Source organism: Thalassolituus marinus (assembly GCF_020320395.1).
Lineage (GTDB): Bacteria > Pseudomonadota > Gammaproteobacteria > Pseudomonadales > Oceanobacteraceae > Venatoribacter > Venatoribacter marinus.
In genome coordinates, this window is sequence record NZ_JAEDAH010000105.1 from 1 (window position 1) to 57,671 (window position 57,671).

At 49.3% G+C, this 57,671-nt stretch carries 46 protein-coding genes and 1 CRISPR repeat array (1 of these 47 running past the window's edge); of the genes, 17 read left to right on the forward strand and 29 right to left on the reverse strand.

The genetic code is table 11. The features are described 5' to 3' along the window. From I9W95_RS17320 to I9W95_RS17360, 9 genes are all read right to left on the reverse strand, one after another. Positions 1-894, reverse strand: an 894-nt coding sequence (locus I9W95_RS17320; protein ID WP_225677195.1) for a DUF4158 domain-containing protein, incomplete at its 3' end; no start/stop codon positions are given. Further along, positions 854-1,591 carry an exonuclease domain-containing protein gene (locus tag I9W95_RS17325; RefSeq protein WP_451923599.1) on the reverse strand — a complete coding sequence of 246 codons (738 nt, stop codon included), beginning with the start codon at positions 1,589-1,591 and terminating at the stop codon, positions 854-856. The genes I9W95_RS17320 and I9W95_RS17325, both read right to left, overlap by 41 nt. 78 nt (positions 1,592-1,669) lie before the next feature. Then, positions 1,670-2,305: direct repeats of the CRISPR family, unit length 26 nt; unit sequence TTCACCCCTGCGTCCGCAGGGAACAC. A 58-nt stretch (positions 2,306-2,363) separates the two neighbouring features. Next, the gene (locus I9W95_RS17330) at positions 2,364-3,431 is read right to left on the reverse strand and encodes a hypothetical protein (RefSeq protein WP_225677198.1); all 1,068 of its coding nucleotides are present in this window, start codon (positions 3,429-3,431) and stop codon (positions 2,364-2,366) included. A 12-nt stretch (positions 3,432-3,443) separates the two neighbouring features. Then, complete coding sequence (locus tag I9W95_RS17335; protein WP_225677199.1) at positions 3,444-4,124, reverse strand: hypothetical protein; 681 nt, start codon at positions 4,122-4,124, stop codon at positions 3,444-3,446. Beyond that, positions 4,121-5,938, reverse strand: a complete 1,818-nt coding sequence (locus I9W95_RS17340) for a helicase C-terminal domain-containing protein (protein WP_225677201.1) — start codon at positions 5,936-5,938, stop codon at positions 4,121-4,123. Before I9W95_RS17340 ends, I9W95_RS17335 begins: the two co-directional genes overlap by 4 nt. Next, positions 5,928-6,455 carry a type I-E CRISPR-associated protein Cas6/Cse3/CasE gene (locus I9W95_RS17345; RefSeq protein ID WP_225677203.1) on the reverse strand — a complete coding sequence of 176 codons (528 nt, stop codon included), beginning with the start codon at positions 6,453-6,455 and terminating at the stop codon, positions 5,928-5,930. Before I9W95_RS17345 ends, I9W95_RS17340 begins: the two co-directional genes overlap by 11 nt. Further along, positions 6,448-7,242: a hypothetical protein gene (locus I9W95_RS17350; RefSeq protein WP_225677205.1), complete on the reverse strand. Its 795-nt coding sequence runs from the start codon at positions 7,240-7,242 to the stop codon at positions 6,448-6,450. The genes I9W95_RS17345 and I9W95_RS17350 overlap by 8 nt, the downstream gene beginning before the upstream one ends. Positions 7,243-7,491: 249 nt before the next feature. Beyond that, positions 7,492-8,154, reverse strand: a complete 663-nt coding sequence (locus I9W95_RS17355; RefSeq protein WP_225677207.1) for a hypothetical protein — start codon at positions 8,152-8,154, stop codon at positions 7,492-7,494. A 228-nt stretch (positions 8,155-8,382) separates the two neighbouring features. Beyond that, a complete protein-coding gene (locus tag I9W95_RS17360) occupies positions 8,383-9,138 on the reverse strand; it encodes an AAA family ATPase (RefSeq protein WP_225677208.1) in 756 nt (251 codons plus the stop codon). A gap of 250 nt (positions 9,139-9,388) precedes the next feature. Between I9W95_RS17360 and I9W95_RS17365 the strand changes: the two genes are divergently transcribed. Together I9W95_RS17365 and I9W95_RS17370 are read left to right on the forward strand one after the other, a co-directional pair. Then, complete coding sequence (locus tag I9W95_RS17365) at positions 9,389-9,622, forward strand: hypothetical protein (RefSeq protein WP_225677210.1); 234 nt, start codon at positions 9,389-9,391, stop codon at positions 9,620-9,622. Positions 9,623-9,915: 293 nt separating this feature from the next. Next, entirely contained in the window at positions 9,916-15,120 is a 5,205-nt protein-coding gene (locus I9W95_RS17370) for a hypothetical protein (protein WP_225677212.1), read from the forward strand. Between the two features lie 62 nt (positions 15,121-15,182). Here the strand turns inward: I9W95_RS17370 and I9W95_RS17375 are convergent, their stop codons facing one another. Further along, entirely contained in the window at positions 15,183-16,010 is an 828-nt protein-coding gene (locus I9W95_RS17375; protein WP_225677214.1) for a hypothetical protein, read from the reverse strand. Between the two features lie 191 nt (positions 16,011-16,201). Between I9W95_RS17375 and I9W95_RS17380 the strand changes: the two genes are divergently transcribed. Next, positions 16,202-16,612 (forward strand): hypothetical protein, encoded by a 411-nt coding sequence (locus I9W95_RS17380; protein ID WP_225677216.1) that lies wholly within the window; start codon positions 16,202-16,204, stop codon positions 16,610-16,612. 2 nt (positions 16,613-16,614) lie between these two features. Then, complete coding sequence (locus tag I9W95_RS17385) at positions 16,615-17,064, forward strand: DUF3293 domain-containing protein (RefSeq protein WP_225677218.1); 450 nt, start codon at positions 16,615-16,617, stop codon at positions 17,062-17,064. A gap of 3 nt (positions 17,065-17,067) precedes the next feature. Here the strand turns inward: I9W95_RS17385 and I9W95_RS17390 are convergent, their stop codons facing one another. Both I9W95_RS17390 and I9W95_RS17395 read right to left on the reverse strand, forming a co-directional pair. Beyond that, entirely contained in the window at positions 17,068-17,985 is a 918-nt protein-coding gene (locus I9W95_RS17390; RefSeq protein WP_225677220.1) for an N-formylglutamate amidohydrolase, read from the reverse strand. An 11-nt stretch (positions 17,986-17,996) separates the two neighbouring features. Then, positions 17,997-19,010 carry a hypothetical protein gene (locus tag I9W95_RS17395; protein WP_225677222.1) on the reverse strand — a complete coding sequence of 338 codons (1,014 nt, stop codon included), beginning with the start codon at positions 19,008-19,010 and terminating at the stop codon, positions 17,997-17,999. A gap of 303 nt (positions 19,011-19,313) precedes the next feature. Here I9W95_RS17395 and I9W95_RS17400 point away from each other — a divergent pair, with 303 nt between their 5' ends. The 10 genes from I9W95_RS17400 to I9W95_RS17445 all read left to right on the forward strand — a co-directional run bounded on the left by I9W95_RS17400 (position 19,314) and on the right by I9W95_RS17445 (position 31,825). Next, positions 19,314-19,619, forward strand: a complete 306-nt coding sequence (locus I9W95_RS17400; RefSeq protein ID WP_225677224.1) for an addiction module antidote protein — start codon at positions 19,314-19,316, stop codon at positions 19,617-19,619. A gap of 937 nt (positions 19,620-20,556) precedes the next feature. Beyond that, on the forward strand, positions 20,557-21,420 hold the full coding sequence (gene bla, locus I9W95_RS17405; RefSeq protein WP_025441399.1) for a class A beta-lactamase: 864 nt from the start codon (positions 20,557-20,559) through the stop codon (positions 21,418-21,420). Between the two features lie 385 nt (positions 21,421-21,805). Continuing rightward, complete coding sequence (locus I9W95_RS17410; protein WP_025441398.1) at positions 21,806-24,166, forward strand: hypothetical protein; 2,361 nt, start codon at positions 21,806-21,808, stop codon at positions 24,164-24,166. Continuing rightward, a complete protein-coding gene (locus I9W95_RS17415; RefSeq protein ID WP_225677226.1) occupies positions 24,159-26,282 on the forward strand; it encodes a site-specific integrase in 2,124 nt (707 codons plus the stop codon). Before I9W95_RS17410 ends, I9W95_RS17415 begins: the two co-directional genes overlap by 8 nt. Then, entirely contained in the window at positions 26,279-26,857 is a 579-nt protein-coding gene (locus I9W95_RS17420) for a hypothetical protein (protein WP_025441396.1), read from the forward strand. The genes I9W95_RS17415 and I9W95_RS17420 overlap by 4 nt, the downstream gene beginning before the upstream one ends. 142 nt (positions 26,858-26,999) lie before the next feature. Next, the gene (locus tag I9W95_RS17425) at positions 27,000-28,250 is read left to right on the forward strand and encodes a site-specific integrase (protein ID WP_225677228.1); all 1,251 of its coding nucleotides are present in this window, start codon (positions 27,000-27,002) and stop codon (positions 28,248-28,250) included. Between the two features lie 15 nt (positions 28,251-28,265). After that, on the forward strand, positions 28,266-28,634 hold the full coding sequence (locus tag I9W95_RS17430; RefSeq protein ID WP_451923600.1) for a LexA family protein: 369 nt from the start codon (positions 28,266-28,268) through the stop codon (positions 28,632-28,634). After that, positions 28,634-29,401, forward strand: coding sequence for a CLCA_X family protein (locus I9W95_RS17435; protein ID WP_225677232.1), 768 nt, complete (start codon positions 28,634-28,636; stop codon positions 29,399-29,401). The genes I9W95_RS17430 and I9W95_RS17435 overlap by 1 nt, the downstream gene beginning before the upstream one ends. 2 nt (positions 29,402-29,403) lie before the next feature. Next, positions 29,404-30,675, forward strand: a complete 1,272-nt coding sequence (gene umuC, locus I9W95_RS17440; protein WP_225677234.1) for a translesion error-prone DNA polymerase V subunit UmuC — start codon at positions 29,404-29,406, stop codon at positions 30,673-30,675. A gap of 214 nt (positions 30,676-30,889) precedes the next feature. Beyond that, positions 30,890-31,825 (forward strand): 5'-nucleotidase, encoded by a 936-nt coding sequence (locus tag I9W95_RS17445; RefSeq protein WP_225677236.1) that lies wholly within the window; start codon positions 30,890-30,892, stop codon positions 31,823-31,825. Here I9W95_RS17445 and I9W95_RS17450 read toward each other — a convergent pair. After that, the gene (locus I9W95_RS17450) at positions 31,822-32,205 is read right to left on the reverse strand and encodes a hypothetical protein (protein ID WP_225677237.1); all 384 of its coding nucleotides are present in this window, start codon (positions 32,203-32,205) and stop codon (positions 31,822-31,824) included. The genes I9W95_RS17445 and I9W95_RS17450 overlap by 4 nt on opposite strands. Before the next feature lie 78 nt (positions 32,206-32,283). Here I9W95_RS17450 and I9W95_RS17455 point away from each other — a divergent pair, with 78 nt between their 5' ends. Next, a complete protein-coding gene (locus I9W95_RS17455; protein WP_225677239.1) occupies positions 32,284-32,775 on the forward strand; it encodes a hypothetical protein in 492 nt (163 codons plus the stop codon). Positions 32,776-32,817: 42 nt separating this feature from the next. Here the strand turns inward: I9W95_RS17455 and I9W95_RS17460 are convergent, their stop codons facing one another. Continuing rightward, positions 32,818-34,986, reverse strand: coding sequence for an AAA family ATPase (locus I9W95_RS17460; RefSeq protein ID WP_225677241.1), 2,169 nt, complete (start codon positions 34,984-34,986; stop codon positions 32,818-32,820). A gap of 211 nt (positions 34,987-35,197) precedes the next feature. On the opposite strand from I9W95_RS17460, the gene I9W95_RS17465 reads away from it, so the two are divergent. Then, on the forward strand, positions 35,198-35,845 hold the full coding sequence (locus I9W95_RS17465; protein ID WP_225677243.1) for a HEPN domain-containing protein: 648 nt from the start codon (positions 35,198-35,200) through the stop codon (positions 35,843-35,845). A 14-nt stretch (positions 35,846-35,859) separates the two neighbouring features. Here I9W95_RS17465 and I9W95_RS17470 read toward each other — a convergent pair whose 3' ends face one another. From I9W95_RS17470 to I9W95_RS17515, 10 genes are all read right to left on the reverse strand, one after another. Further along, on the reverse strand, positions 35,860-36,465 hold the full coding sequence (locus I9W95_RS17470; RefSeq protein WP_225677244.1) for a DUF1643 domain-containing protein: 606 nt from the start codon (positions 36,463-36,465) through the stop codon (positions 35,860-35,862). A 34-nt stretch (positions 36,466-36,499) separates the two neighbouring features. Further along, entirely contained in the window at positions 36,500-37,552 is a 1,053-nt protein-coding gene (locus I9W95_RS17475; protein ID WP_225677246.1) for a PDDEXK family nuclease, read from the reverse strand. Continuing rightward, on the reverse strand, positions 37,552-39,591 hold the full coding sequence (gene brxL, locus I9W95_RS17480; protein WP_225677248.1) for a protease Lon-related BREX system protein BrxL: 2,040 nt from the start codon (positions 39,589-39,591) through the stop codon (positions 37,552-37,554). Before brxL ends, I9W95_RS17475 begins: the two co-directional genes overlap by 1 nt. Positions 39,592-39,620: 29 nt before the next feature. Further along, on the reverse strand, positions 39,621-42,245 hold the full coding sequence (pglZ, locus tag I9W95_RS17485; RefSeq protein WP_225677250.1) for a BREX-1 system phosphatase PglZ type A: 2,625 nt from the start codon (positions 42,243-42,245) through the stop codon (positions 39,621-39,623). Beyond that, positions 42,242-45,913, reverse strand: a complete 3,672-nt coding sequence (gene pglX, locus I9W95_RS17490) for a BREX-1 system adenine-specific DNA-methyltransferase PglX (RefSeq protein WP_225677252.1) — start codon at positions 45,911-45,913, stop codon at positions 42,242-42,244. Before pglX ends, pglZ begins: the two co-directional genes overlap by 4 nt. Before the next feature lie 12 nt (positions 45,914-45,925). Next, a complete protein-coding gene (gene brxC / locus I9W95_RS17495; RefSeq protein ID WP_225677254.1) occupies positions 45,926-49,585 on the reverse strand; it encodes a BREX system P-loop protein BrxC in 3,660 nt (1,219 codons plus the stop codon). A gap of 34 nt (positions 49,586-49,619) precedes the next feature. Next, complete coding sequence (locus I9W95_RS17500) at positions 49,620-50,195, reverse strand: DUF1788 domain-containing protein (RefSeq protein WP_225677256.1); 576 nt, start codon at positions 50,193-50,195, stop codon at positions 49,620-49,622. A 16-nt stretch (positions 50,196-50,211) separates the two neighbouring features. Further along, entirely contained in the window at positions 50,212-50,811 is a 600-nt protein-coding gene (locus I9W95_RS17505) for a DUF1819 family protein (RefSeq protein WP_225677258.1), read from the reverse strand. Then, positions 50,804-51,676, reverse strand: a complete 873-nt coding sequence (locus tag I9W95_RS17510; RefSeq protein WP_225677260.1) for a helix-turn-helix transcriptional regulator — start codon at positions 51,674-51,676, stop codon at positions 50,804-50,806. The genes I9W95_RS17505 and I9W95_RS17510 overlap by 8 nt, the downstream gene beginning before the upstream one ends. Positions 51,677-52,371: 695 nt before the next feature. Continuing rightward, the gene (locus tag I9W95_RS17515) at positions 52,372-53,475 is read right to left on the reverse strand and encodes a hypothetical protein (protein ID WP_225677261.1); all 1,104 of its coding nucleotides are present in this window, start codon (positions 53,473-53,475) and stop codon (positions 52,372-52,374) included. A gap of 46 nt (positions 53,476-53,521) precedes the next feature. On the opposite strand from I9W95_RS17515, the gene I9W95_RS17520 reads away from it, so the two are divergent. Then, positions 53,522-53,986: a hypothetical protein gene (locus I9W95_RS17520; RefSeq protein WP_225677262.1), complete on the forward strand. Its 465-nt coding sequence runs from the start codon at positions 53,522-53,524 to the stop codon at positions 53,984-53,986. Positions 53,987-54,003: 17 nt separating this feature from the next. Here I9W95_RS17520 and I9W95_RS17525 read toward each other — a convergent pair whose 3' ends face one another. The 5 genes from I9W95_RS17525 to I9W95_RS17545 form a co-directional block, all read right to left on the reverse strand. Beyond that, complete coding sequence (locus I9W95_RS17525) at positions 54,004-54,486, reverse strand: Lcl C-terminal domain-containing protein (RefSeq protein WP_225677264.1); 483 nt, start codon at positions 54,484-54,486, stop codon at positions 54,004-54,006. Positions 54,487-54,488: 2 nt separating this feature from the next. After that, entirely contained in the window at positions 54,489-56,048 is a 1,560-nt protein-coding gene (locus I9W95_RS17530) for an Lcl domain-containing protein (protein WP_225677266.1), read from the reverse strand. Beyond that, positions 56,041-56,397, reverse strand: coding sequence for a hypothetical protein (locus I9W95_RS17535; RefSeq protein WP_225677268.1), 357 nt, complete (start codon positions 56,395-56,397; stop codon positions 56,041-56,043). The genes I9W95_RS17530 and I9W95_RS17535 overlap by 8 nt, the downstream gene beginning before the upstream one ends. A gap of 154 nt (positions 56,398-56,551) precedes the next feature. After that, on the reverse strand, positions 56,552-57,025 hold the full coding sequence (locus I9W95_RS17540) for a hypothetical protein (RefSeq protein ID WP_225677270.1): 474 nt from the start codon (positions 57,023-57,025) through the stop codon (positions 56,552-56,554). A gap of 17 nt (positions 57,026-57,042) precedes the next feature. Further along, positions 57,043-57,671 carry the 3' end of a conjugal transfer protein TraH gene (locus I9W95_RS17545; protein WP_225677272.1) on the reverse strand. Its footprint extends 889 nt past the window's final position, so only the last 629 of its 1,518 coding nucleotides appear in the window; its start codon lies beyond the right edge, outside the window; it ends in the stop codon at positions 57,043-57,045.

The following is a 57,671-nucleotide window of genomic DNA, read 5'->3' on the forward strand; positions in this document are numbered from 1 at the left end:
TTCCGCAATGCGCTCCAAGCCCTGCTGGTACCGAGACTGCAGATAGCACAGCAGGTACAAGCATTGGTTAGCAGGCGACTGACGTTTTATTTTGGCGCCGTAATAGTGAATCCGTTCGGCATAGTGCTGCTGATTTTTTTGAGACAGAGAAAGCGAGTCGAGGACAGCGGTCACCTCTGCCATCAGCGGTTGAATGTGGTGATACACTGCAAGTTCTTTCTGCAACTCGGTACCGGTGAAATTGCGCGCGCTGCCGCGCAATTGTGTTAACGTAAGCTGGTCATTACCGGATACCAGTGTATTTAGTATAGCCGTCAATTTTGGGCTACACGCGGCACCGATCTTCTCATGCAGTCGCTGCTGATGCTGGTTAACCACCTGGCTGACGATCTTCTGCAGGGTGCTATAGGCAGGAATGGCGATTTTCTGGTGAGCCAGGAACTCAATGGCAGCATCAAAGAGAGCACGCGCCGCGACCCAGCTTTCAGCGCAGACCAGTAAGTGTTCAACAAGCCGGGGTTGATGCTCAGGATCTTTCCAATTTTCATAATCGATCATGGAAAAAATCCGCTCATAAATGCGGGACTTTTGATCAGATTTCAGACTGAAGCGCCGAAATTTCAGGCCATCGAAGTGATTTTGCGCAATAAATTCCAGGTCATCCCGCATGGATTTAAATGTCGGATTGAGCAAGATGGGCTTGCATTTGAAGTAGCCCAACAATGCGATGGCGATACAGCGATACTTGCGTTGCCTTATTCTGGCCAGCTCAGCACGCTCTTTATCATTCAATGTGAAGTAAAACCGCTGATACGATTCGTTGAAGGACGGGACGCCGTATAAATCCTCGATTTCAGCGGCAGTGAGAATCGATAGTCGCTTGTTTCTGCTCATTCTTTGACCCAAAGGCCGAAGAAGATACTGAAACTTGAGCTAAATTAAAATTAATAGTGGCTTGGAGGCCAGTAAATACGGGGGCTTCAGCGGTTTTTGCAGTATTTGGGGGCAAAATCCCTAGGACCCCACAGAGGATTTTTCGCACATGGGCCGACACTTCCGGCCAGGTTGGTGAGTTTGCTAGAGACTCGGCAGTTATACCGTGTACGCCCTCGGCTTCAGGATCTATCGGCACAGTTGGCCGTACTCTCGTCTCAAATAAAATTGTACCCTGGGCGTCACTGATAGCCAGCTCCAAAATCTGCGCTTTGTCACCGAGGCCGGTTGTCTCAGTGTCCAGGAAAAGCGGGTTTTCACTAAGCCAGTGAACTGCCCTGCTGGACGCTATGGCTTCGTTGCTTTTCAGCTTCGCCTTGATGGCCAAGATTGCCCTGGCACGCATTTGTTTCTCGCTCGGCGGTTTGGTATTACGGGCTTTCATAGGCACGCAATCAGAAATTCTATAAACACCAAACTCCCTGCCGTAACCGTTCTTGTATAACGCCACCGGATCGGCTTCAGGCTTAGGCTTCATCCTAAACTCATTTCGAAGGCGGCCTTTTGAAAAGCATTGATTCTTTTCGATAGCTTCGGCGCGGGCCACCTCCATCTTGTCTTTGCAGGTTTCTTCCACATTTCCCCCTTCATTGGTCACGAAATCGCTTACCTGGCTGACCAAAAGTGTGACCACTATGTTAGTTACCGACTTTATTTTGAACGCTGCAGTACGCCATCCACCCCTGCGCTCGCAGGGAACACCTAACTGACCGATACCTCCAAACGATCGCCACCCATTCACCCCTGCGTCCGCAGGGAACACCTGAAAGTGCAGGTGGTTCGGTATGCGGATGACCATTCACCCCTGCGTCCGCAGGGAACACTCAGACTTTGCCCTGACCGGAAACGGTGCCTACCGTTCACCCCTGCGTCCGCAGGAAACACCTGAAAGTGCAGGTGGTTCGGTATGCGGATGACCATTCACCCCTGCGTCCGCAGGAAACACAACAGGTCTACTTTATAGTGATCAACACTGCCCCGTTCACCCCTGCGTCTGCAGGAAACACCTGTCATCTTCAATTGCGAATATCAAAGTTTCCCGTTCACCCCTGCGTCCGCAGGGAACACCTGAAAGTGCAGGTGGTTCGGTATGCGGACGACCGTTCACCCCTGCGTCCGCAGGGAACACCTGAAAGTGCAGGTGGTTCGGTATGCGGACGACCATTCACCCCTGCGTCCGCAGGGAACACTCAGACTTTGCCCTGACCGGAAACGGTGCCTACCGTTCACCCCTGCGTCCGCAGGAAACACTCGCGCCTGAATCATCAGCCAGCATGATAACGCCGTTCACCCCTGCGTCCGCAGGAAACACTCTTAAACTAACAAGCTGATGTATAAGGGCTTCCGTGCCCCGTTAAAATCCACCAGTATTAAGCGAGGCGCTGAAAATCGATTTCCGCCCTTTTCAGATCGGCGCTGGCCTGACACCATGCCTCATACGACTGTCTCAGCAGATCATCCTGCAGATCAATACCATCCATTGCACTCAGTCTGAGTTCACCAGTTTTAACCGGCTTCAGGCTGCTTTTCGATTCGTAACGTAAAACATCCCACTCAAATGCAACTTTACCGTTGTTATACGCGGATTTAGCACCCAGCTGTGGGTATCGCATAAACTGCACGAGCGCTGCCACAAATAAGCCTGCCTCCATCATCGTCACATTGTGTAGTGTGATGCTCTGCTTGAACTCGGTCCCGGCGTTGAACGCTTCATACCCTGGCAGCGGACGACGGATGCCGGTAGCACCATCATCGCTCCCTCCCTTGTTGAGGACGCTTTCCTGCTCCTTCAGGGCCTCGATCTGGTCTTTCAGGAGGCGTTTGCTGGCCGCGCTGTCTGCCGTCTTCATCTGATCGTTCAGTGCGCGAATCTGTGATTTGATGTCAGCCTTATTGGCCGAGGCCTCTGTCTGCCATGAGAGCAGCTCAGACAGACGCTGCTGGTCAGCAGCGTCCAGATCGTCCACCAACTCCGGCGTCACTTCAAACATGATGCGGCGCGCACCCTGACCGTAGTACGCAACGCAATCCGGCGTGATCGGGTACGCATTGCCTACATCCATCTTACCGGGCAACTTCCAGCGCCCCAGGATAGAAATGCCTGGATTGACTGCACGCAGGTCTTTATCGCCATCGATCATGCCATCTCTGTCTTTGATGATTCCGTCAATGTCCGTACCCTGTCCCAGCATGAACGCACTGGCCAGATTCAACTTGCTACCCGACGCCTCAGCGGCTTGCGCAATTGCCCGAGTCATCGCATGACGCAGCGCACCTCGGATATTCGATGCTGGCCAGTAAGGCTGCGCCTGTTCAGACCGTCCAGCGCGTGGCAGACGATGATTTTTACCTGTCTGCGCATCTTTGTGCGTCACTGTCAGCGGTTCTTCAGCGAGCATTTTACCGGTTAAGAAAATTGTGTGTTTAGCGTCGTTCATCAGATGCCTCGCTCAGGAAAAATAATGTGAAAGAGATTTTACAATGATGCGATCGGGCGCAAAGCCCAGCACCTGCTCTTTGTGGTAGTACGGTGGAGTCAAGCAAACAGGCTCCGGGTTCTTCAGTCCAAGTTGCTGACCATATTTCAGCGGCAGTCGCCGCAATGCCTTTCCATCCTCCACGTATGAAAAATCACCAGGGATAACGCGAGCTGATACGAACTCTCCGGATGAGGCTGTACGTGCATCGGTTCCGATACCAGGCAGATGCTGCATAAGCAGCTGTCGGATGGCACCGCCATCGCCAACCCCATGGAAATGCAAGTATGGTGCAAAATAACTTTGCCTCTGCGTCAGGCGTTTTTTTGTAGGCCCGCCAGCAAGCAATATCGACTTATTTTTCGCAGCAAAGATTTCACGCGTCAGCTTGTTCCGCAGATCGTCTACGCGCTGAATGCTGCCAAGGGACACACCTTCCTCGGGTGTCACCAGCATTGTCATAGCACTCGCCTTGAACACTCCGATCTCTTCATCAAACGCAAGGTACTCCCTCATACATTCAATGACTGCAGCTGGCTCTGAGATATCCCAGCGCGAACCTATGCAGTAGTACAGCAGTGCATCCAGCTGGATGGCATCATTGGGGATCACGAATGGCGTTCCCGGTTCAATTATCAAATGGAAAGGCGTCATATAAAAATCTCAACCTCCTCAGACTTAGCGCAACCAGCCTCAGAGAGGTGCTGAGCCCTCATGTAATCGCGGAAGAATCGCTCAGGGATGGCATCGCGGAAAATCGTGTTGCTTCCCTTCGCCCCGGCATCCGGCATTCGTTTATCCATGATCAGGAATTCACACTCATCATGCTCAGTGCGAATTCCCCGTCCGATTGTCTGCACAAACCGACGTACTGATGTCTGCAAAGAATCCTGGAAGTACCAGCTCTGCACCTTGGATGGATCAACCCCGATCCTGTCAGCCCTCCATTCAACGTCACCCATGTCTGGCGGCGGAGAAAACGGCAGTCGGGTAATCATCATTTTGCGGAACCGTTGAGTTCCATCGCTCGCCCGTATATCGGTACCGACCGCTGCGCGGGCGGTTACCAAGACCACAGGGTCAGGCGTCTCCGCAAAACTCTGAATGACCTTGCTCATCGAGGTGCCTGGCCTATCCTCAATCACGGATACTCGGCCAAGAGTGCGAATCGCCTCAGTCAGCCGCTCAGTTTCATCGTGCGAGCCCGTACATACCAGCATGGTCCCGCTGATATTCGCTGCGCAAAACCCGATGAATTCTTGCGACACGACCTCGTTCTTAATCGCTACCGGACCACGCCCGAGCGTGAACGATGCTCGCCCATAATCCTGCGGCTCGTAATGCCCATAAAAGTGTGGGGCGTCTGATATGCCCAGTTTTTTACACAGCCATTTTGCGGAGTGTTCCTTTTCCGATGTGATGTCCAGGGTGCCGGACAATAACCAGACGGATGCATAGCCATCAATGCGGGCGGCAAAGACTCGGGCAGCGAACGTGGAGAGCTGCAGGAGGGTAGCCTTCCCCTTAATCACACTGATGGCCGCATTGCGGGCAGACAATTCAAAGAATCGATACAGCTGTGTTACGAACGGATGATCACCGAGTGATTCAGCAGCCACTTCAGCCAGATTCGTGAGCGCGAGCCACACATCCGGCATACCCATCAGGAAATGGATGCCATCACCCAATCGCTCGATACCAGGCAGCAGCTTATCAATGGCCTTCCCTATCTCTGCATTCAGTGCAGACTTCCGGGCAATCGCATTCACCGATATGCGTCGGGAATACAGCATTTCTGCCGTGTGGATTAGCGCATCCGCCTCATCCACAATCAGACGTCCTTTTATTCTGAATTTCTTAGGCAATGAATTGAATCCAGAGGTCGCGATCAGAGTGATGTGAGACACGATGATTGCATCAAGATCCTGCTCATTCTCGCGCTCAGCCACTAGCGCTCGGCTGCTTTTATCATCCGCAGAACAACAGATGTCGTTGGCCGTGATACCAGATGGAAGCTCTCCGAATTCGGCAATAAAGTTCTGAATCAGATTGCTGTCATCGGAGGCATTCGCGGCTGCCAGCAATTCATTCCATAGGCGGGCATCGTCTTTATCGCTGTCGGCTGTGTAAGCGTCGAAGAGCACAGACACCCTGTCGGGTGACAGGTATTCCTGCCGCCCAAGCCTGAGGCCCGCCTTGATGGGCTTAATGCCCAGAGTGCCCGCGTGCATATTAATATCATCGATCGATGACATCACCTGACGAGCCAGCTGGTGGTTCGGGACAGCGACCACCACTGATCCACCGGACTGAATGTGCGCAGCCAGATAAGCCAGCGTTTTACCGATACCGGTACCGGCATTGAACAAAGCCAGCCCTGTACTGTTGTTAATCAGGTCATTAAATAGTCGCTGCTGGACAGGCCGGTCAGCCCCTCCCGTCAACGACACGACAGAATCAATCAGCATAGGCAGATTCCCCCAGCAGCAGCATACCAAGCCCGAATGAGCGCCGCTTGCCAACACCGGTCAACAACAGCTCACGAAACTGCTCAGGATTGCCGATGATCGCCTGCCCCGTCACGCGCACGATGGGAATGTAGTGTTTCACCCCTTTCTTTAATGGCTCCCATTTACGCTCACCCCAGACAAACTCAATATCGGTCAAGCCGCCATCCTGCAGAGCGCGGCGGATGGATTGTTGAATCTGCTCCGGGCTTTTAACCAAGCTTTTGCGCCTGGAGCCATCAAACGAGATCACTTTTTCACAGCTGTAATCAAAGCTGAATTCAACAGGCCCGGCGCTCACTAAGGTCCGCTCACGAGCTTCGTTAAACGGTTCATCGCAACGCACATACAGATATCCCCCCAGCTTCGCGCACTGTAGCCTTGCGGCTTCGAGCTGATTAACCTCCCGGAAGTCCGAAATCAGCTGGTGGATCTCGTACAGGGTTGTCCTGGTTGTCGGAAATAATACTTCAAACATTTTTCATCGCCTGGGCTACTGCGATCCGCATTACAGGATCGGTTGTTGCTGCAATCAGCAGGGATTTGACATTGGGCTGATCTTTTATTGCCAAAGCCATGTTTTTCGGCGTTATACGGCCATTGGGGGCGTCACGCATCAGCTTGATCGCCAGCGTCCGCGCTTTTTTATCCATGCTAGATGCAATGTTCAAGCACTCCTTAATGGCACCGAGATTGAGTGGTGACACATTCTCAGCAGTGCATAAAAATGCCTTTTCAGCCGAGTAAGAAAATCGCAGGTTGCGCACGAGTTCGCCTTTCTTTTTCCCAAGATCAGTAATGAACACAGCCGGATACTGCCAATCCCTGGTGTAGATACGTTGATAAGCATCGGATAGACTTGGGTACTCATAGGTGTTCACAGGGAAGGAACTGGGCAACTTGTCGGCAATTTTCTTTGGTGCCATGAGTGTAACCCCTGCCTGGTCAACTACCACCAGAACAGAAGCCAGCATCCCGAATTTATTCGGTACCACACCTCCGGAGTTGCCAGCGGCACGCTCAACACCCATCACATCAGCATTGGACTGATAGAGCGGAATGCAATCCTCGCAAATGTGCAGTTCGCGGCCATAACCATCTTTAACGACAGCTGCCTTGCAAGGTGTTGGCCAAGTATCTGGTTTTGCGGCACAACAATCGCAGGGCGAATCACGGGATACAAGTTGGTATTCGATATGCTCCAAAAGCCAACTGGTCAGCTTACGCGACACAAACTGCCACGGCGTAACGCTGGGTAAATCCATATTACTCTCCGAAATGACACAGGCCCTTAAACCGGTGACTCATTGGTACTGAATTCAAAGTTGTCTGGATGATTCGCATAGCGATCATCGATTCTGTCGTTGTGCCCAGCATTCTGGCCCTGGTCATTGTTTAAAAGTTATTGATCAACATCCAAAAGAAGTTGAAGACATCACAACGGCAAAGATTTTAATGGCAGTAAAGCAGCAACTGGAATAATTCAGGCCGCCAACGTCTCACGCATTAACTTCCTATCCTGAGAGGCTATCCCAAGCAATTAGAAATGCCACATAGTCGCGCTCAGACTTGAATCCAACCGCTTCGATTTTCGGAAACACACGTGCATTCCACTGCTTCGCGCATTGACGCATCTCCCAAACAAACCCTGTCCACTCCTCGTTAGATGTTGATGGTTTTCGCTCAATAACATACCGGTAATCATGATTGATGGCCATGACATCTGCGTTTCTCCAGAGGTCCAGCTTGCTGGGAGTTCGCTTTCTTTCCAGCCACCACGCTCTACCATTCGGGCCATCATTCCCCACACCATTAACCCAGAAGAAGTCCGTTATACCGAGAGACTTACAGGCCTTCTGCGCGCGCCACTTATGCACCCAGGGCTTGCCGCTGCCGGAGACAATACGACCATCCACGAGGGTTACTGTCTTTACAGGGCATTCCGATTCATTAAACCGGCTATCGATCTCACTCTTCATTAGGACCGGCGGGCGTGATCTTGCCTCTGCCAGCGCGATCTTGGCCTCATAAATCCGGCTATGGATAGGCATTGCATCAGACAGAGGGGAAATCAAAAAGGATTTATCTGCCTTAACCCAGACGACATCACCAGATCTGAAGATCGCAACAGGTCTTGCTTCATCGAAGTCTGGTGAAATGGTGTGTGTCATATTCATGGTAGGGTCCGAAAGTTCTTTGAAAAGAACATACGACGGATAGCAGGGCCGTCAAGCACCCACCAGAGAATCTGAAACAAAGCACCTACGTGTTAACCATCCAAGGCATGTCGCAACCCCAAAATTGGAATTTCCGGATTAGGGAAAAGAAGCGCTTATGATAACGGTATAACCTCCACCGCCAAACAGGAGTTCAGAATTGTACCGTGCGGAAAGTGCAGCCAGGATCTATTGGCGGCGTTTCTTAAGATTCTGAAAGTACTCTTCTAACAATTTCACATCACGCTCTACGTCCTCATAGGTCACATATCCCGCCCCCAAGGCGATAGCTTTTGAGTGGCCTGTAAAGTTCGTGCTACAACGATCGTAAGCTTGAGTAATTGTCTGGACATCCGGCTCCGATATATCAACAAGATAGCGGATATTTGACGGGTGAATCTCTCTACCAAATCGTTCCACAACCCCTTTAACCAGCCACTCCTCGATTAGTTGCTCCCAGGTTTCTCGCATCTTTCCATAGAGGTTTTTGGCTTCTTCTGCAAAATCTTCGTGGCATAGAGATTCAAACTTTTTAAGTTTAGGCAGAGCATTTTTTATCTTCCCTATTCTTCTGCTTGTAGTCTCAGCATTCCATGGAGGACTTTCCTGGGGGATGCCTGTCCTATTCTCGCCTCTGGTCAGTCCAATAACGTGAGCATCCGGGCATTCCTTTTGCAGCATCCATAGGAAAGGAATATCATGCGTTAAGACAATCACTTGGCGCTGATTTGCTTCTTGCGAAATTCTTTTGGCAAATCTTACACGCCAGTTGTGGTCTAGAGAATTTACTGGGTCATCAAAAACGATTCCTGAATTTCGATTGTCGGCTCTCAGCTCAGCAAGAAACCCGGCCAATGAAATACATTTTTGCTCCCCTTCGCTAGGGTTATGAGCCCGACGAGCTACCAGGCTGCTCCATCCCGCGCTAAAAAGGTTCTGACACAATCATCAACACTTGAGCAGGGAGTGTTGGTTGCGGGGGCCGGATTCGAACCGACGACGGTTATGAGAATTACGACAAGAGATCATCATAACCATTCTTAAATTACACTAAACCATCAAAACCGCCGCTTTAAGCCACTTTCCAGCCCTGCCGTTTTCAGGTACAACTACATCCCAGAACGTCATTTATCGATTTTGGTGGCACACGGAACTCGCGATTCAGGCCACCATCCAGGACCCTAGGGGTACGGAATTGGGCACAGAATCTCTCGCCAGCAGCAGCTCAGAAAGACCATCAACCCGCCCCTACGCTGGGCATATCAGAGAGCATCTGATCCCCTATTTCGAATGGGCCGATCGCCACAATCTGCTGACAGAGGCTCTGCTCGTCCATCAGCTGTTGGGACTGAACAGTACGAAAAGTGCCTCCACTAACATGACGACTCTGGCTGATGAGTTCAATGATCCGGATGTCGCCGTTAAATAAAGTTTGATTATTTTAAATATAGTTTGATATTTAAAAACAAAGTCTGATGAAAATATCAACTACCTGCCTTCCCCGCAAGAGGGGATATGTCCGATACGAGCAAGCCACAGGAGCGTGATTAGCTTACCTGGTCACGGACAAATTTTGAACAAACTTTATTTTAGTGAGTCTTGCAGTTGGTCGTCGTCTGCGATCATTTTATTATCAAACTTTAATTAAAAACTGATCATTATTCTCTCTAAAAAGGCAGATTTATTATCAAACTTTATTCATCTGCCACACCGGAGTCGCGTTTGATACTGAATAACTGGCTCAACGAACCAGTGGTGGATTCACTGGTGCGATTCGCTACTGCAGTCAGCAGGGACACTGCAATCCAAAAGCAATTTCCTGCTGTAGGCCATCTGGGTTCAACGAAGCGCAATCGTGATAAGTTCAAACATCCAACCCAACACACGCTGCTATTGCTGATCAATCCGTTACATCACTCCACAGATCCGGACATCACGAGTCTTCGCCGTCAATTCAGGCTATGGCTGACCATTCAGGACGCTATTCGTCTGGTGGATCATGGTTATCACGGCGATCAAAAACTGGTACCACTAATTCGCTCATACGTTCTCGGTAGTGAAGACGGAGAAAAATGGGCAATTATTGACTCGCTGCTAGCGCGCACACGGATCGAGCAGAAGCGTTACGAGCTGTCATTCTGTGGGTTCAGTTTTGCTCTGCAGGCTGCCGCCAAATTCCAGCAAGCCAATAGAATCCAGCCGTCCGGTAAAGCTGAGGCCGATTTCCTCCATCGGGTGTTGGCGGTGGCTGCCGGCGAACTGCATCCTCCGGAAGCAAAACCCGGCTCAATCTCTACAACGCCTCCCAGCATTCTGGCCAGGTTGCGCCAGCAACCCATCCTGCAATGGCTGACGACTCCCAGTAATGACGACACCCCGGTAGAGATTCCACTGGCAGAACCGCCATCAGCCGATACGGATAGCCCCGACGACGAATCCGATCTGTTATTGCTGGTTCCGGTCGAACCTCGCGAGAGCCATGCCCGTAAAACGTTATCGGCGAACAGTGTATTTTTGCAGACGGCAGCTGCGGCTAATTTCCTGCCATGGGAATGGGAAACACCTCTGCCAACTGAACGCGACGAGCTGCAGCAATGGATCAACACAACACTGAGCTCAACGCAGACGGTCGATGCACTGGGGGCCGCCATCTGCTGGCTGGCGTGCCATACCGGTCGCTCATTACGACTGACACTGGGATTTTACATTCAGGATGAGCCGACTGATGACTGGGCCATCAGTCCCGATGGTCGGCGGTTACATAAAAAGGTCACTCACCGTCAGAACGCTTGGCGTCCGAACGATGCTCAACGGGAGCTGGTTACCCCGTTTATGGATATGCTGGAGTTTGAGCTACCACCACCTGTGACTGATGCACTGGTACGCGCAGGCCTGGCAGTTCGAGCACAGTACCATTCCCTGCAGGATGCCTGGGTCGCATTAGCGGACGAGCAAGCTGTGGATTCGTGGTTTAATCAAGCTCTTCCCCAGCCACTGCAACGTCTGACGGGCGGTAAATTGCTGGGTTTCAATGCGCTGACTGTTTTTGAGCGCACCGGAGACCACTATCTGGCCCGGATAATGAGCGCTCACCCTCGCTCAGGATTACCAGGAGCCTGTGGCTATTCCGCCTGGGACATTAAAGCCATTGAACGTGGCACCGATTTAACGCCAACCGACTCATTACGCGACGCACCAGCGGACACTCATGTACTCGGCAGTCTGCTGGCGGCTCAGGAGCCGCAATTGGTGGATGCCATTGAGCAGGCCAACCAGGTGTTGCGCCAGCCTGCCGACTCACTGGCACAGGCACACAACCGCATCGCGATCTATGTGGTCACTGCGCTGTATGCTGCGACCGGCAGCCGTTATCTGAGCGATCCGTTCGAACAACCTAGCTGTCTGGATCCGGTGCGGGGTCTTGTATTTATTAACGATAAATCCGATGACGCCAGCCACGATGGCCGGGTAGTGCCACTGCCCACTGGTATCTCTGCATTAGTTAAACAGTATCTGGCACATCTGCAGCAACTAGCCGAGGCGCTGACAGACAGCAGGCCATTACTGGCTCAGGCGATTCAGAAAATGCTCAGCGGCACTGGAGCTGAACTGCCGCTGTTTTTTACGCTCAGCGAGGAGCTGTGCTGGAATAGTATGAATGCAAACGAGGTGCCGGGGGCTGATCTGTTTGCCTGGCCGCTACCCAACAACCTGTTCCGCCACCGCTATGCACAACAGCTGCAAAAGTTACAGGTACATCCGGAGGTAATTGACGGCTGGATGGGACATTCGGAGCGGCATGCACACACCTGGGGTGACCGTTCACCCCGCTGCTGGATAGATGATGCTGAACAGTACCGCGATGCCATTGAGCGGGCATTTAATGCGCTGCCGTTTTTAACCGAACTGCCAACCACGGCGATACCCGATTATTCAGCGGTGTCAGACGCTATATCCGGTGATACTCCTGAGCTCTGGACGCGTCGGCTATTTGGTGCAGAACAGCGTAAGCGACAACGCCGTATCGCACTGAACAAAGCAATTAAAACAGCGCGCGCTGAAATCGATGCAGTGGCCAAACAAAGGCCACTGTCAGAGTTGGGCGCCGATGAGATCCAGCGACTGATCGGACAAATGCTGTCGGGCAAACAGCAGATCGGCCACCATTTTGCGGCGGTGCGGTTAAATGTGCTGCGTAAGCGGCTGGCGCAAGATGGCGGTGATCATCAGTTCGTATTAAAGCGCTATCCGGTACCGGTATTGCGGGAACCTAATCCCCTGAAGCCCTTTGTCATAAAAAGCCTCGGATTATTGCCGCGACTGCAGGAATGGGCGCAGGGCATCACCAACATCAGCACAAAAACAGGCCGAAGCGATGCTGCCGTATTGGGGGGATTATTGCTGGCGATCCAGAAACGCATCGGCTATGGGCGTCTGTTGAACGATGTGATGCAGGGTTTGAATTTCCGAATCGTTCAGCACCAGCGGCGCAATTATCTGGAATATTCTGAAGAGCTGGAACAGGACAATCTGCACGCGCCCGTGCAACGTCATGAGGTGAGCTATCGGGTGGCTAGCTTGCTGGCGTGGGGCCAGGCTGGCAAAAGCCAGCCGGATCCAGCTGTGGGGGCTCAGCATCCTGCCGTGCTCGAATTAAAATCCGTGCTGGAATTGCCGGCTGACACCGAGATAACAACCGTCGTCAACGCTGTGGCAACCGTCGTTAATCAGGTCAATCTGATCACTCTGCCGGGCATGGTAGCCGCAGTATTGAGCGGGCGAATTTTAAGCTGCGCGTTACCCATGCAGGATCAGATCCGACTGGAAGGCAAAAAGCCGGTGGCCATCCGTGCTGAGGCTAATGACGGTGAGGACAGCGGTACCACGGATCCAGAATTATTCGTTTTGAGCGGGCGCTATGCGACAGCCGATAACGACGCGCTGAAAGAGCACGCTAAACAATTCAAACGAGCACTTCAGGACTGCATCAGTCGCTATACGACATCTGACGCGCGCCGCATAGCCGATGAGGTTCAGGCAATAACCAAACAATTCGAGGGCAAGGTCAGCACAGCCATGCTGCTGTTGGGTCATTGGCTATGTCATGTGATCCGACGGGGCAAAGGGCGCGGTAAGCGATTCCAGCCCCTGGCAAAGTCCAGCGTTTCCACGTATTTCGGCACTCTGAATATGCCGTTTCTGGAATTGGCATTTGATGTCGACTTGTTATCACTGGATGAGGACGAGATCACCGATCTGTACCGCAGCATGCTGGAGTTCAAACGCATCCGGGATAATCAGATCGGTTATCTGGGCGACCGACTGTACAGTTTTCATCGGGTCGCCCGTAAGGCCGGGGTAACGGATCCCGATTGGGCTGAATTATCACTGGGCGATGAACAGCGACGGGTTCGGCCAGGATTAATAACCGAAACCGATTATCTGCACAGCCTGACGCTGATTAAACAGCAATACCCAAATGATGATCAGTGGTTGCTGCTGAGTTTTGTGCTGATGGCCTGCTACCGTTTTGGGCTGCGCAAAAATGAAGCCCGCTTTTTATTGCGTAAAGACTGGTGCCAGAACGAAACACAACACTGGATTCTGGTGCGCAACAATCGTTACCGCCGGTTAAAAAATGACGGCAGCCGCCGGGCAATACCGCTGTTGTTTGAACTTACCCCGCCAGAAATTGAAATATTGGATCGGGTGATGACGCGCTATGACGCCATCGCAGGACAGGATCGTAACCAGCCCATTTTGTGTGATCTGGTAAGGGGGAAAATCCAGCCCAGCCCTTTAATGGAACTGATTTCTCCCGCCCTGATCCGGGTGATCAGAGAAGCAACCGGCAATCCCACGCTGGTGCTGCACCATGCCCGCCATGCATTTCATAACCGTATGGCGAGTGTAATGCTGGGGATTGGCACACCGGCGGCGGATAAACTGCTGGAGGGGTTGGATGTGGAAGGGATACAACGATGCGTGTTGGGGAATCAGCATGATCTTTCCCGCCGTTCGTCCATGGCGCTGGCGCGTCTGATGGGGCATCAGCACGTCACTACCGGTATGGTGAGCTACAACCATCTGTTGTTGGATTGGGCTGATCGGCTGGTACCAGCAGCATCGCTTCGGACACGAATTATTCCCGGCGCCTTGCAGACTGATGTATATGAAAAATACCAGCCACCGGTTCAGAACACGCCGCAAAGCCTGAGGTTTGAACCGCCAACCCTGCTGAACATATTAAAAATGCTGCGACTGGTATCGGTTGGCCGCTCGTTCGCTCAAGCTGGTGCTGCGCTGGGATTAAATCCGGACGTAGCAGTAGCGGCAGAAAAAGTATTTTTTAATGCCAACCGCAAAATGTGGTTTAACAAACGCGGGGAAGATGCACGCATTACCGGTGAGGACCACCCCCATGCGTTGCTGCATTACATCAACCACGATGCCTGGATACGCATGCTGGATAAAACGGCTGCAATGTCAGATGCCGCTTTTTCAGAAATAGAATGCGCACCTAACCTGGATAGCCTGCCATCGCTGGTCGGACGCCAACGGCAACTGTTGATGGCATCGCAAGAGCACTATCCGCTGGTGAAAGCCGTGCTCAGAATGTTTGAGGTTAATCCTCAGCACTACAGCGTGGCGGCCGCCAACGACAATGAAAAAATAACCCGGCAACTGACCGAGCAAGGCTTCGTGGTGAAACCCATCGATAAGGCTTCATCCGCCAACACCCGCCTGATACCGGATCCGTTCGAGATTATTGAAGACGGAGAATGCATCGGTACCCGCAGCCAATATGGGGTTCTGATGATCCACCGGAATGACCAGGGCTGCCTGCGCAACAGCAATGAGCTGGCGGTGGCGTTTTTGAGTGTGGGGGTTTGCAGGTACCATTGTGAAATTGAAAACCTGCGATAGATGGTGAAATTTTCAGGAGAATTCTGAATTGAAAAACTGACTCATCAGGCATGCTTCAAAATTCAAGCAAATAGAGAATTATCGGTTTCGCTGGTTAATAAAAAATCTCCACATTTTTCTCTGCACTCACGCAGCCGAGTGCGAAATTTACCCCAAGGCCCCTTCCTTCTACCTCTAAGGCGAGCCGCTAAATTACTTCGCACCTCTGGCGATAAGAGCATAAGGTCGTCCAACCTACAGGAGTCTGCAATACAGGTAGGGAAAAATTGAGGTGGATACATAGGTTGGCCGGATATGAAAATTAGTTTATCGACAAGAGAAAGCGCCTCCATCTCTTTGATTATTTCTAATCTAATAGAGGATTTTCTGTCATTATTGCAGGCCTCAGCCATTACTCGTCTAATTTCACGCTCACGAGCATATTTTTCTTGTCTAATCTTTTCAATTCTTTCTCGCTCGGCTTTTTTAATGGCTCGCTTTTTACTAAGCTCCAAATATTCACTGTAATTTCTTGCACCCAATCTAACCCGAGAACCTAATGGGTTATAGTGATTATAGGAATTTCTGATAATCCATTCAGATACATTATCAATAACTTCAATCGAAATATTGCGCTTAATAAGTAGCCTGAAAATAAAAATGCATGAAGCAGCCGATCCACCAATCCAACGGTGGAATGTTTCTAAATAAGAAACCCCATAGATGAGACTAATCAGGTCATCATCTGACAGGTCCGAACAAGTTTTTTCCCAGAACAAACCACCGGCTCTATTTATAGAGTCATATCCAGAAAAGCTGCTTACAATTTCCACATCTGGAAGGTCATTGTGTCGAATATTACGACCAATTTTCACCAGCCTGTCGCGGATAAAAAAAGAAAGAATTTCCATAGTGTCACCACTGAGATCAAATCGCTGCACCTACCATTACTGCCACAGCCTAGAATTTTCAAATACTTTTGTCTCAATCCTAAAAAATACGGAATCAAAATCCATTAGAGTAGTAATAATTAAGGCATTGAACTTATACCGAAAGGCATATACATTGCAAGCAATATGATAAAGCATAATGGGTTAAAAATATGGCTGTACTAATCGACTTCTTCAACATAATCGTCCCAATCAAAACCATCGAGAGAAAATACCCAGGCGGCTGGAATGCCTGTCTGAATGACCATAAACACGCATTAGGGCATACGGTCTGGCATGATGACCACCTATTCAGAGATGGAGCAATGAACTCTATAGACTTTGGGAAAATCATTGAGTTTTGGGAGGGTCTTGGGTTCAGAGCCTTTGCACCTGAAGATACAGACGAATTTGAATGGCTCGACTTCTGCATAGTTAATGCACCCTTTTACGATTTCGATAAGGTTTGCCTATGGCTTGAATTTGAAGAGTACGCTGTCCATCATGCGTATTACGCCAAGGGGAAAACCATCGGGTATGAAAATATTGATATTAATGAATTCATGGCCAAAATGAAAAAGTAACGATGAGAACCAATATAATTTACAACGCTAATACAAAACTTCCTGATGAGCTAATAAACGCATACTTTTATGCTGTATTCAATGTGTTTTTTAATGGCAAATTGATTGCGTTACAGATTGGCCAAAAATCGACAGATTTACTTGATATCTACAGAGCTACAAAATCTGATTGCTTTGCATTCGTAACAGCCTTCAATCCTAATGGCGCTTTGAACAGCCAAGAGATAAACCGGAGTATGCAATCCAGATTGATTCAGGCCGTTTCCGTCATGGGATATTCTTTTTATGAAGGCTTTGGGTGTGATATCAATGGTGAATGGCCAAAAGAAGATAGTATTTTTATACCAAAAATAGATTTTAACACAGCCTGCGATATCGGGAATAAATTTTCACAAAATGCTATTGTTTATGGCGATTCCTATGCAATCCCAAAGCTAGTCATTTTGAAATAATTTTTAGTAGTTGCTGTGCCACCAATAGCTAAGTTCCGGTGGAATAACACCATTTACACGCTCAGCAAGCATTCTGCTAAGTCGTCTTTGGTGATGTTGCTGAGGTGTGACAGTCCGTTTATCCTTCGATATAAAATTCCAATACACTTCCACCATGATATCTTCAAAATTATTTTTGAATCGATACATACCACTCTTTCTTTGCAATGGATTAGGATTCAAGAATAATTCCTTTGAGTAGACAACCTCGAAATCTTCTAGGTAAATTTTTCTATTTACTTCAATCATCAATGCAGATACGCGCTTATCATCGATGAATCTACTTGGGATCAAGCAACCAGCGTAAGGGTAGTCAATAGCAACAGTGTAACCGCATTCCCTAAGCCGACCTGATATGAACTCTACAATTTCTGGAGGCGTGTTTGAATCTGTCAATCCGATGCAAATATCCGGGCGCTCTTGTGAGCAACTTCTTTCATACTGAAATGGCTTATCTGGAAATGAATGTGCATCAATGAGCAAACAATGTTCGTGCTTATCGATTGATTCCTGAATAGCAGCCTCTAGTGCCTGATGATGTGGGTAGTAGTATTTCTGAAGTATGCTCTCTCGCTCTTGCTCCGTGAGTGGGCGTCTTATTTCATTACCAAAGGCTCCTTTGGTGTATATGACACCCATCCCAAATTGCGACATATACTCTTGTGCATCATCAACAAATCTTTCTGTGTCAACATAGACTCTGCTAACTTGAGCGACTACCTTCTTGGTGTCCTCGAATGAAAAGATTTCATCTGTGAACCAATCATTAAGAATAAGCATTTCGCAAGCCACAGCCCATTCAGGTACGGTATAAAAACGCCAACCGTCAGCAGGAATGTTGAACGATGAGTGCGGAATGTTGAAAACGATAGGCATATCCATAAAACACCCTCTTAACGAGCAAAAGAATCTATAGGCAAAAATTCATCATCAAGATCAAGACTATCAAGATCCATACAGTCAACAAAAGTAAAAGTTATGACATTAAATGGTTGTTCATTCGCATCCGCAAGAACAACTCTAATCATTTTACTTCTTGCCAAATAAGTAAAATGTTTTTTATCCGAACAATATACATCACTAAATTTTTCTCTGAGTTGCTGATTAACTTTTTCTTTGTCAATTTTTTTCCAATCATTACTATCCATATCGGAGAACTTGTATTTATAAATCAATGAAACGCCGTCTGTGCCAACGTCAAATAGGGTTGTATTAGGTGCTACACTCATTGGTATGCTGGCTTTCGCTTGCATTACGATCTTATTAAAAAGCTCTTTATCGCTCATTAAATCTTCTTCATCAGTGTTAAAATAACCAATCACAGATGAAAGAACTGTCACGCCAAACGCTGCTGCAAGCAATCTGTAGAATACAGTCAACCCATCATTACCCTTAGCTTCCAATAAACCACTTTTATTTAACTTGAAAGAAGGTAGCGCGTTATTTTGTTCTTTCAATGCAGGGATGGCTTCAGGCGTAATCATTTCTGGCTTCTCAATACGTTTTAAGCTAAACCCCTCCCAGCTCCAAAATAAAATACATACAAGAGAACTAAATATAATAAATGATAATGAAATGACAGATGGAACCAGAATAATGTATCTATCATCAAATAATTCAGAATCTGTCAGATAAAAAAACATCAACACAACAACTGATGATATGAAGCCGACCGATATTGACGTTCTTCTTACGCCTTCAAAGAGTTCATTACTAATACCAAACAAAAGTGATTCGTCAAATAACTTTTTCCATACATAAGAGGCGTAGGAGGCCAAAACTACAGATATCAGTCCCAGTGCAATAGGTATAGGATGAAGTGTTATCTCAAATACAAGATGAGCAAAATAAATGAATAGAGGAATCAGAGACACAGTCAGTCCAATTTTAGATAGCATTTTCTTCACAAATCATCTCCATTGTAGCTATTTTGGTTGAACTGACGCCTGGGCAATGCTGCACCATAACAAGTGAGTCATTCTAGACCCAGCAACAGGTAAGTGCCATAAGATAACTCGTCAATCATTATGATGTAGTGCTGAACATCTCTGCTAGAGGACTGTAATCCCCCATTTTTAACGGAATAGAATCCATCATTTTTCGGGAGGGGATTACATATCGCTCAACATAGGCATTCTGCTGTGGGTTGAAAATTACCGGATGCTGCTCCAGACAAGTTCAGCAAACAAACGAACGAAGGAAAACGAGAGATGACCAACACAGCGACCAAGCCCTTTGATGCGGCTGAGTATCTTGAGACTGAACAAGACATTAAGGAATTCCTGCGTCAGGCTGCCGAAGACGGCAATACCCAACATCTGGTTCACTGCCTGGGTGTGGCTGTCCGCTCCAAAGGCATGAGCGAAGTCGCCACAAACGTGGGTGTTACGCGCGCCAGTCTGTACAAGTCATTCGCAGAAGGTGCCAACCCAAAACTGGACACCATTAACAAAGTGCTGGGGGTGCTTGGTTGTAAGCTCAGCGTGACTGCAGATAATTCACAGAGCCATGCGTAAAAACCTGCTCAAGCTCTCTGACACATCGACCTGCCATCTTGCTGATCTGTTCGCCTGCCCTTATTCTGTATATCCATACAGTATCAAGTGGTAGCGACACATGAGCATCACCATTATTGGCAACGCCATCGAAGGCCCGGTAACCGCGGCCTGGCGTGTGCCGTTGTACACCGAACGCGTCCCGGCTGGCTTTCCCTCCCCAGCGCTTTTCCCATATTGCTCTTTTTTGTCAATGTTCTGAAATCTATTAATAAATAACGAAAAAATAATAAGATAGTAAGATAAATCTCGTTCATACCTACTTTTACGGCGTTGACAACTATCACTCGGTCGAGTTTTTTCACTGATCCCCGCTGGGATCCCCTAATTGGTTGCCTTAGCGCTCATCCGAGCAAAGTTGAGTTAGGCTAGTTAACTAAATAATATAAATGGCCTTGTCCGACTCAGGCGAGACGGAACAACTTCGGTGGCCTCGATAAGCGCTGGCCCACTCCGAACCGTGAGAGTTTTTAAACAAACTGGTAAAGCAGACGCAATTCTCTTTCACTCGAAGCTGCTTTAAACCGCAGGTCGCGACCCATAACAGACGCTAATTCTTTAATCGATATTCGTTTTGATGTATCGTCGCGAGCAGGAAACACCTTCCTTTATATCTAGGGAGCCTCTGAATAACTCTGCACAGCTCTGCGCGAGTCTTTCCGGGCTGCAGAGCAAGGCGGCGAACGCAGAGAATGGCGAGCCCTTTTCAAGTTCGCCAACGCCGCTATACGGTCCGGAAAGCCGCGCCCGATGGGGATTGCAAGAAAGTCCTGACTCGGTGTCGCCGGGTTTTGACAGAACCCGCAATGCCTGCAACCCGGCTTCGTGATTCAGAACTTTCCTGCAATCCAGAGCGGGCACCGAGTTATTCAGAGGCTCCCTAGGAAAAAACTATCGTATGTACTCCAAATTTGTTGTTTTTGTATCGCTGTTAAGCAGCTTAACCCTCAGCATTCCTGCCAACTCTTCTCCAGACCTGATAGTCAACAGCATCAAAGAGGTAGAGCAAAACCTGGGTGCTAAAGTAGGAGTCTCAATCTACAGCGTTTCTGATGGTTACCTTTGGCATTACAACGGCGATTCACGTTTTCCGTTGATGAGCACCTTTAAAACTCTTGCATGTGCGAAATTGCTCCACGATGTTGAAACGGCGAAGCTGTCGATTGATCGATCTGTGAAGATTGAGGAACAAGACCTTATTACTTGGTCGCCGATAACAGAAAAGCTTGTTGGAGAGAGCTTTTCCCTCAAGCAGGCTTGCACGGCTGCAATGGTTATGAGTGACAACACAGCGGCTAATATAGTACTGGACGGTATTAGTGGCCCATCTGAATTGACCTTGTTCATGAAAGAACTCGGTGATGAAGTAACGCGACTGGATCGTATAGAGCCTCATTTAAATGAAGCGCGAAGCGGGGATGAGCGTGATACAACAACACCTAACGCGATTGTAAAAAGCCTCGGGAAACTGCTTTATGGCGAGAAACTCTCAAGTGGCTCTAAAGAACAATTAATTGAATGGATGGCTGGCAACAAGGTGTCCGATAGCTTGTTGCGTTCAGTGCTACCAGAGGGGTGGTCAATTGCTGATAGGTCGGGTGCTGGTGGTTTTGGGTCTAGGGGAATCACCGCTGCGATTTGGTCAAATGAACAGCAGCCATTAATTGTTGCGATATATCTCACCCAGACTGAAGCTTCGTTTGACGAGAGAAATAAAGCTATTGCCAAAATAGGTAGAGAAATTTTCGCTTCTTATAACTAAGGCAACTTGGCGGGTACTAAGCACCTCAGCATCATAAGATGAGAGGTGTTCTTTCAATCTTCCTTTATAGCGGCAGCTAAATCGCAGCTAAAGACATCGATCAGGCCGCTCCGTATGTCCGCATTGTGCCGACTCCGGTATATGCGCAGGAAAATCATCTAACGTCCGGTTCCGGAAATTTCAGTTGGCTCTGTTAAAGCAACAGTGAGCGTATGCCCTCTCCCCCTTTAACGCTGCTCCTCAGAGACGGCTATACGGTAGTTATCTGCGGCCGTAGTTGAGCAGTGTGGTCATTTAGCAGTATCTCGCGCTATAAAAAACTGTATGTATATACAGTTTTTTATAGTAGGCTTATCTTGTAGAGCAAGGTGAGTGAGATCTCTTTATGAGTCGGGTTTCCCCAAAAAGTTTTCCCCAAGGTATCATTACGAAAGGCCACACAGATAAGAATTTCCAGTTTCTGGTTCTGTCCGGTAATGTTTTGCTTCTAATTCAATCTCACCTTGCTAATTTACCGCCGTCCCAGCGGCGGAGCGCTAATAGGGCTGTGTTCTACTTCGAATGTTTCCTGTGGCTAATCAACCATCCACCTATCACAAGCACTCTAGACCTTCGAACAAATGCTTTTCTGAGCATTCAGCGCCTTTTCTATGGCGCGCTTTACTCAAACTGTTTTCTGGCTGCTGAAGTAAAATACTCAGGCAGACAGAGACTTGTCCGGTATTTCTTTAAACTCCTCGCTGAGCTGTCTAAATCGTCTCCTATCAATATTTTTGTATATTCAGACCTTACAGATAGCCAGGTCCGAGAATGCATCGCTCAGTTTGAAGCTATTGGGATTGACCCTGTACGAGCAGCCAAGCTCATGGGGTGGCAAGTCGCAGACAGAAGCGCGAACTCATTTCGATTAAAGATGGGAGCCATCTTCGATGTTTTTGGGCCTGATTTTACGATGGAATTACACCAGGAGAGTAAGAAGCACGCCTTGGCTCATAGTCATTATAGTAACTACGCTAATGTGGTCTCTCGATTTGATGATTTTCTGCGCTGGTATGACGATGATCCGATAGACAGACCTTCCTTAAACGCTCACGTGCTCCAAGATCCAGTCTTTGTATATCAGCTTTTCTGGAGCTTTCAGCGCTGGCATTTCGAAGGGTACTCCGAGCGGAGCCAAACCCAACCGACGGAACGGGTGTTGGCAAACCTTCAGCGCCAATGGATCAGAATCATCTGTTGGGCAAAGTCTGTTCTGGTTAGCGGAGGGCTTATGTGTTCCCCGCTTGGCGATGTGTGGCCCGAAGGGAGCAAAAAGCTCACTCGATTCCTCCATGAAGTAGGCCACCATCGATACGCTGATGGTGAATCCCTTGTATCACAAAAGCTTTTGACCCAGATCCCACTGTCTGTCACAGATAAGGAGGCAACGGAGCTTCTATTCAGACAGATCGAAGACGACTTCAATAAAGTCGTTCGGTGGGCTCGACGGGAGATTGATCACATAGCTCATCGTTTGAACGTTATTGATCAGGCCTGCGATCAAGGGGATCTGATAACGCTAGGTTCTCGAATATCTGCTCGGGCTTATGGCCAGCCTGTGATGGGGATGAACAGCCTTATCAGAACTGTAAAAGAAACCCACAACGGATTTGCAATCATCGACCACGCTATGCGCGGCCACTTGGTAAGCGCAACAGGGAGTTCTTTTTCAACATCGGAGTTAGCGGCGAATCTGGCTATGCCGACGAAGTATGCGATTGCTCCCATCGCTCTCTGGCTAGTAGCGCAGCATCCCGTTCTGACCGAGGCATCTCTATTGAAATGCGAGTTATTCGACCGAAACGGTAAGCGAACCGGCTTTGTTAAGACCGACTCTGGATCTGTGCTTGTTGTGAAGAAAAACCGGAAAGGGAAGCAACAGGAGGTTGTACTGAGCGACGACGCAGCTTCGGTGGTCGAGCTGCTTATCCAGATCACGGCCCCGGTTAGGCGCTATCTCAAGGAGAAAAGGGATGATGCCTGGCGACGATTGTTCATCGTCGCGGGTGGTCAGGGCTTTCAGGAACCTTACACTTTCACAAACCAGACCAGCTTCGCCAAGATCCTCCGGCAGAAAGCCTTTATACAAGCTCATAGCGCCGAGTTAGGAGACATGGTCTCCGTATTGTCGCTGGCCCGGATAAGGGCTACCGCAGGTGTTCTCGTCTACCTCAAGTCGTTAAGCATAGAGAAAATGGCAGAGTCACTAGGCAACTCGAAACGAGTCGCCATGAACCATTATCTGCCGCCTACCATCATGCAGTTTTTCCAAGAGCGGTGGGTCAGGATTTTCCAAAACGCGGTGATTGTCCACGCTATGAAGGACTCTCCTTATCTGCTTGATGCAACGGACTTTAGCAGCATGAGTGAGTTGGATATGTTTCTAGAGGCGCATGCCCTTCGAACGCCGCCTGAAGAACCCGAACAGCTGAGTAGTTCCTCTGAGCAAATATCTGGTTCGTCAGATCCAGAGATCGTTATTTCTATCGATGAAGGCGTTCTTGGTGTGCTCCTCTCGCTAAAAATGGCCGTTGAGCAAGCTGGCCCACGTGCGGCGGGAACGGCTGTGTACTGGAGCCAGTTCGCAGCGAAGATAGAGGCTCACATTGAATCTGATGGTTATCTAGATCCATATATCCGCGGTTGTCTAGTTAAGGCTAAGGGGATAGCGAATCCTCAACAGTTTGAGGGTCTAGTCTATGGATGATAGCAGCGCGCTACCTCGCGAATTGGACTTCATAACGCGATCAGTCGATGCGGATCTAGGACTATTCCGAAGCGCTGAATGGCTCAATTCGAAGTTCGATGACCCAGTATGGAGCGCTCGTTTTGCCGAAAATGGCAAGAGAGACACTGTTATTGATTTCAGGGTTAGGCTCGATGATGGGCTACTGCTCACCCACCCAAGACATCACAACCTTTTGGAAAGCATAAAGGCATATTTATGTCTGTCGTCCCATCCGTTGGCCACCGGAGGCAGCCAGCTTGCCCCGAAGACGGTACAGCAAAGGGTTCGTACGACCTTAGGTATCATCGACTACTTTCTCCTGAGAGCCGAGCATTTCCAACTGGCATCCCATCAGTTCAAGCTAATTACGCCGCATGACATAACTGAGTTCATGGCTGTGTTGGCTACTGATCAGTACGCTAAGAACAATCTCTACGCTGCGCGTGAAGAGCTACAGCGTTTCCTTCGCCTCAACAGCCATCAGGTTACGAAGCTGGAGACACAGTACGTTCTATCAAAGGTTCCTGGAATCGCTATTGTTGATGATGTAGATGAGAGCAACCTTGGCTTATCAGAGTCGGAGATTGTTGCGGCTAGGATTTTTCTGTGGATCAACGGAAACTACAAACGCATACCGATTAAGGCGGGTAGTGATGGGCATTCATTTTTTAGTCATCAAGTTTCTCCAAACAGTATCTACTCTGAAATTTATCATGAGCGAACTTTAGTGACGCCTAAATTCCGGGGGCTGGTGCTGGACGAGCTCCACTTTAGCCCATCCGAGAAGACCTTTAGAGAGTATCCCATGGTTTCGTCCATGGTTCTGTATGATGATCCACTTCCCTCTGAGGCTGGGGTTGATTTCTACCGACAATCGCTTAAACCGATGGAACTCCTTAAGCTCTGTGGGCTGGACCATATCAACCATCTTTCGCTAACAGCCTTGGATAATAGAGCTTTCCTCGGGCAACTTAAGATGAAGGGCACCGGGCGTTACCGGTCGCTGCCTCGGGACGTCGTATTTTCATCGTTTCGGAACGCAGTGGAGTTCTACTTAGATTTGGGTCAGGTCCTTATCGATGGATATCTGGCCTTGGCGCGAGAGGCTGATGCACGTGGATGTGCCATCGGGGATTTGACCCAATCTGAAACGATAGAGCTGATCCCAAAGAGGTTGCGAGACATCGGAGTAAGTATCTGGGATCTCTCGGCAGATTTTCGCGGGCAGAACCGTGGAGGCGGTAGCGCTCTGTTTTTTAAGCGGTTCAGAGAGAATGAGGGACTGCTCCAGCTAATTGAGGTACTTTATGGTGCCATCTGGATAATACTCGCTGCGCTTAGTGCCAGACGTTCTGGAGAGCTTAGGGATCTTAAGGCAGATACCTGCCTTGTTAAGAAGTCCCATGGCTATTATTTACAGTTTGACTTGCGGAAACGGAACTTCGGCAAGACTCGTGAACAGGTCCTTCGTCCCATTCCCAATGTCGCGGCCCGGTGCATTCTGAGCTTGGGTGATCTTCGTCAGAAGCTCTCCTTGCTTAGTTCAGTTACGATTTCAGATAGGCTGTTCAGCAAGCCTCATTATCGCGAAGTTGGCCTGTCTGCGATGGGTTCAGTAGACGCGGCCAAGGTGCTAAACCGCTTTTCTGACTATTTCGAAGTCCAACAGGACGCTACTGGGCATCGTTATTACATTCGTACCCATCAACTTAGACGCTTCTTCGCTATGACATTCTTCTGGGCCGGCGGATTTGGCGGCCTAGACACACTTCGGTGGTTTTTGGGTCATACGAATGTCGAGCATGTTTATCACTACATCACAGAGACCGTTCCAGGAGAGGTGTTGCGAAGAATCGGTGCCGAATACGCATCTGATGCACTTCTCATAGGGCAGAGCAACACAGAAGATCTGGGTAATCTCCTACGTGAGCGTTACGGATTGTCATCATTTTCCATCATGCAGTCGGATGAAGTCGCAGACTATATCGAAGACCTAATGATGGAAGGGTTGCTAAAGATAGAGCCAGTCTTCTTCGACACACCGACAGGAAAGCGCCATGAGATCCTCTTTAAAATCACCGGAGAAAATTCATGAAGAAAGCATCACGGCAGGTGTCTGCTCAGCTTGAGATTAGCAACAGATCTGTTCTTTCTCGCGTTGAGTATCTCGAATCGATTATTCACTCACCCGCCGAGCATCAAGAAAACATAACACTTTTGATCGCTTTGAAGAGCCAAAGTGGACTTGCAAAGCTGGCGGTTAGCGAAGCTTTTATTTCTCCTATGTCTCTCAATACGCTTAAGAACAGAGCGAATGACATACTCCCTGGTGGGTTTACGACTATTGATCACCTGAGACGCCAGGCCGCAAAAGCTATTCACGATTCAACCGTAGTCAAGCCTTCATCGTCCTCTATAACCAAGCAGGACCTCAAAGATAAGATTAAGGCTCAGGAAAGGACCATCTCTCAGTTGTGGGATGAAATCGCACTGGTTACGAATGTTTTTAGAGAATCAGTAACACTCGCCCAACAGTTTGCCGAGAAATGCCCAGACCCGGCAGATCTGATCCTTTTCAAAAAGCGCCGTAGAGAGCTGCTTTTAATGTTCTCATTAAGCAAGCGGCCTCAGACGCCTTTACATGAGAGCCCGTCCAATGCCGAAGGATGAGAAACTCTATAATCTAACGAGCGATGTTTTCCGATTACCTTACGGGGTTGATCGAAATAGCCACGTCCTCAGCGTCAGAGCTGATAACATTCCGCTTCTCTGTTGGCCCGATGGCAGGCCGTGCACCGAGGCGAACCTATATATGCTGCACTGTTTTGAGCGTGGACTTTCCCGTAAGGAAGGCGGTGGGACACTTACTCAATATGCCAAGCTTCTTTCACACCTTATTCGCTTTTGCTTTAACAACAACTACTCATTCATAGGGTTGACTGATTCTCGCTTTTCACTATTCATCAGAACGCTCCAAGGAGAAATGGATCCACGAAAACCAGAGCAGAGAAAACGGAGAGCAGCCCATGTGGCAAACATAGGGAGAACCTGCCTCGGCTTTTTAGGATTCGTTGGAGAACTCTATCTAGAACCGTCGTTCGTCGGCGCCGCAGGAACGATCAGGGCTGAGACGAAGGAGTTCAAGCTGGCTGGTCAGAGAAAGCAGATAGTCCGTACCTATTGGCATCACCATTCCTTTCCTAACCCCGAGCCTCCAACACGGCGCTTACCTATCAATTCTACAAATATCGCAAAACTGATCGAAGTGATTCCGGATGTGAGCACGACGACCTATCAGAGAAGACGGCGTTTCATTCTGGTCAAGCTTTTGGAGATTACTGGGGCAAGGCGAGTTGAGATCGCGAACATCAGAGTCGAAGACATCTATAACGCGAGGAAGATGAAGCAAGAGCCTGTTCTCAAGGTCTTCACCGCCAAGCGCTCGGGAGGAAGGGAAGAGTACAGATACTTGCCGGTTTCCAAAATGGACCTTGAATTGATCGTAAATTTCATCGAAAAGTTCCGACACCGGATCATTAAGAAGACCATCGGTAGCGCTAGTGACTTGGGCTATCTGCTGATTTCGGAAAGTAGTGGACTAAGGCTCGCTACCGAGACGCTGACGAATGAACTACTGCTGCTTGCCAAGGCTGCCAAGATCGAAGAGCAAGCCTGCGCACACATGTTCCGGCATAGATTCATTACCAAGCTTTTTGTGGCTTTGATTGAGCAACATGAATTCGAAAATGGGGACGATTTTCGGCGTGCTCTCCTGGATGGTGAGACCCTCAAGAGAAAGGTTCAAGAGTACACGGGGCATACTTCGATCAGTAGTCTTGAACCGTATATTCACTTGGCTTTCGAGGAAGTGGCGAGGTTTGGAAGTACCTTAGACCTGATTAAAGCAAAGCTTGCCGTTGAATCGCTACGGTCCAATCTCAAGGACATTGCTATCGAACTCAGACACGGCAGGAGTCCTACTGAATTGAGCGCCCTCCTCCGCGACTATATCGACTTGGCGCTGGAGGAACTCAGTAGCGCCTCAATTTCTACCGAGAGCTGACAAGATATGGGCAGAATGAGTTCATATGGGAATCCAGCGCAGGACTACATTGAACAAACCCTCGATCTAAATGAGCTGTGCATCAGCCATCCGGCGGCCACGTTCTTTGTGCGGGTGGAAGGCGAGTCTATGACCGGTGCCGGCATCTATCCCAACGATATTCTGGTGGTGGATCGCTCGCTAACGGCCCGGCATGGTGACATTGTGATTGCCAGCTTGGAACGGGAAATGACTGTGAAGCAGCTCCACCTGAAGCCTGAACCTGTGCGGCTGTTGGCCTGCAATCCGGCGTATCCGCCGCTGGTGATTACGGAAGGCATGGTGCTGGAGATCTTCGGTGTCGTCACCAACGTGGTGCGCTCCCTGAAGCGGGGCCATGGCTGATGTTGCAGCTGCAGCCATCACCGCCGTCGTTTGTGGAAGTACGCCGTCGCTTCGGCTTCCGCAGCATTGAGATTGGCCGTTGGGTTACCCGTGCCGAACGCGACCGGGCAGCTGAGCAGTTTTATCAGGCGTTGGTTGATTTGATGCAGACGTTGCGCGTACCGGAAGCGGTCATTTCTTTGCGCGGTCAGCTGGGCTTGCAATACGGTATCGGTGGTCAGCCCGGTGTGGCGGCGCATTACATTCCGGCAACCCGACAACTCGCACTGGCTAAAAATGCCGGTGCAGGCAGCCTCGCGCATGAGTGGTTTCATGGTTTTGATCATTACATGGGTGACAAAGCCTATCTGCCAGAGCCGCAAGCCGGTCGGCACCCCCTTGCCTCAACTGGCTGGGCTAAGAGCTTTCCGCCAATTGAACATCGGTTGAACGAGCTGTTGCAGCACGCCTTCCGCACCATTGCCCTGAACGATGACGGTACCGACAGCCCCTTAGTGATCAACTCCCGCCGCGTCGACAAGCAAAACGGCATCCGCTACTACGCATTGCCCGAAGAACTGTGCGCCCGTGCCTTTGAAGCCTTTGTGGAGGACTGCGGTCCGGATAACCGCTTTCTGGTGCGGGGCACCCGTTTTTCGGATGATGCCAAGGCCGGTCTGTATCCGCAGGGTGAACACCGGCAACGCATTAACGATGCCTTCAGTCGCTACTTTCAGGCGCTGGGTTATGCCGTTGAGCGCGAACAGCTGCGCCAGCAGGCAGGATAACCATGCGTCCGGTATTTGCTCTGGTGGACTGCAACAACTTCTACGCCAGCTGTGAAAAACTGTTCCGGCCCGATCTGCGCCATGCACCGGTGGTGGTGCTGTCGAACAACGACGGCTGCGTGGTGGCGCGCTCGAAAGAAGCCAAAGCCCTTGGCATTAAAATGGGCGTACCGGTGCACAAAATTCAGGAGCAGATACAGCAGCACGGTGTGCAGGTGTTCTCCTCCAACTATGCGTTGTATGGGGATATCTCCAACCGGGTGATGCAAACCCTCGAAGCGCTGGCGCCGGCGGTGGAGGTGTATTCCATTGATGAAGCCTTTCTGGATTTAACCGGTGTGGCTAATGCCGTGGATCTGACTGAATTCGGTCTGCAGGTGCGGGCGACAATACAACAGCACATCGGCATGACCGTGTGCGTGGGGATCGCACCCAGTAAAACCCTGGCCAAGCTGGCGAACCATGCCGCCAAGCAATATCCGGCTACTCGTGGCGTGGTCGATTTAACCGATCCGATTCGGCAGAAGAAACTGCTGAGCTTAATGCCAGTGAGTGAAGTCTGGGGCGTGGGACGCAAACTCAGCGAACGCCTGAACGCCATGGGCATTACCACCGCTCTGGATCTGGCCAGCCAGAATCCAAAAGACATCCGGCAAAAGTTCTCGGTGGTGCTGGAGCGTACCGTGCGCGAGCTGAACGGCGAAAGCTGCCTGGCATTGGAAGACATAATACCCACCAAGCAGCAGATTTTGTGCAGCCGCAGTTTTGGGCAACGGGTCACTCGTTATGCGGACATGCACGAAGCCATCAGCAGCTACGTCGCCCGTGCGGCCGAAAAGCTGCGCCATGAACAACAGCAATGCCAACTGATCAGCGTTTATATTCGCACCGGGTTGTTTAACCCCAACGACCCGCGCTACAGCAACAGCGCCAGCCTTCGGTTGGATTACCCCACTGATGATACGCGGGTGTTACTGAACGCAGCAGGGAGATTGCTGCAAGCCATCTGGAAAGACGGCTACCGCTACGCCAAAGCAGGCATTACCCTCAGCGACTTTTACGACCGTGGAGTGGTGCAGCCGGATCTGTTTACCCAGCAGGTGATCAGCCCAAACAGCGCAAGATTAATGCAGGTGGTCGACCGCATTAATCAACAGCAGAGAGGGAAAGTATTCTTCGCCAGTCAGGGCACTGGCAAAGCCTGGGCGATGAACCGGAATCATCTGTCGCCGGGCTACACCACAAGCTGGACACAATTACGGGTAGTGCAATAATCGCATGGCACACAAAAGGAGAAGATACATGAGCTTCGATATGAGCCTGGAAATGCAGGTTGTTCTGATGGTGTTGATCGGTCTGCCCATCGTACTGTTGTTGAAGCAGTGGATGGGGCACTTCAAAGATAAATAAGTACAAGCCTGTGGTGTGCGACACAACTTGTCGCACACCACAGTACACTAGGATCGCTGTTTCAGGAGCGAAGCGCGTATGGCCTACCCCATTGATAAAAAGTTAGTGATCGCTGTTTCTTCCAGCGCCTTGTTCGATCTGAGTGAGTCCGATCAGGTTTTCCGTGAACACGGAGCATCCGCCTATCGGGAATTTCAGCATCAGCACCTGAACACTGTGCTGGCTAAAGGCGTGGCCTTTCCGTTTATCCGCCGCTTTCTGTCATTTAATCAGCGTTTCCCGGATCTTCAGCCGGTCGAAGTCGTACTGTTATCGCGCAACTCGCCCGAAACCGGCAAGCGTGTGTTCCGCTCGATTGAGCAGTATGGTCTTGGCATCAGCCGCGCCGCTTTTGTCAGTGGTTCATCGCCGATTACCTACATCAAAGCCTTTAATGCCTCACTCTTTTTGTCGGCCAACCCCGGCGATGTGACCCTGGCCGTGAAGAACGGTTTTCCCGGTGGGCTGCTGCTGGCGTCCGGAATGCAGGATGACGAGCAGGATGATGAATTGCGCGTGGCGTTCGACTTCGACGGCATCATTGCCGACGATGAATCCGAAGCCGTATTTAAACAAAGCGGACTGGACCAGTTTTATCAGCACGAGCAATCGCGTCTGAGTGAACCGCATAAACCTGGCCTTCTGGCAGACTTATTCCTCAAGTTAGCCGGCCTGCAGGCGCTGGAAAATACACGGGCTGAGCATGAACCGGATTATCAGCGCATTCTGCGTACCGCCATTATTACCGCCCGCAGCGCACCGGCTCATGAGCGCATGATTACCACACTGGAAAGTATGGGCGTTACACCGAATGAAACCTTCTTCCTGGGCGGCATGGAAAAGCGGCGCATTCTGGAAGTCATGAAACCGCATGTATTTTTCGATGATCAGCTGGGGCACCTGACGCCTACGGCCGAGAAACTGGCCATGGTGCATGTACCCTTTGGTGTAGCCAATGCCCCTGCAGAACGTTAATCCGGGGAAAATAAATGACGGAGTGTGTCGGTGTCGGTGGTGTAATGAAGATCCGCCTTCCAGTCAGCCTGAGCAACCTTGAAGCCAAAAAATGCTGCGATTAATGCCTTGTTAGCCGGATTCATCAGCGAGCGATCCAGATAAACCAGGAACTTACGCGTCTGTGTCTGGTACAACACCCGCCCACGGGGAATATCCTGATACTCGCAGTGAGCAAGCTCGGGAAAAATATGGCGGAATGACTGATTGTTATCCCAGCATTCAACATGAGTTTCATGAGCATCGACCAGGCCCGCGACACCCTGAAAACCATTCTGAATGGAAGATGCATGACCAAAGACAGTGTCTTTGTAGAGCCAGAATATACCAATAGAATTCATAATGAATACCCAGTTTTAAATTCTGTAAAAATGGCCGGATAGTTACGGCCCATCATTAAACATGCGCATGGAGATGCTATGAAAACAATACACATCGTATGGGAAGGTCCTTATACCGTAGAAGAAGCATTCAGACTGAACGGCAGTCAGGATTATGGTCTTTACCAATATTACGGCCAGCACATCATGTACGGTAATGATGCACTGCTGTATCTTGGCAAAGCGCAGGAGCAAACCTTTTCTGCACGATTACCAGCGCATAACTGGCAATTATGGACTGCCTCCGAAGCCACTATTTATGTTGGCAGACTGCACTTCGAAGAAGCAGTTCCGGTTGAAGAATGGCGCCGGCAAATCGACCTTGCAGAACGCATTATTCTGCAGTCTCACAACCCGTCATTTAACAGCTCAAATCTGAATACGATTGGCCACAAAGGTGAGGATACTCGTGTACTCAACTGGGGAAAACGTCGGATGCTGCTGCCTGAAGTCTCCGTATCCCGCTGGGAGGGCGATATGTCGATAGGCAACCTTCTGCGGGAACGTTTCAAACCTGGCACGATCAACTGAGCATACGTGTGCCCATAGAAAACTATGGGCACGTCCCGTTCATCAATTGTTGATTACATCCATCGCCGGTACAAATCCAATCGGACGCCGTACCGGCTGAATATCCAGACGCGACGCTTCCGTAACCGCAGCCAGTAAAGAACGGGCCGTCAAGGGTGTACTCATAAGCGCCATGCCTCGTAATGCGCCTTTTACCTTGCCAGGGCTTGTACGGATACTGCTCAGCATGGAATCGGGAATTCCACTCAGCCGTTGAATTTCTCGCGATTTCTTATTCATAATCAGAATGGCTTCCATCAACGACCGCAGTTGTTTACTGCTCATCCAGTCGAAGTGAATTTTTATATCAAAGCGCCGTGACATGGCACTGTCCATGTGCTCGAAGCGATTACTGGTCACAATCAGAATGCCCCGGAACCGCTCGATCGCCATGAGCATCTCGTTCACCTGGCTGATTTCCCAGCTTTTACGATCGGAAATATCACGGCTGATTAACAAGCTATCGACCTCATCCAGAACAAGAATCGCCCCCTTTCTTTGCGCAGCGGAAAAGTTGGCGGCAATCTTTTCTTCGGTAGCACCTACAAAGCGCGACAACAGGTCTGATCCCGTCAGCCGGATGATCTCCTTTCCGGTTACCTGCGCCACCTTATCGGCAAATGCCGATTTACCGGTGCCAGATTGACCATACAGGCACAGCGAAGACGATGGAGATTGTTCCAGGTTGGATAAAACTTTTGTGATGTCCAGGCTGGCGTTCAGCCAGCGAACCTCATATTCCGGCATGTGGTAAGCACCGGTCACAGCCTTCTCAGGGTTCAGATAGCCGGGTAAATAATCATCCGGGGCTAATGCAATGCCATTAAGGCTGATGCTCTGATAAAGGTACTGGCTGATTTTATGCTCGTTGTGGCGCGGCTTATCGGGACTCAGCGTAAGAGAAAACTCCTCCAGCCGTTTAATCAACAACGGAGACAGCCACTTAAAGCGAGCAAGCCACTGACGGTACGGTAGCGTCACCGGTAACGCATTCAATCTAACCTTATGCGCCGCCAGTATCGCGTCCTGGTGTTCGTCTTCCAGAAGAACTACGTAATTCATACGCTGAATAAATTCCGCATTACCCAGCGTCATGGAGTCGGATATCCAGATGCACGGAATATTGTCGTCATTGAAGTAACGCGTATTCCAGCACTCCGGTGTTTGTTTACTCGCATGCCAGATCGCCATGCTGGCATCATCCATCACCAGAATGGTCCGTTGTTGCTTGCGGAAGAGTCGCTGAGCCAGCTCCAACCGTCCCAAACGAACCTCTTCATCCACACTGTCGCCATCGGCATTCGTGGCATTAATAAATAATGCCCGGATATTCAGCCAGGAAGCCAGACTGCTCACAAGCGATGTTTTACCGCTGCCGGAAGGGCCAAAAATCAGAATATTCCGCCCCGGCAATTTCCGTTCAAGGCATTGCTGAAGGTACGTCTGCAAACCGTTCAGATCCGGCACATAGGCAAATTGCTGCCTGGGCATGTTCAACGCACGGAACGAACCGATTGAGCGCGCGATTTCACGGTCGATTTCCTGATGAATAACATCGGTGCTTACGCCATCCATCTGACAACGTCTGTACAAACGCCGGAGCAACTGATCGGGCAGAACACAACCGGCCAGTGTTTGCGCTTTGGCGTTACGTTCCAGCAGTAAAAACGACCACAGTTCATTAGTTTCATCCACGACAAACGCATATTCCGCGCGCGGGCGATTCACGCAGCGGCCAATAAACGCAATGCCATCAGTCAGGTTACGCACGCGGATATTGTCGAGAATCTCAAAAAATGCGTGATCGCTCTGAACCAGCCACCCCAGCAGCACCATCACCTCCTGAGTGCTGTTCAGTTCCAATCGCGTGGCAATGGTCCGGCTTACCCACAGCTCCGGACAATGTTGCAAGGCATCCTGTAAGGCAGGCTCCGCAAGCCACTTCCGCAAAGCCTGCAGTATCTCCGTTTGCTCGCTGTCATCGCGAAGCCCAAGTTCCGCTTGCCAATTCGCGGGCAACGTATACGACATCAATGCCATTGCATCGGCTGCTGCCAGAATCAGCCGGGCAGCCAGGACGCGTGACACCAGGATGGTGGGTAAAGCGGAATCCACTGCGGAATTCTGTTTGGTGGGATGAGATGGCGAAGTAAGCCAGTTGTGCCATTGCATGAGGATGCTCCTGTAAACACTGAAATTCCCGGCCAATCAGTGGCCGGGCACGCTACAGGCTTTCACTCGTTTTAAGCGCCGGTAACAGGAATTATTCTTGTTATCTTAACTCCAGCAGCCTCGGATACGGGCGCATTCCGATACTTCCACCGCACAGTGTTTGTGATATGTTTCGGCACTGCAAATCTGCGACACGCCAAGGAAGCACCCGATGATGAGTTACGCCGAACTGAAACAACGCCATCGCAATGAGCGTGAAGATTTTCACGAGAACCTGAGTCTGCGTGTGCATCGGGCGCTGAGCTGGTTGCAGCGGGCAGAAGACAGTGAGGATGCCGACGCACAATTCATCTTTCTGTGGATCGCCTTTAACGCCGCCTACGCAACCGACATCAGCAAAGGCACTCCTGAACGCGACACCTTTATCCAATTTCTGAAAAAGCTGGATGCACTGGATAACACCCGCTTACTGGAGTCCATTACCTGGAATGAATTCTCCGGCAGCATCCGGATACTGCTGAACAACCGCTATGTATTTCCGGCATTCTGGGATTATCAGAAAGGCCAATTAACCGAACAGCAGTGGCAGGAACAGTTCGCCAGTGCCAACTGGGCAGCTCAGGTCGCACTCGGCGGACGCGATACCGTCACGGTGCTCAGCATTGTGCTCAGCCGGATTTATACCCTGCGGAATCAGATCGTGCATGGCGGTGCAACCTGGAACAGCAGCGTCAACCGCGATCAGATGCGCGACTGCGTGGCCTTCCTGAGCAAACTGGTTCCGGCCATCGTGACCATTATGATGGACCATCCGGAAACACTCTGGGGCGATGCGAGTTTTCCGGTGGTGCGTGATTGAATCTGGAAATTTTGTCAGAGATTTCCAGTATCAGAGCTCATCTTAAGCTGGCTTGAAACCGTATCGACCCATTCAAGCTGCTTGGAATGAATTCTCGGCAGTGCATGATAATAAGCACAGTCACTGGCTTGCTTCTTTATACCAGCAGGGTTTTTGACATTCAGCCTGTTAATGGCTGACCTTGCCAAATCTTTAAGTGCATCATTAACCCCCCAGGCATATACAACAGGAACACCCCGGATTAACAAAGCATCAAGCTCCTGCTCCCTGGTTGAGCTGAAAATAGAATGATCTATTTTTTTACCAACGTCAGAGTGGATAAATCGGTAAAGGTCGCCAGAAGATGGAGTCCGGAGGTCTGATAAATTGATAATACGGCAATACTGGAGACCTGCATTCTTCATCACTTTCATAATCTGAAACTGAGTGCTATCCGGGCAAGCTTTAGTTGGAATTGAATTGTTATCAATACCATCAATAGGATGGGAGGAGCCTGGATTCATCATAACCACCATAACATCTGGATTTTTTAGATGACAGTCAACATGTTTGATATCCAGAAACTTTCTGAACTTTAAACCATGTGCCTCATAAAAAAGTCCTTCAACAATATAATCCATCAAAAGCTCCTTGCTCTATTTTGAATATTTAATGTTATTCAACACTAAAGCTAATTTCGGCCGACCTATAATGATCGGCAATCTTATTAACGGTGTTAATGGTGTCCACGCCCCATTGGTTTGACAAGGCATAAGTTTTATTATTTAACCGAAACAACTCATCATCATTACAAAAGAATCGCTTATCTCTCGGTACCTGACCACCGGAGTCCGTCTCCATAACCCTTTCACGGAATGAAATTTCATCCAAATTCCCGTCGAAACTTATGAACATATTCGACTGACGCCCTTCAACATTCAGCATAATATCTTCGGGCGTGGCCCCAACCTTAATTGCTGCCCTGACAACCTCCAAAACAAGCAAACGTTTACTAAGCCCTTGGATGATTTTTTCATTGGTATGTAGAATAAATTTTGAAAAGTCTCTTGATGACTTTCTTGATTCCTGCTCGCGAAGCTTTTTCTGACGAACCTGAACCTGAAACTGTTCTGTCTCTGGCAGCGGTATTACTTGTTGAATATCAAGAAATATCCTGTTTCCGTCTGAAAAAGGCTCCATTTTGACGCAGCGAATATCAATCCCTTTCTCGTTAAGCCAAAGCACTGAGCTGGTCAGTTCCTTAGAAAATTCAGCAGAAGCCAATACAATTCTTACATCCTGTGCAAAGGCATCATGATCAGGTTCGCTCCATCCCAGAAAATCCAGAATACGTGTATAGGCATCCTCATCGACGTTCAGCTTCCGGAGATAATCCCGATGCGCATCAACGACCTGATCAAAGGTCATAGTCGAAATCATTGCGCTGTAACGTACTGACTGAAGTTCCATATAACCTCCATCCTCAGTACGTTTGAGCTCAATGACAACAAGGTTGGCTTGTTTATCGATGCCAAGCAGGTCAATGCGTCTGCGGCTTGAATCCCAGTCACCAAACTCTTCAGCGATTACCATGGTGTCGTCAGAGATGATATCGATCTGATCCCGTAGCAATCGTTGAATGTCCTGGCGCTCTCTGATTCCCTGATCAGAAAACGTCGTCTTTTGAAGACGTTTGATTACATCATTGCGAAGTTCAAAAATAGGCATCAATCCACCCCTAACGCTTTGAACACTGCATCCACTGGGTCTGCATAAAAACTGGTCTGAAAGCGGGTGAACAGCTCACCGGGCACGGTAGGAATATCTGCCGCACTGGTGATGGGCAGGGCAACTTTTTTACCACCACCATCAAATGCCACCTGTAAGCACTCAGCTAATCGTTCTACGGGGTTTACGCTACCACCCAAACTCATCTCACCCAAAACGACTGACTGCGACTGGGCGGGACGGTTCAGTAAGCCTGAAGCAAAGGCCACGAGACAGGGCAGCGCCAAAGACTGTACCGGTCCGCTGTTCTGAAGGTCAACCAAATGCAGATGGAAGTCGTGCTCCAACACCCTAGCGGATCCGGAAATGCGGGGAGCGTTCGCTTTGAAGTAATCGAACGACATTTTTACCTGCTCTTTCAGGCTGCTGCTATTCCATAACCCCGACATAGCAAGCTTGCCCGAGCCCTTGGTTACCTGCAGCTCAATGCGATACAGGCTGGGAGACTCTTTAGCACTGATACCGATCAGGTGAATCACGCCGGGCTTGCTGCTCCCCTCGGGAATCAGTTTACCGCCCCCCTGTTCTGTAAGGGTTACAAAGTGCTCCTCCAGTGTCTCGTTATCGATATAGCTGAAATGCACATCGTAGAATTCCATACCACCGATCTTTTTCAGTTGTTCCTTAACCCTGCGACGAACCTGTAACGCGTACTCTAGGCATTCACACACATCGCCTTTGCTGTATTGGCCATGAGGATAGAGGAGCTTCAGCAAACCAGACACCGTTTTCCGGACTGCAATAACATCCCTTTGATTTAGGTTATTGCCAAGCTTGAAGTATTTTTCAAACGCACCAGCGAAGCTGCGTTTGCGCATCTCCCGATAGAACTCTGCCAGGTAGTCAACAATCAATCCGTAACGGTTGGTGAAAAATTCTGGGCGCATTTTGGGGATTTCCCAGCCTGGTATGTAGGCATGGAAACGGTCAAAGAAAGCGGAGTCGATCATGGCATCCGGAAATGGTGCCAGCAGATGACTTGTTTTCACTAAGGACTCAACACTCTGGTTGATGTTGCCCACAAACACCATAGAGGCGGAAGCTTCCATCTGTTCACGGCCTCGGGCAAAGGAACCAGAGGCCATATAGTCCTTCATGATCTGGACACCATCTTTGTCCTTGAAGGAGATCCCGGCCACCTCATCGAAGGCAACCAAGTCCCAAAGCCCGACCAGACCAATTCGGCGTGAACTCATGTTGTAAAACAGGTTGGCCACGGTCGTTTGGCCGCCAGACACCAAAATGCTGTTAGGGGAGCATTCCTTGTAAATATGGCTTTTACCTGTCCCGCGTGGACCCAACTCACAGACGTTGTAGTTGTTATCAACGAATGGAATCATCCGGGCCAGAATGTGCCATTGCACATCGACACCCAATGCCGCTGGCTCCATGCCGACCGACCGTATCAAACACTCGCGCCACTGGTCCGTTGTCAAAGCAGCTCTCCCCTGGAAGAGCTCGTCCATATTCATGTTCGGCATCTGGATTGGCTTGAGCAGTGTTACTCCAAAAGGCGAACCGCTCTGCCCTTCCTCGTGGTAATAACTCAAAGTGGCAATGACCCAGATACCACCCACCAGAAGCTTCTCGTACTCTTTGACGATACCAGAGGAAATTTCAGCATCCTTGATGCCCAGATTGCTGAAGGAGGCCTCATATTTATCCTTGCGTTCATTCAGCTTCACGGTAACCCGGTCGATGACCTTATAGGTTCCGCGCTCCTTCACCAGGGACTTAACCTTCTCAGCCTCATCCGGGCGCACGTAATTCTCAGCCAACACCGTTTTGACGTTGTTTAGCCCTTGCTCAATGATGTCTGGATCATCAGACGCGCAGTACATGCCAAGCAGGTATTCGAGCACATAGACAGGAACATTCGCCCCTTCTTTAATGAGCTTGGTGAGATCCTTGCGAACCACACGACCCGCAAAGTGCTCATTCAGCAGTTGATCTAATTCTTTATCGTTAGCGGATTCCATACTCGGCACGCTCTATCGTCAAATCGTGGTTAAAAGAAGTCATCGGTAAACGCCAGGTCGATGGTGACCTTATAGCGCTCCATCTCGGTATTCAGGTCCTTGTCCTTGAGCACCAGGAAGTAATCCTTCTTCCGATCGAAGTCCGTCCCAGACAGTGAGAGTCGTACTTGCTTGACCCGCTCTGCGACTGAATCGGTTGCGCAGTCAAAGGTCACCGTCTCTTCACTGGAGATCTTGCTATCACCGTCATAGATGGCCACTGACACCGTGACCGGCGTAACCAAATCACTGACCACTTCGGTCTGTATCAGGTCGAACTTCTGGATGTTGTTCACCATTTTCAGGGTGGACTTGGTGGAAATGACCCCTACTTTTCGCTTGGTACGCTTCTCAGCCTTTTCGCCACGAAGCTGTTTGACGGTCAATACCGGCACGACAATCTCTTGTGGCATAACCCCACCGTGGACAAAACGTGAACCGCCCACGAAATGGAATCGGTTAGCACCTTTCGGTACCCAGAAATCCGTATCTGAAGCTGTTCCGGCTGTTGCTTTGGTTGAGCCCTTCCACGCTTCTTTGGTGTCTGGCAGACCAAAGCCCACCACATAACGCTTTTTGTTCTTCAGGGCATTGGTTGGCTTTTCAGCCAGAGACGAGCGATCGGCAGCCTCAAGCTTACTTTGCTGGAATAAGAACCCGTGATCTGCCGTGATGAGCACCGTCGATGTGTTGAAGTGCATCAGGATCTTGCGGCTCAACTCGGTCAACTCCTCGATGGCGTGTTCAACGGCCATGAAGGTTTCTGATTCCGTCGATGAGCTATCGCCTCGGGCATCCACCACATTGTGGTAGACATAGACCAGCTCTTGATCTTTGAGGGCTTCTCGGCCTTCATCACGCGACCAGGCCTTGACGGTTTCTGCTGTCACGGCCAGACCGCCATGAGCTGCAAGGATCTTGGTTCTTGCCGCTGTGCCCTTACTGGATTGTCCATCCACAAACACGTCATCTGACGCCGTTTCACGGTACTCAAGGATTTTATGAGGCAAGAGGGAGGCCATTCCCAATGTCGTATAACTTGGGACGACACCAAGTTGGGAAGACAGGGTAGCTTCAGAGTAGCGCTTGTTGTTGATTCGATCGCGAAGCTCAACTGCCGCCTCATAGCGGAAGGCATCACTGATAATGACCACAACCCGGCGCTTTGTAGCCTTGGAAAACAACGGTTTCACCAGCCCCTGAAAGAAGTCCTGCTGATTGGGTATTCCAGAAAAGCGCCACTGAGAGAGACGTTGCTCCGCCTCGATGCGGTCACCCCAGTTCTTCGCCAGGTTGTCGATGTACCAGTAGGCGTAGCAATTCTCCACTTCGTCATCGAGCTTCTTCAGGATCTCAACATGAGCACGCTGGGACGCTTCACAGTAATGACGGTAGGCCATATCGAAGCGGTACAGGTCTTGTTCATAAGCCTTGTATAGCGCTTCACTCGACTCAAAGTGGAATCCGCTATCATGCTGAATACGTAGGCTGAACAGGTCGATAGCAGCCTGCAATGCGGTGTAAACAGTGCGGTACTTCCGGCGCGTCGTGTCGTCTTTATGCTTGGAAGCCCAGTAACCGTCCAGGCGCGACACTATCATTGCGCGGAAACGCTCCAACTCCCCCTTGGGAGCCTGGGGGATTGCCACGGCCAGATCGACAATGATCTTCTGTTCCACAGCCTCAAAGGTAACCACATCGCTGAGTTGGTCAGTATCGAATATGCCCATCTTGTCTTTGATGCGCAGCGCGATCGCCACCCACCCGGACACGGCATCGAACGCTTTGTAATAGCGTGAGCTGTCTCGCCAGCGTGAAAGCAATGCTCTGGCCGTCGCACGGGAGCTGGCCGAAGACATGACCAATTCTTGAGCCCAGCCGGGTACATCACCGACGCTTTCGCAGAAGCCGGTAACCAGCAGCCGGATGAAGAAATGTCCCAGCTTGAATTGGGCTTCACCCTTCAACTCCTCTACCGTAGCCGGGTAACCAATTTCGGACTGAAGCGCAGCTACCAATGCCGGGATTAAGTCGTACTTTTCAAGTTCGTTGAGAGAAGCTGGATTGGCCTCCAGTCCAAGGTCATCCGCAACTGTTTCTTCAGCAAGCGCCAGGATCACATGCGGGAGATCACAGCTTTCCGCCTTCACCACAGAAGCGATCATGGCCATGTCCAGATCAGACTCATCAAAGTCAGGTTGAACATAGCGTTGTAGAGCCGTCAGCCTTGCTTTACTGGCAAGGAATTTGTCTCGCATGGCAAGGTGCTCTCTCAAACTTTGCTGGTGCAGTCCAAGCTCATTGAAGATGATTGAGAAGCGATCGGCGTAGAAGCATCTGGAGTACAACTTGATGTCGAGCAACCAGTCTCTTTCTACATCTGGTTCGGCAAATGGGAAGTACAGGAGATATTTACCGGCCTTATCTTCCAACTCCAATTTGAGCTTGGTACCCAATGCTGATTCATTGGCCATGTTGAGGATCTGCACGTCCACGAGAGATAGGGACGGTAGCTCATCCACAAATGACTGCTCCGGGTCATACCAGAACACCAGACGATGATTCTCTTTGTAGAAGGCCTGCTCAAGGCCCTCACGAAGCTGGTTCAGATTCATGACAGAGCCTCCGGAGCCTCGCCGGTAATGGCTTTCACTTCGGCCAGCAAATCACCAAATTTGCCGTAGTTGGCCTTTACGCCATCATCCAGATCCAAGCTTATTCTCTGGTCAGCATAATGGCGCAACTTCTCATCGAACTCACTCAGCTCAGCCTGCTGCTTGTGGAGTTGGGCAATTTCTTTTTCAAGCCGCTTCACCTCCGCTGCCGATCCACTGGCTTCTTTGTCGTTCTCCAGCTTTTGAGCATAGGCCGCCATCTTCGCCGTCAGTGGAATGACATACTCAGTACGCATACGCGCCAGCGTACCTTCATTATACCGGTGCAGATAGACTAGGCACTCGAAAGCCTTTTGCTTACCAGAGCTGAACAGCCAGTAGATAGGACGTTTTTTGTAAGTCTTCAGGTGGTCTTTATAAAACTGGGTAGATAGGTACCTACGAATCGTGTCCATCGACGACTCAGATTTCTTAGGTTTGATAGCGTGTAGACAGAGGGACTCTGCTACAAAGTCGAGGTTTTCATGAAGATGCTCTTCACCCCAAATGACTTTGACGAAATCTCGGAAGCGATTGGTTGCGTCGTCAGGGAACCATTCCTGGTCTGTTAACGGGATAATTCCATCATCGTCTGCGGGGAAGGTTTTGTAAGCACCCTCTGAAACTAAATCAGAGAAGCCTTCGTTGCCAGAACGCGCATAGACAAGGCTCTCTCGATCAAGGGAGTAACGGCCCATCATGCAGCCTATTGAATAAGAGGCTAACTCATAGACCGTTGAGCTTTGTAAAATATTTTCAGCATCCATTTCAGATTTATCAGAACCAAACCTATAGGCAGGATTACAATTTAACGATACTCGCTCAATCGAGATCTCTGGAGACAATACATTCTGAAGCCCATATTCTAAGATGAACTTATCGTTAATAATCTCCTCTAACTCTTTTAGTCGAGCAGTTCTCTCTCGCCAGATTTTTCGCACAAATGAGTATGCATCCCCTAATTTTCCAGAAGTGGATACAAGAGGAGACCTTACAAAATCCCAAGATATTTCAAACTCGTCCCAATCATTTCTGCAAATTGAAACAATTTCGTCCACATCTTTGTCAACCTTTTCACCCATCTCCAGATATGGCATCGAGGCCATATTTCCAGGCTGAATATTTAGAGTAGGGTTTAGCACCCCCATGTAAAACTGCCCAACTTTACTGCATAAGAACGCAAGAATGCTATTTAAGTCTGAGCCTTTTGTAACGTGACACATCCCTGATGCATCATCATATAGAAACCCCATAGGCGAGTATCTGAAGTTAGGAATAGATGAAGTTATTTTTGACCAAACTATTGCAGGGCCAAATATGAAATCTAAGTTGTGATTTGTGGAGCCTCCCGCCCACCCCAGGCTCTCCATATTAAGCAATCGATATCCATCATTTTCCCAGTCAACAACACTAAAGTGATTACCATACCACTGCCTAAACTCACCTCCTTTTTGATATGGAAACCAACGCTTTTTAGATAACTTAGACTCTTCCCTACCAACAATATCAAAGCCGATGTTGGAAACAGAAACTTCCGACCAGCCTCTTATGAAGTGATCATTATCTCTCGTACACATGCCCTTTCTAGGAGACGCTATCTCACCAAGTAAAACCGTTCTGTCAAGCGCCCTCAAAGCTTCATAAGGTAGCCAATAAGCAATAGGACTCCCCGGAATCTTTTTGAAATCATCTGGCTTAGCCTCATAAAACCAGCCACATTCAGGATTAGCTATTGCCTCCAGAGTTTTTGGCCCCTGATTCGCTGCGCCACGAAAATCTGAAAGACGGATATAAGAACCTGTATAGTCTGGAACATGTCCTTTTGTTAAGGTAAACGTACAAATAGGAACCGTCGCCCCATCAAACCCCGAATATTCAAGCTGTATTAGCGTCGAGATAACCTCGTCATCAATCAATTTGCTTCGTAACTGTTCGTAGCTTGAAATAAACATCCAAACAAATGGTGTCATAAAGCCAAGCTGCCCATGATCCTTAGCTAGTTGCAGATTTCTTATGATAAAGGCCGAAAACAAATCCTTCTCATAACCAGAGAACCTAGCTTTTAATTCCTTCTTTATATCTGGAGACTGGTACTTGCTGCCCATATAAGGAGGATTTGCCACAACTGTTTCGTATTTTTGCGCTAACAATAAGGCCTGATGGACATATGGAAGCAATTGGCTTGCTGCCGCCCTTTGCATCGAGTCGCCTGAACTATCCAGTTCGCGTAGAGTGACGAAAATTTCCTTCAACTCCTCGCAATCATCATGCGGAACGTCAATCAAGGAGCCGAAGGTCTTGGCCTGTTTGAATTGCGCTAAAGTTTTCTGAAGCAACTGATAGCGGTTGTCTGCCGCAAAAGCACTAAGATCCTGTTGATCTTCTTCAAATAGTCCTTGCGAGGCTCCACTCTGCCAGTCTCCGGTCAAGTTCAATGACCGCCATAGAGACGGCAGATTCACATTAGTGCTTTCCTGTAACGACAAAACATTGAGTCTTATATTACGACTGAAGATTCGTCGATCATCCTCTCTCGCTAGCATCATCAATGCGAATCCAGCCAATTGTCCGGCACGGTCATCAATATCCAGGCCGAAGAGATTGTTTTCGAGAATGAGTTGAGGAATATCGCGAGTTCGGTAACCTCGCTCTTCGTAAATAGCCTTTAATACTTTGTAGGCCTCAATCAAAATGTGACCGGACCCACACCCGCTATCAAGTACTTTCGTTGACTCTGGTGTAATCTGAGAAGGAGTAATTTCAGAAAGGCGCGCTTGCACTTCCGAGGTTTGCTCGGCAGGTTCAATGTAGTATGGCATCTTCTCCTTGAGCGGAGAATCGGGATACGTCTGAAGCCACTGGCGACCCACAGTGTTCTGAACCATGTACTGAACGATCCAGTTAGGCGTAAATAGCTGTGTCGCGGCTGGAATATCTTCGTTCTTAACTACCTTGCCAATCACCTGATCTTTTTTCTCAGAAATGTAGAACTGGTAAAGCCAACCAATAATCTCGATATGGTCCCAGTCTTCATCGGGAATACTGGCCACTAATTCACGAATCAGTGAGTCTGTCTTTGTTAGGTTCTCTGGCAATAACAACTCGGATTCATCTGCTACTGCCTCAAACAGAAATGGCATTGCTTGGTGCAAGGCATGGCACTGGGCCAGTAACAGCTCACGGTAAAGCTCTTCGTCTTTGGTGCCATCAAGCTTCAGCTCTCTAACCTTGGCCTGGTCCAGACCGGGCAACTCGACATCCAAACACTCTTCCAGTATTTGGGGCACACCGGCACTGCCGTCAGCCGCGCTCAATACCCGACGCCCGTGGTCAAGGAACCCTTTGCGTTCCATGTAGCGAATTGCGCATAGACGGTTAAACCAGCTATAGGCCACATGCTCCATTACCTGGTCGAAGCCTTGCTGCTCAATGCGCTTTACCAAGCGTTCACGAGGTTTGATAACCGAAGCCGGAAACGGTCTATCACCAATCAGAACCAGGTCGCCCTTCTGCTCCGCTGGCTCGACTTTCTTGCTGGTAATCCCATATTTCGCCGCCTGTTTGCTCATGGCCTCAATGAAGGCTTTCCGGGCTTTGGGTGCGTATTTTTTTACGTTGTTTGTGTTCATATGATTACTTCCTTAGCGAATACGCACGCGCTTTTCATTGCGAACAATGCTCTTCAACTCAGCTTTGAGGGCTTCCACAAACTGGTCGATGGATTCTTCAGTTTCCAAGTACACGCCTTCACAGGTCTTGTTGTAGACGCTGGACACATTCACCTCGACAACAGGTTTAGGCTTAGCAACGGGTGGTTCTGGCTTTGTCTCCGGGACCGGTGTGGACGTATCAGCGCCGGCTGGGTCAGCTTGCTTGGCTTTCGCTGCCTCTTCTGCCTTGGCGCGGCGCTCAATCTCTGCCTGGACCGCTCGTTCAAGCTCATACAGGCCATCATCAAAGCGTTCAGTGGCTGTTTCGGTTTGCAGCATGTAGATACCGGCAATACTGGTCTCCGTCTCTAAATCTGCTTTCACCAGTTGTAGTGGACGAAGTAGCCGGTTGCTCAGCTCAGGTGAGCCAATACCACTCTTGGCGATCTCACCTTCAAGCTGTTTGATTTTGTCGTCCACTCGCTCAATGGCATGGGTTCGCTTTTCAGTTAGCAGACGTTCGTTGACGGTTTCTACTGCGCTGACCAGAGAAGCGACCTTGTGCAACATCCCGTAAGGCGCATCTGCTGATTCGATAGATTGCAGTTCCGACAAAGCCTTACTGGCTTCCGCGTCCTTCTCCAACGCCTGACGGTTCTTATCAAAGTGACGAAGTGCCTGCTGAAGCTGCTGCCAGGTGTGGATCTGGTTACTGAAGAATTCGTGGATGTCCCGGTAATCCTCCTCCAGATCGAGGTAATCATCCTTCTTATCCACGACCTGCTTGAAGAAATCGAAGCTATCATCGTTGCTAAGCAAGCGCGTAAGAAGAAGGATTGACTGCTCAATCACTGCTTTCCCTGGAAAACGGCCCACATCGGTTTTGCTTTTGTAGGATTTGAGATTGGCCAGCCACTTGCTGAAGTGCTGGATGTAAAACTCAAACAACTCTTTCTCGGTGGCCGGTCCCATCGAAGAGAACAGGTCTTGAGTCAGGTTACGCGCCTGCTTCAGCACTGCTTCATCCGTTTGGCGTTTTTTGATAATTGAGACTTCGCGACGACGGCGTGTATTCTGGAGAGGCTCCAGCGCTTCCCTGACAGGCAGCGTTCCACCCCCAAGCTGGAACGAGATCCGGCCAGCCGCAGCCAAACGGCCAACAATCAACAAAATCTCAGCATCTGGCCAGCCATATGGACGCTTTGCGAATCGCTCAACAATGTCTGAAAGCAGGATACGCTCGGTCCCGGTCGCCCTAAGCCCGATGTATTGCTCAACATCGCGGGTTGCCTTTGGGTTGCCCTCTTCACCTTCCAATGACAGGCCCATTTGTCCAATATCATCGACAGTCAGAACGGCATTAAGCTCGCGCCAGGGGTCTTGCTGGTAGACCTTGATATAGCTCAGCTTGGTGTAAGTATTCTCCAGCAGGTAGCGGCAGGCCTCATCAAGCTTGGTAAGTGCATTGGATGAAGATAGAGAAAGATGCTGACCAAGAGCGTAGACCTCCGCTTTCAACAGCATGTCTTCCATCCGGGCACGCAGGCGCTTTTTACGCTCCTGGTTCTCCCGACCACGATCAGCCAAGATACGGGTAATGTCCGCCTGGGTACCGTCGTCGTTCAGACGAATAAACTTGTTGGTCTTCAGCCAGGTGCGGAGTTCACTGAAAAACTGTTTATCATCGCCCAGCTTAATAAGGATTTGACCTTCGCCCTCTGCGCTTTTGTTGATGCAGCCAGCCTCAGAGTATTGGCTGTAATCAGTGTCCAGCGGTGACACCACTTCCACTTTCAGATCAGAGTCATACTTGCCGTCCAGGGTATGCCCATCCAGGTACCGGCCAATGCTGTAGTCCATCTTGTTGGGCTGATGCCGGTATTTATTGGTATCTCGCAGAAGGTCTTTGAAAATCAGGTTGCTCAGTTCTTTGTTTTCTTCCGAGCTGGCAACGTCAGTAGCCTTAATCTTCTGAGTAATGTCCCGCTCTTCGTTGGTCAGGAACAGGAACTCATCACCATTACGAGTGATCAGGCTTTCCTTTTCCAGACGCTGAAGGCTCTCCTCGATACGTTTGCGTAGCGCCAGCTTGTCATCGTCGATTTTCTCAATCGACAGGGTGACCAGGTTATCGAGCGTTCCTTTGATCAGGTCTACATAGCGGATCATGAACAAGGTGCGGAGCATCTGAACATCGAAACTGTCCAGCGTGGCATTTTCACCGGCCTGATCGATGGTGCGTTTGACGGCTGTATCCAAAAAGCCTTCAACGGCACTATAGAAACGGTGCATGGGTACCAGAGCCCCAACCTCTTCCTTGGCGATGGAGCTGGCGGCCATTTGGAAGGCGTCCAGCATAGACCGTTCACCGTAAGCCAGGTGCGCCCCGGTGGCCCCGACTTTACGGATCTCCTCAAAAACCTTCTGTACCAACTGGAAGTGGTAAGGCGCAAACGGATAGTTATTGACGAAGCTATCTGGACCATCAAAGTTTTTGAGCGTAGGCCCGGAGCGATCGAAGGTAATTTGGTTCTTTAGAATATCGCCTTTCTGGTCGAAGACGGACTTGAGCATGTCCGCTGCTTCTGGAGTCTTACGCAGCAAGCGCTTCTGGATAACCTCATCAGTGTTCGAGCTGGATAGCGACAACCGGGTCTTGAAGCGACCGGCAATCTTGGAAAAATCGTTGGCTTTGGAAGATGACAGTTCACCCAATACCGCGTCCATATCGGCCTGAGAGGTTACTATAATCCAGGCACGCCCCTTACAGATGGTGCCCAGGTTTTCCGTGATGGTTTGCAAGGTCAGCATCAGGCGGGTATTACTGCCAATAAACTGACCAACTTCATCCACCAGGAACAGTATCCTGTGTTTCGGATCTTTACCGTCCAGGTACTCTTTGACCCAGTGACAGAAGTTTTCGACGGAGACGCTGAACGTCTCTTCGGATTCTTCAAACCATTTATGGGCAGCATCTGGTGACAGGTTCAATGCCTTGGATATGGCCTTCTCTACGTCATCCTGATAGAACTGATATCCGTCACGCTCTTCAGTCCATGAGAGACCGCTGGATTCTTCAAAAGCAGCCTTGAAGGTCTCATAGGCACCTTTCTGTGCCAAATGGCGTTCCATGTGCGCGATGTGCGGGTGATCACCGCTAAAGCCCTGGTGCTCATTGAAAACTCGCAGGAAGACGTTGAGGATGGGATTGCCGTCATCGTTTGAACTGGCCTTACTGTCAATGTTAAACAAAATGACATCGGCATGACCGCTTACGGCCTTATCAATATCTGCGCGGATAAAGGCATCGCGGATCTTATGTTCATCAAAAAACTCTACTGCGCTGCGTTCGTTACCCCCTGAATCCCGCGCCACCTTGTTGGCCAGAATATAGGATAAGGTCTTCAAGAAGTGCGATTTACCAGAACCGAAGAAACCAGAAATCCACACCCCCACCCGGTTAGCGATGGAAGGGTCATTGAGATCGGTGCCATAGGACTGGAAGAAATCACGAAAATGCTTCTCCAGCTCATTAGTCACTACATACTCATCCAGCTCCTGATAGACCGTAGCATCATCATCTTGGTCAGCCTTAACGACGCCGTTAATTGGACGATCAAGCTGTTTGAAGAAAATATCTTTAATTGCCATTTAAAAATCCTTAGAAAAAAAGGTTTCCGTACCGTTATGGAACCAGTTTAAATGCACGGTAGTAGTTATTACTTGGAATTCGCCCAAATAAACTCATTGTTTGACCATTGTATTCTCCGGGATAAAAGAGAACGACAGGTTTATGCCCGAGCAATGAGTGAAGACTGTTCAGCAAGTTGTGAGCGCGTAGCAAGGGCCACACTGAACCGACTCCGGTAATGAATACAATGTCACGAGAAAATGCTGAGTATTTATCAACCACATAGGGGGCAAACTTATCCATATGAAGAGGGCCTCGCAGAGCCTTCAAGACCGCATCATCACCCTTCTCCCGCTGCATCTGAACAGCCTTATCCAGGAAGTTTCTATCACCAAGATATTCAACAAGACATTCTAGAAGGTTGATGTTGACCATAGAGAGGTTTGAATACTTTTTCTCGATCATGGAAGAAACAAACGCAACATGCTCCCTCACACTCAACTCATCTTCTGGCGCATAGTCGAATATCCAGAAGCCGATCTCATTGCCAAGCCCTTGCCCAGACAAGAACTCCGGGGAGATTATTTTTTCCTGAATCTGATTCAGTCGCCCTTGAAGATACTGATCCATAATCAATTCCTGTTCTTTATATCGAGATGTCCATGCATCTCTGAATTCTAAATCTGCCAGTATCTTCCAACATGACTCTCACTTCTGGCCTAACAAGTACGTTCTGCAAAACACAACTTCTGGTACTCTTCATATACCCAACTTCGGCTAGCATTCGGAAGACTACCTGGCCCATTTTCTTTCGTGACGATTCCTTCCAATCATGAATAGCAGCGTCACGAAACGAGCGCTCATCAAGGAAGTCCTGCCACTGATATTGGCTGAGTGATTCCATTCGCGTTTTGTATGCATCACGAACAACGGTCTCCATAAACTCAACCAAAAGAAGATTACGTTCGAGAGCAGCAATAAACGCCACCTGACGAGATAGCTCATCATCTCCATGCAAAAGAGCACGAAAAAAGACAGGCTCAAGCCTCTCCAATCGTTTCCTAATGGTTTGAGCAGTCCGAACTGCAGATGCAACCGTTCTTTTTTGAAGAACATTGTGCAATTTTATGGCTGCATCCCAACCTGACTGGTCTACCCCATCCAACAACAGCTCGGCGATTAAACGGCTCTCGCGTACCAATAACGAGCCACCGATCAAATCGCTGTCATAGTGAAAATCAGTCAAAAGCAGCCCCGCAAAACAGAGATTTATCAACCTTACAGCGACTATCGTTATCGAGTATTATCGGAAAACTCTTGGCATCCGCCCGATCTTCATTCCGCACTCCAATTTGATAGCGCTGAAGCGTGTAGTGAAGAAGAGCAATCTTCGAGCGAATGCGCAGAACTCCGTCGGTCATGCAGTAATCCATTTCAATAAGACGTTTCTGCGCATCATCAAGACAAGGGTTAGGAATTGCAGACACCTCCACCTCCGTAAACCAGTCCGTATCGTTAGCAATAGGTGGCGACTCAACACTTGAATGTACCGGAACGCTCCACATCCTCGAAAGCAGAAAATCCCTGAAATCTCTTCGGGTATGGCAATACGCGCGGACATGCCAACGATAGCCAGAGCAAACAAGGCTGTGAGGGCTTATCAATCGCTCATGCGGGGAAGGATTACTCATGGAAGCGTAAGAAATTCTTAATGAAGTGCGAGTTCTGCATGCCTTCAGTAACTCCCGAACAACTTCAGGCTTCACAGCCCGATCAGGTATCTGCACGGAAACAAACATCGACTCCGATTGAAAAACGGAGGATTCACTCCGGTCTCCAAATGCCACCAATAGGTCGAGATACTCATTGATGTGCCCAGTCGTCAGAATCGGCGTAAAGGTATCTGAAGGTATGTATGACTTCACTGCCGGAGAATGCACCAGCGCCCCAGGATTGTAGCTGTCTACGTAACGCCTAATATCTGCAGATGCTTGCTGGCGACTAATGCCGAACCAAGACATCAGGCGATTGGTAACCAATCGGCCCTCCCAGTAGGCCAGCAGCTCAATGGCTCTCATGCGCAATAAGACTTCGTACTTTTCTGTGGACATACAAATCCCAACTAAACATCCACCCCAATCTTGAATGACGAAGACGAAGATGTAAAGTTTCTATACAGTAAAGTATCTGGATTTCCTATTAGTGCTTTATCTAAAACACCATCAGACTTAGACTACAACCTCAACTTACGAACCCCACGTTGGGCTCGAAAGTTTTTCAACCCTAACCGAGGGCACCATGCCCTCGGCCTGGTGCCCTCTTTCATAAGGAGGTCACTATGAAATCAATCCCAAAGTACTAATGCTCATTCCGGAGAAATTCGGTTTGGCATTAGCCGTTGGCGCTTACACCGTCAACTCAAGCTCGTTAATGACGATAGCAATAGTATTCTTACTTTCAGGTATCGCATTAAACAGAAGGCTTGATAGTCGCTTGGTGGTACTCGGAGAAATATTATCCGAGTGCATCATCGGGCTTCTTGCCCACCTGCTCATAGTTTTTACTATGCGTGGATGGCTGATAACGGACATGGCTGTCATTCAGACAGTCGTCGTGCTTGTATCGTTGGCCCTGGGCATAGCTTTGCGCTACTATTTCTCTCAGATATCAGACGAAGGGGAATCTCATGAGTCTTGAACTGCAGGTAGTTGTAATGCTTCTGATCGGCGTGCCGATCGTGCTGTATGTGAAGCAACGTTTAGGGCACTTCGATCAAAAGAAGTCCTAACCCCAAAGAAAAGGGCGATCAATGATCGCCCTTTTCTTTTTCACCCATCAATAGGTTCTCACGAATCACCCTCTTTAAAGCCCTGCCGGGGCCATCCAGGGCCCCCCAGTCAGAATCAGACGGGACCGTTATCACCCCCTCAGATATTTGTACGTCCCTTTCGTTACCGAACCGGAGGGCGACCTCCACGTCTCCAGACGTAATCAAAAATCCAGGTGCAAAGCCAGAGCCATCTGACACCTTCCTAAAAGAGATGTCGATACCTTGCTTGAAGAGCCAGTCAGAGTAATCGACCAGTAACCTGGCGATCGAGCGCTCCCCGTCAGACAGTACCGGAACCGGAACCCTGCTACTTAAAACCGGAAGCACGCTCGCAGCAAAATATCCCTCACTCAAAGGAGCTATAAAAGCCAAAAAAGGCCCCTCCGAAACCGAGATCCCTGGCTGAGCGGGCACAATTCCGCCTTCAAATCGCCGTGTTAAACTTAACTGGCGCTCCACGCGCGTTAACTGGTGGCCAGACCAATCAACCTCATGTACAACACACAGCCCAAAAGCCTCACCAGGCGACCTGAATAGTTCCTTCCCAGACTGACTAAGCCTCCCCTTCAGCACAGCACCACCAACGGTCACATGAGCGCTCTCTGTATCCACTGCCTCGATCGCCGACAAGAATGTCCACTCCTGGTCATACCCAGACCACCCAGCTCGTTTCAAGAGCTTGCGATGAATCGATGCGATACCCAGAATTTCACTATCACTGCCAGCAACACTCTCAGCAGCATCGCCCTCAACAGTCTCACCCTCAGCAAGCCAAGGAGCGGACCTTACATAGGAGAAGCGGCAATCCTTGTGCCCCTCCCTCGACGGAAGGTTTCTCAGGAAATACGTGCCAGCTCGCTTAACTACCGCGAGAGCTGGTTGAGACTCGATCGGCAAATCCGGTCGGCAGCTACATATCACCCAAACTCCTTCCTCATGAAGCGAAACCAAAAGGTCTTTCAGACCGGGATCAACGGAACTGCTGGCACCACCAATTACTCGCTGAAGAAGAAGAGAGTTGTCCTTTGCAGACAGGGTGCGGACTATTTTATTTGGCTCGCTCTTATGGACGATGTACATTGTATAACCACATATTTTTACACTTGAAAAATAAGGACAGAGAAGGATGTCTAAGCCACACACCATCTCAGTGATCGTACTCGCTGGGATTCTTTCAGCCTGCGGTGAATCGCCGAGCGACCTCGGCGCGAAAGTGCAAGAGCGGCTGGCTCAACAAAAAGCTGAATTCGAATCAAGCGAAACACGTCGTTCATTCACAGACTTCATCGACAACCACTATCACTGGACGCCCGAGGCAAAATCAATTGTGGTTGCTGCATTCGATAGAACGGTTTCAATTTCCAGACTGGTGAGCCCTGAAAAAATCCGGGACGCCATAGAGGGTGGCGAAATGGGCATTGCCTGTCTTTTCACAATCCTTGGAAACGAGGCCGCAATAGACGACTTTACCTCCGACGTCGTAGCATCCATCGACGATGTCGAATCGAAAATGAGCATGCTAGAAACGCTAACAAATGCCAAGATTATGGTAATGAAATCCATCATCACGCGAGAAAACTGCAGCCAGTAAGATCTGGCTGCGCTACGTCATTCCGCAATCAAACGCATAACACGAGGCCTGTTGATGTCTCGGATGATCTCACTACCATCTGTAAAATCGATGATCATACCTTCGCCGGACGATGCTGGCGTATTGCTCCAGTAAACATAAAGAGGAGTGTCCGGGAATACATCTTGATTAATCGCTGGCTCAATACACGAGCGTTCAACCAGAGTGGCCAACTCCTTAATGTTTGGTAATCGCCGACCGGACGCAGACGCAGAAGCTCCAAGAGCATCTTGCCACGTGGCATATTCCATAGGAGATCCGGAGCAGTTTCCATTTTCATATGTCTGGCCGTAAGTACAAAAATCCCAACGCAACATAGTTACCACGTCGAGAACAAAACCGTCGTTTAAATTAACGAACCGTCCCGACTCACCAGACACCTCCATGGAGGAATTACATACCTGCCCAAGCACTGCGTGCGGCACGAGAGCAAACCAGAGGAAAAACACAGACTTATTCATGGTCATTCACCTCGAACCAACATCAGGCTTCCTGGATAGTGCTTGTTACAAAGTTTGGAAATCTTATTCGCCGTATCAAAACACCAATACGATCCACGCTCATTTGCATAGGGAGTGGATGACATATAAACCGCTCCATCCATCGACGGGAAATACGACGACAACAAAGAGGCCTCGCCGGGCTCAAAATTCATAATGGATCTAAGTTCTTCGATAGTAGGCAGTCGCCAGTCTTTGACTCCGCATTTAGCAACCCCATTTGCATAGAGCGCATAACTAGCCGTACTGCACGAAGTGACGCTATCGATGTACCCAACTTGGGTTAGATTCGGGAATGCGCATGTGACTTGCATAGGGTAGCCATCCATAAATTCAGGCCCCGGAACCCCTTCAAACCCGCCGTTAACGCTCCCATCCTCAACATACCAATAATGGCCGTAGGATAGCGAGTCCCATGCAGCGTGAGCAGCATGATAAGAGTATGCCTTGTAATCCGGATCATCAGACTCCAGATTGGAAAGGCGAACCTCTTCTTCAACAAAATCAATAAAGGACATGTCAGCCACCCCTGACGGCAGAGAAGATGCCCCGCTTTTAACTTCCCACATAAGGCCGGTATTTTCATCAACGACACAGCGGTGCGATAACGAAGTTGCATTGCCTGCATAGTCGATCTTGGTCAATCTAAATCCAGCATGGCCATCTGCATTAGTAGCGCCAACATCTCGTCCATACTCTGCGTCCTGACCAGCAAAAATAGTAGAAGGTGTTGAGACGAACGAGGTGCCATCCCAATGCGACACGACACCCGTATCATTAATAGATAAATCGCCTGGTACAAATATACTGACCGCATCTGCTGAGATATCCACGGTAGATGAATCGATCGCTATAACGATAGACTCTCCACCCTCCGCAAGGCCGTCATCAATAACCTCAATGGGAATTTGTGCGGACGTAAGACCAGCAGGGATAGTTAACTCAGAGAGAGGTGCGTAATAATCCCCACTGGAAGCAGTCCCCTTCGTTGCGGTGCCTGCATAGGATATCGTAAGGTATACGTCATCCCTTTCGCTCGGATTCGTTACCACAACGGATATTGATTGATCCCCACTCCCCTCGGAAATAGTCGCACTGGCCGAGGAAAAGCCAACGCTCGTTGCCTCGGTTGTATCCGTAATCGTGACATACAAATCAGATCTAGAAACAGAAAGATCTGACGACGAAAGGCGTAAGGCCAGTTTTTCTTCACCCTCAACCAAAGAGTCGTGAGCGATGCGCAATACTACGACCGGATTTTCAGCATCTACTGTCACCGGCATAGACTGAACAAGCCAGGCATCAGACGATGATGTGGACAGATGCTCAACCTGTACGGAGTAACTAAAACTTCCGCTCTCGCCATTAAGGTCGAGATCAAGTGGAATCTGTAAATCAATAGTTCCGGAATTAGGCTCCGAAGTAGAGACGTCGGCACCAAATGATATTGTCGGGTACGTTTGTTCATCACCAACGCAACCAGATAAAAGCAACGGTAAAAATATTAAAAAGAATCTATTCATCAAAAAATACTCCGAACGGATATTCCGCCAAAGAAACAGAATCCCGAATTCTGTCTTCACCAAAAGGAATTGGAATCCTTAAACCGCCAACATCAGCAACAAGCCCAGAAGAAAGAATTAATAAGGGGATCGGAGCGAGGTAGGTGTCTTCTGATACTTTAAAGGTAGCGAGAGACCTAAATAATTCGGCCTTTTCAATAACGCCACGTCCAGAAATGAAATTTGAGAAATCACCACTTTTCAATTTTGCTGGAGCACCGTCAACAAGAACCAAAAGTGTGGAAAATATTTCAACATCAGAGCCATCTACCATCCTAAATCCACCCAAGATAATTGTGGAATCAATCATCTTAACGTCCTCACTGGTAATCCCAGCTGATGAGAATATTGACTTTGCAATCTCCCCAGACAACTCAATACGATCGCGTTCCATGCGAGCCGGAAGGGAGTTTAAAAAGTATAGGAGGAAGACGATCAAAAAGGAGCAAATTACCGCAAGAAACTTAGTCACTGACATAGATTTTAGCCCCCAATATGTTCAGGTAGAAACGCCCGATATCATCCCGAAACACATAAACCTTACTACCAGGTCTTGAAACCTCATCGCCCCGAGTGTCACTACTACCTAGTGTTGCTCTCACAATGCCGTCAGCAACACCACGAGAAAGGATTTCACGAGCTTGCTTCTCATCCGATGCAGTAGCATCTGCAGGCATAGATCCTGCAGGGAAGCGATAAGAAACAAATTCATCAAGCAGGTGGCGAGAAACACCATCGATAAGAAGAGGGCGATCCACCAACACTTTAATTACCAAATCCGCCTCATATAAGTAGCCCTCGCCATCCCGAAAGAACGTTCCATTTGAAACAGATAACGAGACATGCTCCTCACTAAAAAGTGAGAAGGTCTGCTTTCTAAAAACATCCTCCACCGAAGGCATGCCAAAAGATTGAGTTGAGACCAAAGCCAGAGACAAAAGGAGATACCTCACCATTAGTTAGCGCCCATTTTTGAAAACTCTTTAAGATCGAGGAAGCTCTTAACCTTATCAGCCTGGCAGTTACTCTCCTGCTGGATATTTTCCCTCAGTTCTCGATACTGCCTTTCAAGCTCAAGCGTGCGGTCAATAATCATCTTGGCAAATGCAGACTTGGCACCTTTCCCCGGACCATCGCCCATATCGAGCCCCTCAAGCTGCTTCTTAACAAGCTCGTGGGTCAAACGCAAATGAACGTATGCAAAGTCCTCCAGCAAGTCCTCTTTGAAGCAGTCATACATTACCGACATGGCGGTATCTGAAGACGACAGGGTATTAAGCATCGCACCAAAATTAATACCCGGCTTGAATGTCATAATAAAATCCTTTTCAGCGGTAGTAATAGCAGGAGCAGAATCCTTATCCTTACCGAGCTTGACGAGCAAGCCATCCGACCCGCAGGTCGATCCATCCATTTTCTTACCTTCCATTGCGCAAGTGAATGTATCCGCAAACGGAGTTACTTCAGCAAATCCATCCTTAAAGACAAGATTGCCAGGGTCTCGACAATAACTGCCTGCACCCGCTGCAGCACAGTCTGCAGGAAGCACAATGTCGTTGTACGTGCCTTCAATGAAGTCAGTAA

Coding starts and splice junctions, on each gene's coding strand:
- I9W95_RS17385 (WP_225677218.1), top strand. CDS start 16,615: ATGAGAACCAATATAATTTACAACGCTAATACAAAACTTCCTGATGAG.
- I9W95_RS17425 (WP_225677228.1), top strand. CDS start 27,000: ATGCTGCACTGTTTTGAGCGTGGACTTTCCCGTAAGGAAGGCGGTGGG.
- I9W95_RS17535 (WP_225677268.1), bottom strand. CDS start 56,397: ATGATTGATTCCACAATTATCTTGGGTGGATTTAGGATGGTAGATGGC.
- I9W95_RS17435 (WP_225677232.1), top strand. CDS start 28,634: ATGTTGCAGCTGCAGCCATCACCGCCGTCGTTTGTGGAAGTACGCCGT.
- I9W95_RS17390 (WP_225677220.1), bottom strand. CDS start 17,985: ATGGATATGCCTATCGTTTTCAACATTCCGCACTCATCGTTCAACATT.
- I9W95_RS17525 (WP_225677264.1), bottom strand. CDS start 54,486: ATGAATAAGTCTGTGTTTTTCCTCTGGTTTGCTCTCGTGCCGCACGCA.
- I9W95_RS17330 (WP_225677198.1), bottom strand. CDS start 3,431: ATGAACGACGCTAAACACACAATTTTCTTAACCGGTAAAATGCTCGCT.
- I9W95_RS17510 (WP_225677260.1), bottom strand. CDS start 51,676: ATGTCCACAGAAAAGTACGAAGTCTTATTGCGCATGAGAGCCATTGAG.
- I9W95_RS17415 (WP_225677226.1), top strand. CDS start 24,159: ATGGATGATAGCAGCGCGCTACCTCGCGAATTGGACTTCATAACGCGA.
- I9W95_RS17455 (WP_225677239.1), top strand. CDS start 32,284: ATGAAAACAATACACATCGTATGGGAAGGTCCTTATACCGTAGAAGAA.
- I9W95_RS17430 (WP_451923600.1), top strand. CDS start 28,266: ATGAGTTCATATGGGAATCCAGCGCAGGACTACATTGAACAAACCCTC.
- I9W95_RS17445 (WP_225677236.1), top strand. CDS start 30,890: ATGGCCTACCCCATTGATAAAAAGTTAGTGATCGCTGTTTCTTCCAGC.
- brxC (WP_225677254.1), bottom strand. CDS start 49,585: ATGGCAATTAAAGATATTTTCTTCAAACAGCTTGATCGTCCAATTAAC.
- I9W95_RS17375 (WP_225677214.1), bottom strand. CDS start 16,010: ATGGAAATTCTTTCTTTTTTTATCCGCGACAGGCTGGTGAAAATTGGT.
- I9W95_RS17400 (WP_225677224.1), top strand. CDS start 19,314: ATGACCAACACAGCGACCAAGCCCTTTGATGCGGCTGAGTATCTTGAG.
- I9W95_RS17515 (WP_225677261.1), bottom strand. CDS start 53,475: ATGTACATCGTCCATAAGAGCGAGCCAAATAAAATAGTCCGCACCCTG.
- I9W95_RS17500 (WP_225677256.1), bottom strand. CDS start 50,195: ATGGATCAGTATCTTCAAGGGCGACTGAATCAGATTCAGGAAAAAATA.
- pglX (WP_225677252.1), bottom strand. CDS start 45,913: ATGAACACAAACAACGTAAAAAAATACGCACCCAAAGCCCGGAAAGCC.
- umuC (WP_225677234.1), top strand. CDS start 29,404: ATGCGTCCGGTATTTGCTCTGGTGGACTGCAACAACTTCTACGCCAGC.
- I9W95_RS17335 (WP_225677199.1), bottom strand. CDS start 4,124: ATGACGCCTTTCCATTTGATAATTGAACCGGGAACGCCATTCGTGATC.
- pglZ (WP_225677250.1), bottom strand. CDS start 42,245: ATGAATCTGAACCAGCTTCGTGAGGGCCTTGAGCAGGCCTTCTACAAA.
- I9W95_RS17460 (WP_225677241.1), bottom strand. CDS start 34,986: ATGCAATGGCACAACTGGCTTACTTCGCCATCTCATCCCACCAAACAG.
- I9W95_RS17380 (WP_225677216.1), top strand. CDS start 16,202: ATGGCTGTACTAATCGACTTCTTCAACATAATCGTCCCAATCAAAACC.
- I9W95_RS17530 (WP_225677266.1), bottom strand. CDS start 56,048: ATGAATAGATTCTTTTTAATATTTTTACCGTTGCTTTTATCTGGTTGC.
- I9W95_RS17355 (WP_225677207.1), bottom strand. CDS start 8,154: ATGAATATGACACACACCATTTCACCAGACTTCGATGAAGCAAGACCT.
- I9W95_RS17470 (WP_225677244.1), bottom strand. CDS start 36,465: ATGGATTATATTGTTGAAGGACTTTTTTATGAGGCACATGGTTTAAAG.
- I9W95_RS17340 (WP_225677201.1), bottom strand. CDS start 5,938: ATGCTGATTGATTCTGTCGTGTCGTTGACGGGAGGGGCTGACCGGCCT.
- I9W95_RS17345 (WP_225677203.1), bottom strand. CDS start 6,455: ATGTTTGAAGTATTATTTCCGACAACCAGGACAACCCTGTACGAGATC.
- brxL (WP_225677248.1), bottom strand. CDS start 39,591: ATGGAATCCGCTAACGATAAAGAATTAGATCAACTGCTGAATGAGCAC.
- I9W95_RS17350 (WP_225677205.1), bottom strand. CDS start 7,242: ATGGATTTACCCAGCGTTACGCCGTGGCAGTTTGTGTCGCGTAAGCTG.
- I9W95_RS17420 (WP_025441396.1), top strand. CDS start 26,279: ATGAAGAAAGCATCACGGCAGGTGTCTGCTCAGCTTGAGATTAGCAAC.
- I9W95_RS17475 (WP_225677246.1), bottom strand. CDS start 37,552: ATGCCTATTTTTGAACTTCGCAATGATGTAATCAAACGTCTTCAAAAG.
- I9W95_RS17520 (WP_225677262.1), top strand. CDS start 53,522: ATGTCTAAGCCACACACCATCTCAGTGATCGTACTCGCTGGGATTCTT.
- I9W95_RS17450 (WP_225677237.1), bottom strand. CDS start 32,205: ATGAATTCTATTGGTATATTCTGGCTCTACAAAGACACTGTCTTTGGT.
- I9W95_RS17465 (WP_225677243.1), top strand. CDS start 35,198: ATGATGAGTTACGCCGAACTGAAACAACGCCATCGCAATGAGCGTGAA.
- I9W95_RS17410 (WP_025441398.1), top strand. CDS start 21,806: ATGAGTCGGGTTTCCCCAAAAAGTTTTCCCCAAGGTATCATTACGAAA.
- bla (WP_025441399.1), top strand. CDS start 20,557: ATGTACTCCAAATTTGTTGTTTTTGTATCGCTGTTAAGCAGCTTAACC.